This is a genomic window from Rathayibacter sp. AY1E8 (genome assembly GCF_002931415.1).
Taxonomy (GTDB): domain Bacteria; phylum Actinomycetota; class Actinomycetes; order Actinomycetales; family Microbacteriaceae; genus Rathayibacter.
The window spans coordinates 1-54982 of sequence record NZ_PSVI01000003.1 but is presented as its reverse complement, the minus strand read 5'-3'; the positions used below and the strand labels follow the sequence as shown (position 1 = coordinate 54982).

The following is a 54982-nucleotide window of genomic DNA, read 5'->3' as shown; positions in this document are numbered from 1 at the left end:
ACCTGCACCTCCGGAACCCGCTGCTCGGCGAGACCGCCGGAGGCGACGGCCAGGACCTCGCCCCCCGGCTGATCGACGCGATCCCGCACCGCACGGTCCTGCAGCCCGCTCCCTCCGGGGTGCTCGGCTCCGCCACCGTGCAGGGGGAGGAGCGCCGGGTCGTCGAGCTGGGCCGCGTCCGGGTCCTCGTGCCCGAGGTCGATCTCGTCCGCTCCGCCGACGGGGCCGTCGCCGGCGTCCGGCTGCCGAGCTGGCGCACCCGCACCACTCCCGGCTACCTCCTCGCCCTCGGCCCGATGGGACTCGATCCCGCCGACCGGGTCGTGCGCCTCTCGCTCGTCGCCGACTCGGCGGAGGACGCGCTCGCCCTGTGGGGCCCGCTCCTGGAGGCGCTCGCCGCCTCCGGAGCCCGCCACCAGGCCAAGGCGCTCTCGGACCCGCGGGCCTTCCCCCGCTCCGACGCCCTCGTCGTCTACCTGCCCGCCGACTCCGCCGACGACGTCGCCCGGAGGATCACTCCGCTGCTCGATGCCCGGCCCTCGCCCCGCACCGCCGTCTCGGCCTTCGCCGAGAGGCTCGCCGACGGCCTCGCCTACGCCGAGGACCCGGCCGACGAGCGCTCCTCCTACCGCGGACTGAGCTTCGGCCAGCACCGCTCCCGCGTCCTCGCCGAAGCGCTCCTGCGCTCCTCGGCCGAGACGATCCCCGCCGCCGACGCCTGGGCCGACGCCGCCCGCGCCGCGCGCATCGACCCGGACCGCCCGGGACTCACCGCCCGCTAGGGCCCCACGAACCTCCCCTCGATCCCGAGGGGACCACCACCTCAGCCCGAGGTACTCCACGAAAGGGACACATCATGACCACCATCTCCACCGACGCCCAGTCCGCCGACCTCACCGCCCTCGCGGGAGCGCACGACACCTTCGCCACCGTCGACGAGCTCGGCTCGGACGCCGCGACCGAGGCGCCCGCCACCACGCCCCTGTGCGTCGGCATCATCGTCGGCGCCACCCTCGGCGCGGGCTGCTGACCCGGCCCTCCTCCCGCCCGGGTGCTCCCGCAGCACCCGCTCCCCGGCCCTCCGGCCGGACCACCCGCACCACTCCCCGCACGACCCGGCGGATCCGCCGCCACCACTCATCCAAGGAGAACACCATGTCGACCATCACCGCCCAGACCGTCCAGTCCGCCGACCTCGCCGAGCTCGCCACCGCCCACGACACCTTCACCGCCGCCGACGAGATCGGCACCGACGCCGCCTCCGAGGCGCCCGCCACCACCCCGTTCTGCGCCGGCGTCATCATCGGCGTCACCCTCACCGCAGGGTGCTGACGGGCACGGGGCGACCGGTCCTCGACCGCGTCGCCCCGGCCCCTCCCGGGCGCGTGCCGTCCGCTCGCGCCGTCCGCCCATCCCCGTCCGCCCTTTCCGCGGGCACGGTCCGCCCGTCCGCCGCCGTCCTCACCGCCGGCCGCGACCCGATCCGCCCTCCCGCCCGCCGCCCTCTGAGGAGACCGCCATGACCACCCCGCCCGGTGCGCAGAGCGCCGCACTCTCCGACCTCTCGCTCGGCCGCTTCGGCTACTCCCGGGTGGCCCTCGTCCTGACAGGCTCCGCCATGACCCAGGTCATGCCCTACTGGATCCAGTGGGCGCGCGCCGCCGCTCCGGCGACCGAGTTCCGCGTGCTCGTCCGCGACTCGGCCTACCGCTTCACCACCCGGCACAACCTGGAGTCGCGACTGCGCGGCCGGATCCAGGACGACCGCTGGGACGACGAGATCGTCGTCGCCCACGTCGACCTCGCCGAGTGGGCCGACCTCATCCTGATCTACCCGGCCACCCTCGACTACGCCTCGCGCCTCGCGCACGGCATCACCGACTCCCCGTCGCTGCTCGCGGCCCTCACGACGGAGGCGCCGGTGTGCATCGCTCCGTCGCTGCCGCCGCGGGCGCTCGGCAACCCGGTCGTCGAGTCCACCCTCGCGCTGCTGCGCGAGCCGGCCAACTTCACCGTCATCGACCCCGTGCCCGGGCCGAGCGAGTCCAGCGACACGGCGCTCGCCTGGGTGCCGCCCGCGTTCCCCGCGGTGCTGCGCCACTTGGAGTCGCTGCGCACGGCACCGGCGGCCGCGGAGGAGGCGAGGTCGGCGTGAGCACCACCGCCCCTCCGCGGGCCCTCGTCACCGGGCTGCTCGTCACCGAGCTCTCGGAAGGACCCGACGGGACCACCGTCTGGACCCGCCGCCTCGGAGAGCAGGCGCCGCTGCCGTTCTCGCCGGTGCCCGTCCGCCTCGCAGCGCCCGATCCCCGGATCGTGCCGGGAGGCGCCGACCCGTCGATCCGCCGCTACCGCACCACCGCCCGCGCCCTGCTGCCCGCGCTCCTCCACGAGCTGTCGGAGGAGGCGCTCGTCTCCGTCGGCCGCGAGTGGAAGGGCGCGCTGGACGCGCTCCACGGCGCCCGGCCCGCCGGGGAGCCGCTCCCTCCGCGTCCGCTGCAGCGCGCCCGCGGCTGGCTCGCCGGTGGCTGGGCGCCCGCCGCCGAGGAGCTCGGCGCCGGCGGTCTCCTCGAGCTCGCCGACTGGGCGGAGGCGGTCGTCGCCTCGCCGGCCGCGGTCGTGGTCCACGGCCACCCCGGCCTCGCCCACCTCGTCGTCGGCGGGACCCGCGTCGCTCTGCTCACGGGCGAGGACGTCGGGCTCGCCGACCCGGTCTGGGACGCCGCCTGGGTGCTCGGGGAGCTCGCAGAGCTGCACGCCTTCCACCCCGCGCTCCGCCCGGCCCTCGACGCGCTCCGCCGCGGACTCTCGCTCGAGGAGGACCACGACGCCGAGCTGCTGCGCGTCGGCACCGCGTTCCGGCTGGCCCAGCACGCCGTCGACTGGCACCGCTCCGGGGGCGCCAGCAGCGATCAGGCGCGGCTGCTGCTGCGCCTGTCCGCCGCACAGCTGGGGGAGCGGGCGGAATGAGCGCCCGCGACGTCCCGACCCTGTCCGCCGCCCTGCCCTCCGGCGCCCGCGCGCTCGTCGTGCACCGGCCGGAGGTCCGCAACGACTCGGTCGCCCTCGCCGTGCCCGCCGGCATGCGCCACGAGCGCGACGGCGAGGAGGGGATGCTGCACCTGATCGAGCACCTCGTCTACCAGGACAGCGAGGGGGTCGCCGGTCTCGTCCGGCAGACCCGCGTCGCCGAGAGCGGCGGCGTCCTCGGCGGTCACACCCACCTCGACTACTCCGAGTTCTTCGAGACGGGCTCTCCCGGGTCGGCCGCCGTGATCGCGGAGCGGCTCGTCGAGCAGGTCTTCCGCCCCGCCTTCCTGCCGGAGCAGATCGCGGAGCAGATCCGCGCGGTCGCCTCTGAGCGGGCCGCGCGCCTCGCCCCCGCTCCGGGCGGCGTGCTGCCGTGGCCGCACCTGACCGCCCGCTACTGGGCCGACGCCCCCAACGCGCACGACGGCAGCGGCGACCTCGACCTCGAGGGCCGCGCGACCGAGCCCGTCCTGCGCGCGCTGCACCGGCGCCACTACAGCCCGGCCGGCTCCGTGCTGGTCGGCGTCACGGCCGACGACCCCGCCCGGCTCCTGGACCGCCTGGTCGCGGCCCTCGCGGAGGCGCCCGATCGCGCGGCAGGACCGGTCGCCGTCCCACCTGGGACGGCCCGCCCCGAGTACCGCGCCGAGCCCGCCGCCCGCCGGCTCGCCGCGACCGCCGCCGCGCCGTCGACCCGCGTCTCCGACGAGCTGCTCGGCGACCTGATCGCCGCCGAGGCGCTCGCTGCGCAGGCCGGACTCGACGCGAGCGCCGGACTCTTCGGCCCGGGCGACACCGTCGCCGACGACCTCTTCGTGCTGGTCGACGACACCGCCGTGCCCGTCGATCCGTGGCACCGCCTCCGCGCCCTCGCGGTGAGCGACGACTCCGCCCTCGAGCACGCCTGGCATCGCGCGGTGCTGCGTGCGGAGCGGCTGGTGCATGACGACGAGCGTCTGGCCCGCACCGTCGCCCGGGATGCCCTGCTGCGCGGTGCGCCCGGCTTCGCGGGCGAGCTCGTCGACTCCCTCGCCGCGCGGCCGCCGCGCCCGCTGCTCGCGGACGCCGCGGCCCGCCTGGCCGAGCAGCCCTTCGCCGCACTGGGCGTTCCCGCCGCCTCCACCCCTCCAGGAAGGAGGAGCCCATGACCGCCGCACCCCCGCTCGCCGTCGTCGACGAGCGCTCCCGCTTCGCCGTTGTCGCCCTCGGCTGGCGCGACCCGGCCGGAGACGACGGGCCCGACCGCGCTGCCCGCCTCCGCTCGGCCGTTCCCCCCGGAGCGGTCTCGCTCGCGTGGACGGCGACGGCCGGGGCGCAGAGCCTCACCGCGGTGCTCCCTCCGGAGGGCGCCGCGGCCTGGACCGCCCTGACGCTCGAGCGCGCCCAGGGAGCCGGGGATCCGGTGCTCGCCGTGGTGGGGCCCGAACGCGCCGTCTGCGAGACGTCCCGGCCCGTCTCCGTGCCCGCCGCGGCTCCGCTGCCGAGCGCTCTGCACCAGTCCCGCGAGCAGGGCTACGAGAGCACGATCGTCACCGGCGCGGACCCGTCCGGCGAGGTCGGCCACGCCGCGACATTCCTGGCGCTGTGCCGCCTCACCGCGGGGGCCGAACCGCTCGTCCCCGCCGCACTGCGCTCCGCCGGCGGCGATGCGGTCGCCCAGGTCGCGCGGGGCCTGCGCTCGAGCCGCCCCTCCCTCACCTGGCAGGTCGTCTCCCCGGCCGGCCAGGGCATCCCGACCCTCGAGACCGTGCTGCGCACCGTCCTCGACGGCCGCGCCGCGCACGGGGAGGGAGCACGCGCCGCGCACGCGTTCGCGCGGGCGAACCTCCTCCGCGCCTGGCGGTCGCCCGAGACGCTCGCGCGCACCCTGGTGGAGTACGAGGTGATGGGCTGGGGCGGCGCCCTGGTGCTCGATCCGGAGCCGGCGCTCGCCGCGGTCGACGAGAGTGCGCTCGAGCGGGCGGTCGCGGGGCTCGTGCGGCCCGTCGCCGACGTGGTCGGCTGGGGCTGAATCCGGCGGGCTCGATCAGCTCCGGCCGGGACGCGTCCCCAGGTCGACGAGCCCGTGCTCGATCGCCGAGACCAGGATCTGCACCCGGTCGCGCACGCCCAGCTTCTCCATCACCTTCACGAACCGCGCCTTCACGGTCGACTCGGTGACGAACAGCTCCTGCGCCATCTCGCGGTTGCTCATCCCGCGGGCGAGCAGGCGGATCACCTCGAGCTCCTTCTCGGTGAGCGCCTCGAGCAGATCGGGGTCCGGCACCGTCTCCGCCGGCACCGACTCCTCGAGCCCCTTCACCACGTGGCGCGTGACCTCGGCGGAGAGCACGGACTCGCCCGCGAGCACCGCGTGCACCGCCGCGATGATCTCCCGCGGCTTCGTGTCCTTGACCAGGTAGCCGGAGGCGCCCGCGCGGAGCAGGTCGACGACGTAGCGGTCCGTGGTGAACGTGCTGAGCCCGAGGATCGCGATGCCCGGGTGCTCGGCGTGGATCCGCTCGGTCGCGGCGACGCCGTTCATGACCGGCATCTGCATGTCCATCAGGATCAGGTCGGGCTGGAGCGTCGCCGCCTGCTGCACCGCGATCCTCCCGTCGGAGGCCTCGCCCACCACCTCGATCGCCGGGTCCTGCGAGAGGTAGTCGCGGAGGATCTCGCGGGTCATCGATTCGTCGTCCACCAGCAGCACGCGGGTCATCGCTCTCGTCCTTCGTCGGTCGCCCCCGCGACGAGCGCACCGGACGCCCGGCCCTCGAGGGGGATGGTCATGGTCGTGGTCCAGCGGCCGCCGCGGGCTCCCGCGTCCAGCCGCCCGCCGAAGACGGCGCAGCGGGCCGACATCGCCTCGATCCCGAGGTGCGAGGAGACGATCGGAGCCGCGGAGGCGATCGCGTTCGAGGAGCTCAGCTGCACCTCGCCCCCCGACACCTCGAGCCGGAGCTGCACCTCACCGGCGGTGTCGCCGTGCTTGAGCACGTTCGTGCCCAGCTCCCGGACCGTGCGCCGCAGCACCTGACGGAGGCTCGCGGGCACCTGCGCCACGGAGCCCGCCACGTCGAGGCGGACCCGGAAGCCCGCGCGCTCGATCGCGTCGGCGACGTTCCGCACGTCGTGGACGAAGCCGACAGCGGTGGTCGTGGCGCCCGAGACCTCCGGGGTCCCGAGCAGGTCGGAGTCGCCGCGGGCGGGAGCGCCTGCCTCGTCCTCGTCCTGGAGGAGCGTCACGAGGCTCCGCAGATCCTGCAGCGCCTGCTGCGCCGCGTCGCCGATGCTCTCGAGGATGCGCTCGGTCTTGGCCGGGTCCTCGACCGAGGTCGCGCGGCGGGCCTGCATGGCGATGATGGTGACCTCGTGCGCGACGATGTCGTGCAGCTCGTGCGCGAGCCGGGTCCGCTCCTCGTTGCGGATCCGCGCCTGCTCCTCCTGGATGAGGTCGGCCCGGCGCTCGCTCCGCTCGCTGCGGCCCCGGAAGGCGTTCAGGCCCAGCCCGGCGGTGCCGCCGAAGAGGACGAACGCGCCCAGGACGTAGACGGCCGTGCCCATGGCGCGGTCGACGAGCAGCACCGCGGGCAGGAGGACGAGGGTGCCGAGCACGAAGACGAGCCCCGCGCGCCAGGGGAGGAGGAAGGTGACGAAGCCGACCACCACGATGGTCGGGAAGATCAGCGCCGCGAGCAGCAGCGGCGGGGCGCCGAGCATCAGGACGACGGCGTAGACGAGGTAGAGCGAGACCGCCGCGGGGATCGCGCCGGCGAGCAGCGCCAGGAGCGGCAGGTAGGGGAGCGCCAGCTCGATCCAGCCGCGGACCGACGTGAGGTCGACGCTGCCGCCCATCAGGTCGATGACGACGAGGAGCGTGAAGGAGCCGAGGAGGAGGGACCGGGTGATCCAGCCGCCGGGCAGCGTCCGCACGTCGTTCGTCCACCGCGTCGTCCCCACCACGGGACCAGGGTACCGAAGCCTTCTCCGAGCCCCGTCGGCCTTCCGTACAAGGGCGGACTGGTCTTTCGTACAGGAGCGGTGCGACGGGGCGTCGCCATGCTGGTGGAGCGGTCGAGCCGATCGCACCCCTCGATCACAGGAGAACGACCATGGCCCCGATCCTCGCCGCCGCCGCACTCGCCCTCGGAGCCGTCCTCGCTCCCGCCGCTGCTCCTGCCGCCGCTCCCGTGCAGGCCGCCTCGTCCGCCGGCGTGCAGACGGTCGCCGCCTCCTACGAGCTGCCGAAGGTGCAGAAGCCGGGCGGCATGGAGTCGATCCAGGACCGCGGCGCCCTCTGCAACCTCTTCGGGATGTGCTGAGCGCAGCTCTCGGACCGGGTCAGCCCTTCAGCGGGTCGTTGCCCCAGTTCATCAGGGAGTAGCGCCACTTCGTCTCGGTGACATCGCCCGAGGGACGCTGCTTCGCGTGCCGGTGCACGTAGCCGACGACCTTCGTCATGTGGGCGTAGTCGTCGTCGCTCAGGTCGGCCTGCTTCGTGCCGAGCAGGTCGACGATGCGGCGCCCGCTCTCGTGGCCGACGGACTCGCCGCCGCCCTCCGGCTTCTGGCCGACCTCCTTCGACTCGTCGGTGCCGAGCCACTCCTCGAGCTCCTTCGCGGTCATGTTCACGGCGTCGTGGAACTCGTCGCGGGTCGTCCGCTTCTCGTCGTCGGTGGGCATCGCGGGGCTCCTCGGGTCGGTCGGTCCGGGTCGGTCGGTGACCTCCAGCGGAGCGTGTCGGAGGGGGAGAGGTCAAGCCCCGTGCGCGGTTCCAGGGCGCGCGTAGCGTCGGAGGAGTCCGCACCAGCCGACCACCGCCGGCGTCCGCCGCCGGCAGAGAAGAGGCCCACATGCCCTCCCGCAACACCCTCGTCCGCAGTCTCCACGACCTCGGAGCCGCCGCCTGGTTCGGCGGCTCGCTCATGGGCGCCGTCGGCCTGAACGGCGCCGCGTCCACCTCGTCCGACCCGGCGGAGCGCCTCCGCCTCTCCTCGAACGGCTGGGCCCGCTGGACCCCCGTGCAGCTCGCCGCGATCGCCGCCCACGGCGTCGGCGGCATCGGTCTCGTCCTCGCCAACAAGACCCGCCTGGCCAACCAGCAGGAGAGCCGCACGAACACCGTCGTCAAGACCGTCGTGACCGGGCTCGCCGGCGCCGCCTCGGTGATCGCCGCGGTCGCCGGAGCGACGCAGGCCAAGCACGCCGACGAGGGCGCCCCCGGCGTGACCGAGGCGTCGGAGCAGAACTCGCAGGAGCTGACCACGGCCCTCCGCGTGCAGAAGGTCACCCAGTGGGCGATCCCCGTGCTGACCGCCGTCATCATCGTCCTCGGCGCCCAGCAGGGCGAGCAGCAGCGCCCCGTGAAGGGCCTCTTCGAGACCACGGCGCGGATGTTCCGCAAGTAGTCCCCGCGCTCGCGCGCAGACCGTCGGCCGAGAGTGCCCGCCGTCCCCCGAGGGTGGAGGCGGCTGCTCTCGACCGACGTTCTGCGTGCGGGGTCCGGCTAGCGGCGCGAGGGCCGGCGGCGGACGGTCAGCGCGAGGGCTCCCGCTTGCGAACACGTCGCCTGGTCGGCGTCGGAGCCCTCGGTCCCCTTTTCGACCGTCTCCGGGAACACGCGCCCACCGATCGCTGCCTCTCGATCAGGCGCTACGCTCCGGCATCCCGCTGCTCCTTCTCGGACGTCAGAGCGTCGATCCCGTTCTCGTGCCCGACACAGCTGGCGACCGTGTCCGGATCGATGCCCAGCGCGTAGCGGACCTCTTGTCCGGCGCTCTGCTGTTCAGTCGTGGCCTCAGGGAACGTCGAGTAGTAGGCGTCACTGAAATCGGCCGAGTTGGCCATCGTGTTGAGAGTGGACATCTCGGCGATGTAGGAGCCGCGGATCGTCGCGATCTGCTCGGAGACATCGCTCGGCCAGTGGTAGTACGAGTCGTCCAGGAGCGTGAGTGTCCGTCTTGTCAGATCGAGCCGAGCAGACGCAGCGGCGTGCACGCCGGAAGGGTCCGGGTCGCCACCGTTCAGAAGCTCGTCCTCGCCGGATGAGAAGGCGTCGCTCAGATTCTTGATCGCGATGTTGTTGGGGCAGACGAGATCGAGATAACGGGACGCCGCTTGTGCGGTGTCGAGCTCGACGAACGCAGGTGTCGCGGGCGCCGCAGGTGCAGGGGTCGTCGACTCGGCCGGAGCTGCTGCGGGCGCGGAAGCCGTGCAGGCAGTCAGGAGGAGCATTGCCGCACTGAGAGCTGCAGGGAAAAGGGCTTTACGCACGGCGGCTACTCCGGGGTCGCCGAGCAGAGCGCCGACGCGAAGGCCCCGGTGCTGGTCTGCTCGGCGATGACCTCGCCGTCGAGGGTAATTCGGCAGCTGATCTCGCCTTCGTCATCGATGCCGTTCGAGGCGGTCAGCGTGAAGCTCTGGAAGATGAAGTCGCCTCCGGTCTGGACTTGCAGCTCCTTCGTGAAGGGGAGCGCCTGACCGGTGGCCTGCTCGGAGCCGGAGGTTCCTCCGTCGTAGGTCGACCAAGTGATGGAGGCCGCGGTAGCCGAGCCGGTGACCTCATAGACGAGCGTCCGCGGCACGGCAGCGGCCTCGGAGCTCTCGGCCTGCGCGGTGGCGATCGCGTTCGAGACGCCGCTCGCGAATCCGGCCGTGTAGACGATGGCGAGAATGATCGAGAGGACAAGCGCGATCACATTGAGGACGGTGCCGGCGATGGCCGTGCCGCGAGAGCGGCCCTTGAGGAAGAGGCCGATGATGCCGAGGACGAGTCCGATGAAGGCGAGGAAGCCCGAGGCGTAGTTGACGATCGGGATAAGGGCGCCGATGAGCGCGAGGATTCCGATGATGAGGGAGGCGAGGCCCAGCCCGTTGCCGGTCTTCTTCGGAGCGGAGGGGGCGGAGCCGGGGAATACGGCGGGGTTGAACTCGGTCATCTGCGGAGTATGTCAGAGGCTGACAGACAGCTGAGAATCCAGAGAGCGGTATTGCTTAGAGATGCCGTCCCGCCTGTGTTGACCCCGCTATCTCTACATAGGTAGCGTCATCCGTGTGCAGCCACTCCCTCGCCTCACGCCCGCCACCGCGGACGTCCTCCGGACCCTCCTCGATGCCGACGGCCCGACCTGGGGCATGGTCGTGATCAAGGCCACCGGGCGACCGGCGGGCAGCGTCTACCCGATCCTGGAGCGGCTCGAGGGAGCGGGCTGGGTGGTCTCGGAGTGGGAGGCCGCGAGCGAGCGGAGCGGCCCGCGTCGCCGGCTCTACGAGCTGACCGCGGAGGGCGCCCCGGCAGCCCGGGCCGCCGTCGAGCGGATGCGGTCGACCGCGCGGACGGCGCCGCGAGCGGCGGAGGCGACCGCGTGAGCGCGCTTCTGCGGCTCCTGTCGCTGCTGCTGCCCCCGCTCGCCCGCGAGCGCTACCTCGAGGAGTGGCGGGCCGACCTGGCCGGGGCCGCCGAGCTGGGACTGCCCCGGCGCGGCGTCGTCCTCGGAGCGCTCGCCCTGCTGGTGAGCGTCGACCGCGACCTGCCCGCGCACACCGGCGAAGCGCGGGGCACGCTCCCGCGCCGCCTCGCCCGCCGCGGACTCGCGCTCTTCGCCGCGGCCGCGCTGATGCTCAGCGGCATCGCGCTGACCGGCGGCGGGATCGTCCCCGAGCCGGGTGCCGCCTCCGACACAGCCCTGGCCGCCGTCGGCGCCGTGCAGACCGCGGTGCTCGTCGCCGCCGTCGCGGTCGCGGTCCTCGGCGCGGTCCACCTCCTCGGCGCTGCGGCGTCGGCCCGCACGGTGCTCGCGCGGATCTCCCTGGTCGCCGCCGTCGTCGGCCCGGTGCTCACCGCGGCCGGCCTCCTCCTCCCCGGACCCCTCGCCCTCGTCGGCCTGCCCGTCTCCCTCGCCGGACTCGTCTGCGGGGCGATCGTCCTCGGCGGCTCGCGGACCATCGCCCTCGCACCGCAGACGGCGACCCGCGCTCAGCGCCTCCCCGTCGCCCTCGCGGGCCTCGCGCTCGTGGCGGGCGTCACGGTGGTGGGTGCCGTGGATCTGCTGGTCTGGAATCCGCAGGCGAAGGTCCCCGGCGTGGCCCTGGCGGAGATCTACGCGACCATGTCCGAGCGCGACGGCTTCGAGTTCGGCTCCCACGCGATCTGGGTCACCGGGTGGGCCGCGTTCTGGACGGCCGCCGCGATCGTCGTGACGGTCGGCGCCCTCGTCGGCCGGAGGTCGCCGCTCACTCCGCGGCGGATCGCGGTGCTCATGCTCGCCCTGGTCGCCGGCGCCGTCGTCTTCCGCTTCTTCGCCGGGTTCGGCTTCGGGATGTCGGTCGCCGACACCTTCGTCACCTCCGGCGGCGACGGCTCCCTGGTCTCGGCGATCCTGCCGCCGCTCGGACAGCTCGCGCTCGCCGGCGCCGCGATCGCGGTGGGCTGGGCGCCCCGGGTCGCCCGGCCGGCGGCGGCCTCCGCGGCCTGACAGTGCTCGTGCCGGCGGAGACTTTCGCCCTGGCGGCTCGGGATCCGCGAGAACGGGACTGCCTGCCGACGTACTTCCCTTCGTGGTGAACACGAACGGCCCGTTCCGGCGCGGCCGAGCGCCCGCCGACCTACTCCAACCGGCGCAGGAAGCGGGCCGGCTGGTCGAGGAAGCCGCGCCAGGTCCGCACCAGGTCGAGGTCGTCGTAGCGGCAGGGGCGCAGGCCCGTCTCGTCGAGCTCGTAGAGGTCGGCTCCGGGGAGGGCCGCGAGGATCGGCGAGTGCGTGGAGAGGACGACCTGCGAGCCGCCGGCGACCAGATCGCGCAGCTGCCCGATCAGGGCGAGGCAGCCCGACACCGAGAGGGCCGACTCCGGCTCGTCGAGGAGCCACAGCCCGCTGATCCGGGAGCGGTTCGCCACGATGTCGAGGAACGACTCGCCGTGGCTCCGCTCGTGGTACCCGCCGTCGATCCCCACCTCCTCCAGGTAGCTGAAGAAGCCGTGCATCGTCTCGGCGCGGAGGAAGAAGCCGCGCTTGGACGCCCCGGCCCCGCGGACCAGCTGGAGGTGCTCGGCCAGGTCCGACTCCGAGGCGCGGGAGGAGTGCATCGCACCCGTGGATCCGCCCTCCGCGTTCAGCCCGTAGGCGAGGGCGACCGCCTCGAGCAGCGTCGACTTGCCCGAGCCGTTCTCGCCGGTGATCACCGTCACCTGGCCGAGATCCCAGCCCTCGGCCAGCACCTGCCGCACGGGCGCGAGCGTCGCGGGCCACCGCGCGAGGTCGGCGGGGTGCTCGGGTCGGGCCTGCACGCGGCGCACCGGGAGGGTCGAGAACACCCGGTCAGTCAAGCAGGTCGACGCTCCAGCCGGCCTCGGCCAGCGCGCGGGCCGTGTCGGCGCGGGGCGAGTAGGGGAGGTCGTCGGCGCCGACCACGCGGTAGTCGGTGTCGCCGGGGCCGACCCAGAGGACGGAGTCGGACGGGCCGGCCCGGTGCAGCGCGGCGCGGACGGCGTCGGCCGGCTCCGCGATCTCGAGCACCTCGCAGCGCTCGACGCGGCGCGCGCCGTCGACCAGGGCGCGGCGGATCCGCGCGGGGTCCTCGAAGCGCGGGTGGTGGTCGGTGACGATCACCAGGTCGGCGCGCTCGGCGGCGGCCCGGCCCATCGGCGCGCGCTTGCTCGGGTCGCGGTCGCCGTCGGCGCCGAGGAGGACGAGCACGCGGCCGGGCGTCACCTCGCGGAGGGCGTCGACGGTGCGCGCGACCGAGTCGGGCGTGTGCGAGAAGTCGAGGAAGACCCGCGGCCCGTCGGCGCCGGACACGAGCAGCGTCCGCCCGGGCACGGTGACGTCGATCCCGGAGCCGACCGCCGCGGCCACCCGGTCGCGCGCGTGGCCCGCCTCGACCAGCATCACCAGCGCGAGGGCCGCGTTCGAGGCCATGTGGCGGCCGAGGAGCGGGACGGAGGTGGTCGTCGACCAGCCGTCGCGGGCGGTGAGCCGGAAGCGGGTGCGGTCGACCGCGGTCTCGAGCACGTCGATCCGCCAGTCGGCTCCGTCCCCGGCCGAGAGCGTGACGACCGGGACCGAGGCTTCGCGGGCGACCCGGCGCCCCGCCTCGGTGTCGACGACCACGACGCCGCGGCGGCTCCGCTCGGGCGTGAACAGGCGCTGCTTGGCGCGGAGGTACTCGTCCAGGTCGCCGAAGTCGTCGAGGTGGTCGTGGCTGAGGTTGGTGAACCCGGCGACGTCGAGCACGATCCCCTCGACCCGCGAGCGCACGAGCGCCTGGGCGCTGACCTCGATCGCCGCCGCCTCGACGCCGTCCTCCGCCATCCGGGCCAGGAGCGCGTGCAGCTCGGAGGCCTCGGGCGTGGTGAGGCGGCTGGCGACGACGTGGTCGGCGCTGCGGCGCTCGGCGGTGGAGCTCAGCCCCGAGACGACGCCCAGCTGCCGGAGCACCGCGTCGAGGAGGTGCACGGTGCTGGTCTTGCCGTTGGTGCCGGTCACGCCGAGGAGCACCGGTCCGCTCCTCGTGCCGTACACCTGCGCGGCGACCGGGCCGAGGGCGGTGCGGGGGTCGTCGCTGAGGAGGACGGGCAGTCCGGAGGCGCGCGCCTCGTCGAGCCCGCCCGCGTCGGTGAGCACGGCGACCGCTCCTGCCGCCGCCGCGTCGGCCGCGAACCGGGCGCCGTGGCTCCTCCTCCCGGGGAGCGCGGCGAAGAGGGCGCCGGGGCCCGCCTCGGTGTGCGCGACGGTCACCGCGGTGATGCGGACGTCGGAGCCGTCGCCGTGGAGGCGGAGCCGATCGCTCGCGAGGTCGGCGAGCGCGACACCGGCGGCGTGGAGCGGTTCGAGGAGCCGGAACACCGGCATGCGGGCCTCCTGCGGGGCGGGGCGGTGTCGCCGAGGGCCCGCGGGCGCCGCCGGGCGACCGGAGGGGGAGGGCCGGGAGGCCCATGCCTCAGCCTGCGCGCCGCTCCCCCCGATCGGGGAGGCCCTTGCCACCGCCCGGCCGGGCCGCTACCCGCCTCCGCCTACTGCCGCGAGAACGCCTCCTGGTACAGCGCCGCGAGCTCGGGGGAGCTCTCGCCGCTGAGGCCGCAGGTCAGGATCGTGTCGCCGTCGGCCGCGACCAGGTAGTCGACCCCGGTCTCGAAGACGATGGGGGCCCCGTCCACCGCCGTCTCCCTGCCCTGGGTGACCGTGACGCCGTCGCCGACCTCGCCCGCGTAGCGCTCGAGCACGTGCAGGGTGACGGTGCTCCCGTCGATCGAGCGGACCTCGGCCCGGAACGCGAGCTGAGCGGGGGCCAGCGCGGCGGCCGTCACCGGCGAGCACGCGGCCATCGGCCCGCCCGTGCTCGGCAGGATCAGCGTCGAGGTGCTGCCCCCGCCCACGCCGAGCGCGAAGGGCAGCAGGAGGGAGGCGGCGGCCCCGGCGCTCAGCGCGCCGACTCCCACGATCAGCCAGGGGGACCGGCGGCGGGAGTGCACCGTCCGCGTGCCCTCACCCGTCGCGGCGGCGATCTGCTCGGCGAGCTCGTCGCGGTCGAGCGCGGGGAGGCTCCGCGCGGGGTCGACCGTGCGGAGGAGGCGGCGGACGTCCTCGTCGTCGGTTCCGGTCATCGGAGTCCCCCTTCAGGCGCGTGCGGGTCGGTGGAGTCGTAGAGCTCGGCGAAGCGGCGCCGCGCGCGATGGAGGCGGATCGAGACGGCGTTCGCCGTGACTCCGAGGACCGCGGCGATCCCGCGGACGTCGAGCTCCTCCCACGCCCAGAGGCGCAGCAGCTCGGCGTCCTGCTCGCGCATCCGGGCGAGCACGAGGCGCACGGTCTCCTCCGCGCCCGACGCCTCGCCCTCGTCGATCTGCACCTGGGGCGGATCGACGACCGCGATCCGCTGGGCGAGCATGACCTGCCGGCGCTGCATCCGCCGGGCGTTCTGCAGCTGGAGCCGGGCGACGCCGATCGCCCACGGCACCGGGTCGTCCTCGGGGACGTCGGCGCTGCGGCGCCAGAGCGCCGAGAGCGTCGCGGCGAGCACGTCGTCGGCGGTGGCGGAGTCGGTGCGCCGCCAGAGGTAGCGGCGGACGGGATCGGCGACCGCGGCGGCGACCGCGGCGAACCGGTCGGGACCCGCGAGGGGAGCTGGCATGTGCCTCATGCTCCCTCCTGTCCGGGATCGGCGCACATCTTTCACCGGCGCGCCGGGCGGGACTCCGCGCTCTCCCAGCACCGCGGGAGCGCGGGTCGGCGCTCAACGCCGCGAGGTGCCCACGAACTCCAGCCAGCCGGCCACGAACGGCTCGATGTCGTCCACCTCGTTCAACGCGAGAGCGTCCAGGTCGACTCCGCGGCACTCCAGCGTGAGGACGTGCCCGCGCACCCACGCGGCCGCGCGCACGGCCCCGGCTCCCTCCCACACCTCGAAGGGCTCCGGAGCCCCGTCGACCGGGATCTCCGCGATCCGCGTGGGAGCGGGCAGCGCCTCCGGCTGCACGAACGAGACGGGCGCCTCCTCCCGGCAGCAGAGCAGCGCGACGTCGTGCCGCGGATCGCCGAGGGTCGTGCGGATCTCGACGGAGGGCCCCGGCCCGCCCGGGACCGCCTCGTCGGCGAGGAACGAGAGCCCCCGCGGGCCGCCCGTCAGCGTCCACTCCGCCAGCAGCCGCGGACCGTTCCAGCCCGAGACCGCCCAGAGCGGGAGGTCGCCGAACGACCCGCGGATCCGCGCGACCCGCTCGGCGAGGTGCGCGGAGAACTCCTCCTCGCCGAGACGCCGCGCTCCGTCCATGGCCCGATCGTAGGTCGGGTGCCGCGGCACGGCCAGACCCCTCGCTACTGTGAACGTCGACCCCCGCCTCCCTTCCCCGCCGAGGAGCCCCATGCCCATCTGGACCCTGCACGGAGACGGCCGCACCGTCGAGCCCGGCGCCGTCGTCGCCCCCGGCGAGCGGCTCGCCTGGCCGGCGACGATCGCCATCGGCATCCAGCACGTCGTCGCCATGTTCGGAGCGACGTTCCTCGTGCCCGTGCTCACCGGGTTCCCGGTCGCCACGACCCTGCTCTTCTCCGGAGTCGGGACGCTGCTGTTCCTCTTGATCACGCGCAACCGGCTCCCCAGCTACCTCGGCTCGAGCTTCGCGTTCATCGCGCCCGTCACGGCCGCGACCGCCGTCGGAGGGACGGGGTCGGCGCTCGCCGGAGTCGTCGCCGTGGGCCTCCTCCTGGCCGCCGTCGGCGTCCTCGTGCAGGTCGTCGGCCTCGGCTGGATCGACAGGCTGATGCCGCCGGTCGTCGCCGGCGCGATCGTGGCCCTGATCGGGTTCAACCTGGCTCCGACCGCGTACCTCAGCTTCAAGCAGGCACCGATCACCGGGACGATCACGCTCGCCGCGATCATCCTGTCGAGCGTGTTCCTCCGCGGCTTCCTCGGCCGCGTCTCGATCTTCCTCGGCGTGGTCATCGGCTACGTCGTCGCCCTGCTCCGGAACGAGATCGACTACTCCGCGGTCGGTGCGGCCGACTGGTTCGGGCTGCCGCCGTTCACCTTCCCCGACTTCGCCTCCGGATCCACGTGGTCGGGCATCGCGATGTTCCTGCCGGTCGTGCTCGTCCTCATCGCCGAGAACGTCGGACACGTCCGCGGCGTCGCGACGATGACCGACGCCTCCGCCAACGCCAGCACCGGCCGGGCCCTGATCGCGGACGGTGTGGCGACCACCCTTTCCGGCGCCTTCGGCGGCTCCGGCACCACGACCTACGGCGAGAACATCGGAGTGATGGCGGCCACCCGCGTGTACTCGACGGCCGCCTACTGGGTCGCCGGCGTCACCGCGATCCTGCTCAGCCTCTCGCCCAAGGTCGGCGCCGTCTTCAACTCGATCCCGGCCGGAGTCCTGGGCGGCGCGACCACCGCGCTCTACGGCCTGATCGGCGTGATCGGCATCAAGATCTGGATCGACAACCGCGTCGACTTCTCGCGCCCGGTCAACCAATACACCGCCGCGGTCTCCCTCGTGATCGCCATCGCCGGCTTCTCGTTCTCCTCCGGTGGCTTCGAGCTCGGCGGCATCGTCCTCGGCGCCGGCGCCGCCCTCGTGATCTACCACCTGGGCAACGCCATCGCCCGCTGGCGCCGCACCGGCGCCGACGACGGCGGCCCCCTCCCCGCCATCGGCCAGCTCGGCGGCGACCCGCAGGACCGCTGACCGCGGCCTGCTCCGTCCTGCCGCTCCCGAGACGCCGCCGTGCCGTCCGGACGCCGCCCTCCCGCGGACGTCCCGGCGCGCACGGCGGCGTCTCGGCACCCGACGGAGCCGTCCCGGCGCGCGCACCGCAGCACCGCCTCCGCTTACCACGTTCGGGTCAGTCCGCAACCCGGTGCGCTCCCAGGCGGCTCCCGCCTAACGTCGAGCGTGACGACCGCAGCAGCGGAACGCCGCACACCGAGTGAGACAGCAAGGAGCACCACCGTGCCGCAGATCATCGAGACCGTCGACGTCAACGTCCCCGTGTCCGTCGCCTACAACCAGTGGACCCAGTTCGAGGAGTTCCCGCGCTTCCTCGACGAGGTCGAGTCGATCCAGCAGGTCACCGACACCCTCACCGTCTGGAAGGTGAAGGTCGGCCCGGTCGAGCGCGAGTTCGAGGCGAACATCACCGAGCAGCACCCCGACGAGCGCGTCGCGTGGAACAGCACCGGCGGCGAGACCGACCACGCCGGCGTCGTCACCTTCCACAAGCTCTCCGACACCGAGACCCGCGTCACCGTGCAGCTCGACTGGGAGCCGAAGGGCTTCCTCGAGACGCTCGGCTCGCTCGTCGGCGCCGGCAGCCACGCTGTGAAGAAGGACCTGAACAACTTCAAGGAGTACATCGAGAAGCAGGGCACCCCCGACGGTGCCTGGCGCGGCGACGTCGAGGCCTGAGCCGTGACCGACGCAGCCACCTCGTCCGAGGGCGAGAAGAAGGCGAACGGTCTCGGCGACGACGAGACCATCCCGCACTCCGAGGACGGGCTGGCGGTGGGGGTCTCCGGAGACTCGCACTTCAACCCCGAGGAGGACGCTCCCGAGGAGCCCTCCGAGAGCTGACGCTCTCCTCCGGGGAGCCCGACCGCTCTCCTCCGCGAGATGCCACTTGTGCACATGACACGCCGCGAGGCGTGCGCACAGGTGGCATCTCGCGGTTGAAGGCTCAGCGCCAGGCCCGGGTGTACTGCGGGGGCACCGGCAGGTCCGCGCCGAGCTCGTGCGCCATCCGCACCGGAGCGTTCGGGTCGCGCAGCAGCTCGCGGGCGAGCAGCACGACGTCGGCGTCGCCGTTCGCGACCACGCCCTCCGCCTGCTCCGCCGTGGTGATGAGTCCCACGGCGCCGACCAGCGCACCGGTCGCCCTCCGCAGGTCGCGCGCGAACGGCACCTGGTAGAGCGGCGCCACCGGGATGCTGGCGTGCACGAGTCCGCCGGTCGACACGTCGAAGAGGTCCACGCCCTCGGCGCGCGCCCACGCCGAGACGGTGATCGTCTCCTCCAGCGTCCAGCCGCCCTCGGCCCAGTCGGTCGCGGAGAAGCGGACGAGCAGAACGAGCTCCCCGATCTCGGCGCGGACCGCGCGGACGACCTCGAGCAGCAGGCGCGCCCGGTTCTCGAGCGAGCCGCCGTAGGAGTCCTCGCGGGTGTTCGAGAGCGGCGACAGGAACTGATGGAGCAGGTACCCGTGCGCGGCGTGCAGCTCGATCACGTCGAAGCCGGCGTCCGCGGCGCGGCGGGCGGAGGCGCGGAACGCCTCGACGAGGCCGGGCAGCTCCTCCGCGGCCAGCTCGCGCGGCTCCGCGTAGCCCTCGAACGCGACGGCCGAGGGAGCGACGGTCGGCCAGCCGCCGTCCTCCAGCGGCACGGATCCGCGTCCGCTCCACTCGCGGTAGGTCGACGCCTTCCGGCCCGCGTGGGCGAGCTGCACGCCCGCGAGCGCGCCCTGTCCGTGCACGAAATCGACGATCGGAGCCCAGGCGTCGCGCTGCTCGTCGTTCCACAGCCCCGTGTCCCAGGGGCTGATCCGCCCCTCGGGGACGACGGCGGTGGCCTCCGCGATGACGACACCCGATCCGCCGCGCGCGAGCCCGCCGAGGTGCACGAGGTGCCACGAGGTGGGCACGCCGTCCTGCGCCTCCACCGAGTACTGGCACATCGGTGCCGCCCAGAGGCGGTTGCGCGCGGTCCTCGAGCGGAGCGTCAGCGGCTGGAACAAGGCGGTGTCGGTCATGTCTCTCCTGTCGTGCTTCTCCGCGGAACGCCGCTTCGGTACGCGATACGCCGGTGAGGGCGCACGCCGGCGGCATCTCGCGGAGGGGGTCACGTGCTCCAACCGGGAGGAGAGCCCGGCTATGCCCGGATCAGCGCGGCCAGGTCGACCCGGGCGCGTCCTGCCAGACGGTGCTCGGCGGAGCGAGCGACTCCAGCTCCTCGAACAGGGCGTCGGGGATCTCGAGCGCGTCGTCGGCCACGAAGGAGTCGTAGTGCTCGGCGGAGGCGGCGCCGACGACCGTCGTCGTCACGCGGGGGTCGCGCGTCGAGAACTGCAGCGCGGCGGCGGCGAGCGGCACGCCCGCCCGGTCGCAGGCCGCTCCCATCGCCGCGACGGCGTCGACGATCTCGCGCGGCGCCGGCCGGTAGGCGTAGGAGGCGACCGGCTCCGGCCAGCGCGCGAGGGCGCCTCCGCCGTAGACCGCCGCGTTGACCACGATCACGCCGCGGTCGACGGACGCGTCGATCAGCTCCTCGGAGGAGCGGTCGACCAGCGTGAAGCGGTTGTGGGTGATCACGGCGTCGAAGAGGCCGGTGTCGACGTAGTGGCGCAGCATCGGCGCGGGTCCGCCCGAGATCCCGATCGAGAGGGCGACGCCCGCCTCCTTCATCGCGACGAGCGCGCGGACCGGGCCGTCCTCGGCGAAGGCCTCGTCGTACGAGATGCGCTCGGGGTCGTGCAGGTAGAGCAGGGGGAGGACGTCCATCCCGAGGCGCTCGCGGCTCTCGTCGAGGCTGCGGCGCATCCGCTCGGCCGAGTAGCTGCCGGTGCTCGGGTCGCGGTCGAGCTTGGTGACCACGGTGATCCCCTCGGGGACACCGCCGCGGGCCTGCAGGGCCTCGCCGATCAGGCGCTCGCTGTGGCCGCCGGCGTACTCGTTGGACGTGTCGACGACGGAGACGGCGCGGGTGGCGGCGTCGGAGTCGAGGACGCGCTCGAGGGCCGGCACCCGATCGAGGTCGGCGACGCGCTCGGGGCGCCAGGAGGTGCCGAGGGTCAGCCGGGTGACGGTGGCGCCGGACGGGCCGAAGGGCCGGAGGCGGGAGGACTGCGGAGTCATCCGCTCAGCCTGGCAGCGCCGGGGTCCTCCCGCATCCCGCGGCGGATGAACGGTCAGTGGACGAGAGTGCTCAGCCTGACGACGCCGAAGCCCGGAAGCATCGTCGGGAGCGTCCCGGCGGAGAGGTGGGCGATCCGGAAGACGGTGTCGGAGCGGCGCGGCCGCCTCCGAGGTCGACGCGGTGTCGTGCTCGACGGGATCCCTCCGCGGGGCCTTCTTCGGGGCGCGATGACCGGCGGCGGACCGGCGCGAGGCCGCCGTGACGGCCGGACGCGGGCCGGTGGTGCGGCCTAGGCTCGGCGCGTGACCGTCGATACCGCCGCCGCCGACTCCTCCGCCCGCTCCACCCGCTCCGCCGTGCTCGACGCTCTCGCCACTCCGGCGCTGGTGCTCGACGAGGCGGTGCTCGACCGCGACATCGCCGCCGTCGCCGCGGCTGCCCGCGAGCGGGGTCTGGCGCTCCGCCCCCACGCGAAGACCCACAAGTCGCTCGAGATCGCCCGGCGCCAGCTCGCCGCGGGGGCCGTCGGGCTCACCGTCGCGACCGTCTCGGAGGCCGAGGTCTTCGCCGCGGGAGGGATCCGCGACCTCTTCATCGCCTACCCGCTCTGGCTCGACGCCGAGCGCGCCGGGCGGCTCCGCCATGTCCTCGCGAGCGCCCGTGTGCGGGTCGGCGTCGACTCGGCGGAGTCGGCCGAGCGCCTGGCCGCGGCCCTGCCCGAGCGCGAGGGGCTCGAGGTCGTCGTCGAGATCGACTCCGGCCACCACCGCAGCGGCGTGCTCCCCGCCGAAGCCGGCGCGATCGCCGCGGCCGCCGTCTCGGCCGGGCTCGACGTCGCCGGCGTCTTCACCTTCCCCGGCCACAGCTACGCGGCCGGAAACGGAGCGGCGGCCGCCCGCGACGAGGCGCGCGCGCTCGCCGAGTCGGTCGCGTCGCTCGCGGCGTCCGGAGTCGAGGCCCGCGTGGTCAGCGGAGGCTCGACCCCGTCGGCCGCGTTCGCCGACTCCTCGGTGCTCACGGAGCTGCGCCCCGGGGTCTCGGCCCTCGGCGACGCCCAGCAGTGGGAGATCGGCACGACGACGCCCGAGGACATCGCCGTCACCGTCCTCGCCACGATCGTGTCCCGCCGCGGCGACCACCTGATCGCCGACGCGGGCAGCAAGGTGCTCTCCTCCGATCGTGGCGCGGCCTCGAGCGGCTTCGGCCGCCTCCCGGAGCACCCGGAGGCGCGCATCCCGGTGCTCTCGGAGCACCATGCGACGATCACCGGTGTCGACCTGCCCGTGGGGACGCGGGTGCGGATCGCGCCGAACCACGTCTGCGTCGCGGTGAACCTGGCCGACGAGTACCGCGTCCTCCTCCGCGACGGCGGCGGCGCCGTCTGGCCCGTCGACGCCCGCGGGCGGAACAGCTAGGCGATCCGCGAGCGCGGGATCCGCAGGCCGAGCAGCGCGCTCGCCGCCAGCAGCACGAAGGCGGAGGCGAAGGCCGCGGTCGGCGATGCGGCGTCGGCGAGAGCGCCTGCGAGCAGCGGCCCGATCACGCCGCCCAGGTCGGACGCGGCCTGGAACACCGAGACCGGCTTGCCGCCGCGCTCGCCCGCGGCGTCACCGACCAGCGCACCCGGGGCCGTGCCCATGAAGGCGGCCGCCGCTCCGTAGACGCAGAGCAGCACGACGAGCAGCCACAGCTCCGAGACGAACGGCATCGCCAGCATCGCCACCGCCGCGACGGAGAATCCGCCGATCAGCGCCGGGCGCCGACCGACCGTGTCGACGAAGCGGCCGGCGGGCGCTAGCGCGATCGTCTGCACCACCGCGGCGATCGCGAACGCGATGCCGGTCCAGGCGGGCTGCCCGCCGAGCCCCTCGACGACGAGCACGGGGACGAGCGTCGCGCGGACTCCCATCGCCGACCAGCCGAGGGCGAAGTTCGCCAGCACCGCGCTCTGGTACCGGCGGTCGCGGGCGACCTCGCGCAGGGGCTTCGTCCTCGCCGCGGCGGACGGTGCCGCGTCGCGCTCCGGCCGCTGCAGCAGGATCAGCCCGACGAGCCCCGCGATCGCGAGCGTGCCGGCGTAGAAGAAGAAGGGGGCGGTGAGCGAGATCGCCGTGAGCACGCCCCCCACCGCGGGGCCCGCCATGCCGCCGAGCAGGAAGCCGCCCTGGTAGAAGCCGATCGAGCGGCCGCGCCGCTCCGGGCTCGCGGTGCGCAGGAGGAGCGTCATCGCCGCGACGGAGAACATCGCGGAGCCGATGCCGCCGACTCCGCGCAGCAGGAGGAGGTGCGGGTAGTCGGAGGCGAAGCCGACCAGCGCCGAGGAGAGCGCGACGATGCCGATGCCGACGGCGAGCACGACCCGCTCGCCGAACCGGTCGACCAGCGGCCCCACGAACGGATTCGCGACCAGCCGCATCAGAGCGAACGCCGAGACGACCGCGCCGACCGCCGTGTAGTCGACGCCGAAGCTGCGCACGTAGGTCGGCAGCACCGGCACGACGACGCCGAACCCCAGCATCACGAAGAAGGCGACGACCCCCAGCACGAGCACGTCCCGCGGCAGTCGCTCGCTGTCTCGGGAACGCCACGGGAATCGCACCTGTCGACGCTACCCCCTGCCGGGGGCCCCACCCGACCCTGGGCGGGAACCCGTCGGGCAGCACGCCGGACGCGCCGGGCGGACCCGTTCCGCGCCGCGCGCCCGGTCGGCGAGCCCGGGCCGGGTACGGTCCTCGGATCCACCGCGGAGGAACCCGGCGGACCCGGGAGCGGACCGCCTCCGGGACCGGCCCTCGACCGACGGGACACCCTTGAGACGCACCACCACCGTGCCGGCCGTGCTGGCGACCACGCTCCTCCTCACCGGGTGCGGGGAGCCGGGCGGCGTGCAGGATCCCGCCCCGTGCCATCCGCTTGAGGACGCCTGAAACGCGTACGCGACGGAGTTCGATCCCGGACTCCGCGACACGTTCCGCGAGACCCTCCTCCGCTTCGACGACGGCTCCTCGACCAGCACGGCGGCCCACGCAGCAGGCCTCGCCACCGTGAACCTCCTGCAGGCGATCTCCGGTGATCGACGCGCGAGCGAGTACTTCTGGAACGCAATTGACCTGATCGGCGTATTCGACGGGTTTCACCGCCGATAGGGTGTGACTGTGTGTACTTCGCGCACTCCATCCGGAGGTCTAACGACGTGGCTGCGCCCTGGCTGTCTGCTGCGGAGATCGCCGCCCACCTGGGCATTGCGAAAGATACCGTCTACGACTGGATCGCCGACAAGAGCATGCCCGCCCGCCGCGTCGGCCGACTCTGAAAATTCCAGGTCAGCGAGATCGACGAATGGGTGCGCAGCGGCGGAGCGGCGCCCGGGCACCAAGACGACGAAGGCGACACGTGACGATTGCTCCGCAGTGTCGGAGGAACGACGTATCCTGATCAACTTGCGATTTTCCAGAGAGGGGCGTCCGTGAACAGCAATTCGCCCGCAGCGCCGCGCTACGCGCTCTCGTTCACGACCGGCGGCCTCCTGGAGCGTGAGGCCGCAGTATTGGCACCAGTCTACGTCGAGCATCGTGATTGGGTGAAGGTACGCGACCTTGCGGTCGACGAGAACCTCCTTCAGGCCCGGACCTACCGGACGGGGGTGCGGCTCGTTCGAGAGACCGTCAAGCGCCTGTCAGCACTCTCAGACCTCGAGGTTGTGTTCCTCGACGAGGTCAACGCTTCCGAGCGCGGCCACCTCATGTGGGCCGCGGCTTGCCGCCGCTATGACCTCATCGGAGAATTCGCCGAGGAAGTCCTGCGCGAACGCTTCCTCATCTTGGCGAACACCGTCGCCTATGAGGACTACGACTCCTTCTACCGCGCCAAGGCCATGTGGCACGACGAACTAGACGACGTCACGGACCTCTCCTACAAGAAGCTCCGAGAGGTGCTGTTCAAGATGATGGTCGAGGCGGGGCTGCTGACCACTCAGCGCGCGATCGAACCCGCTCTCCTCTCCGCTCGCGTCGCCGAGTGCCTCAACGAGCGCTCACCGAGCGATATCCGCTTCTTCCCGACGAGGGTGGCCTGATGCCCCTGCACGCCAAGCCCGCACTGGCTCAGCAAGAGGAGCACCTGTTCAGGGTGCTCAGCAGCGAGCGTTTCCTCAATATGGAGGGCCTCGGCAACGAGGTCGCTCACTTCATCTATGACTACGACCCGACGTGGGCGCTTGGCGTCGCTCAGACCAGGAAGCGCCTCAAGACCAAACTCGACACCGAGCGCGGCATCAAGGTCCTCGAGATCAACCTCTACGACTTATGCGTCGAGTTGCTGAAGAAGCGCAACGTATGGGAGCGCGTCCTCGCCGCCGAGCCGACGATGGACAAGCCCGACTTCCTCAAGATGCTTCAAAACATGCTCGACCCGCAGATGCACCTGGCTCTGGCGATTAAGGAGCGCATCGCAGCCGAGTCGTTCCAGATTCTTTTCATCACGGGCATCGGTGAGGTGTTCCCGTTCGTGCGCTCGCATACAGTGCTCAACAACCTGCAAACAGTTGTCTCCGACAGGCCGATGCTGATGTTCTTCCCCGGCCGCTACGACGTGTCGGCCACGCAGGGCTCATCACTGGTCCTCTTCGGCCAGCTCAAGGACGACTCCTTCTACCGCGCGAAGCGCATCCTCGACCAGGAAGCATGACCCGATGAAACTCAACGAGATCTTCCTCAAAGACGTCGCCCGCTCGATCGAGGGCGTCGTCAAGGCCGACGATGTCGACCACCTGGGCGTCGAGGTCGAGGAGTACGTCTTCACTAACGACGCCGCGAAGGGCGTCGCACCGCTGCTGGAGGAGTACAGCAACTACACGAACGCCAACGGTGTGTGGATCTCCGGCTTCTTCGGCTCCGGTAAGTCTCACCTGCTGAAGATGCTCGCGCACCTTCTCGGTGACGTCGAAGGCCAGGCGTTCCCGCGCGAGAGGGTGAGCGAGAGCTTCCTGGCCAAGACAGAGGATGCGATGCTCATCGCTTCGCTGAAGAAGGCCGCCGCCATCCCAGCCAAGAGCCTGCTGTTCAACATCGACCAGAAGGCGACTCTGATCGCCAAGGACCAGACCGACGCCCTGCTCAAGGTCTTCGTCAAGGTCTTCGACGAGAGCCGCGGCTACTTCGGCAACGACGGCGCTGTCGCCCGGTTCGAGGAGGATCTCGACAAGCGCGGCCAGTACCAGGCATTCAAGGCCGCCTTCGCCAGGCAATCCGGCATCGACTGGTCGCAGGGGCGCGAGCAGACCGCCCTGGAAGGTCACAACATCGACAAGGCGTTCGTCGAGGTCAACGGTGAGGCGAACCCCGGCATCATCGCGCAGTACCAGAAGTCCTACGCCGTGTCGATCGAGGACTTCGCCACCTCGGTCAAGGCGTGGATCGATAAGCAGGAATCTGGCTTCCGGCTCAACTTCTTCGTCGACGAGGTCGGCCAGTTCATAGCCGACGATGTCAAGCTGATGCTCAACCTTCAGACGATCGCCGAGTCCCTGAACACGAGGTGCAAGGGGCAGTCGTGGGTCTTCGTCACCTCGCAGGAGGACATGGACAAGGTCATCGGCGACCGCACCAGGCGGCAGGGAAACGACTTCTCCAAGATCCAGGCTCGATTCAGCGCCAAGGTAAAGCTCACCAGCCAGGACGTCGAAGAGGTCATCAACAAGCGTCTGCTGGAGAAGAACGATGCAGGCGCCGCAGAGCTCATGGCCATCCATGCCAAGGAAGGTGCTAACTTCAAGACGATCTTCGACTTCGTCGACGGCGCGAAGACCTACCGCAACTACGTCGATGGTGGACGGTTCATCAGCACGTATCCGTTCGTCACGTACCAGATCCCGATGTTCCAGGCCGCGATCGAGGGCCTATCCGATCACAACATGTTCGAGGGCAAGAACAGCTCGGTCGGCGAACGCTCGATGCTCGGCGTGGTCCAGGAGGTCGCAAAGCGCATCGGCACCGAACAGGTGGGCTACCTCGCAACCTTTGACCAGATGTTCGCGGGTATCAGCGCCGCACTGAAGTCAGCTGCCCAGAGCGCGATCCTTCAAGCCGAGAAGCATCTGCCCGACCCCGGCTCCGACATCACGATCCTCGCCAATCGGCTGCTCAAGGCGCTGTTCCTGGTCAAGTACGTCGATACCTTCAAGGCCACGCCCCGCAACCTCACCGTGCTTGTCTACGACCGCTTCGGGCTCGACCTCACTGCGCTGGGCAAGCAGGTGCAGGAGGCGCTCAACCTGTTGGAGGCTCAGTCGTACGTCCAGCGCAACGGCAACATCTACGAGTATCTGACCAACGAGGAGCAGGAGATCGAGAAGGAGATCAAGGCGGTTGACATCGACTCCTCGGAGATCTCCGGCAAGCTTTTCCGGTACCTCTCCTCCGACATCCTCAAGATCAACAAGCTCAAGTACGTCAAGAACGGCCAGGACTTCTCGTTCGGCTACAAGCTCGACGACGTGCCCCAGGGAACCCAGCGCGAGCTGACCATCCACTTCATCACGCCCGAGACGAGTTACAGCGACTCCGAGATTGCGGCGCAGAGCATGGGCAGAGACGAGCTGCGGATCTTCCTCGGCCGCGACAAGCGGCTGCTCGCGGACCTGCGCCTGCTGCTCAAGACAGAGAAATACACAAAGCAGCGCACCAACTCCGGTGCCACGCCCTCAATGCAGGCGATCCTCCAGTCCAAGCAGGTACTCAACTCCGACCGCGAGAAGGAGCTTATCGAGCGCCTCCGCCAGGCGGTTGGCAAGGCCCAGCTCATCATCAACGCCGCCGAAGTCACCTCCAGCTCACAGGACGCCGTCGCGCGCGCGGCCGACGGGTTCCAGGAACTCGTCAGCCGGACCTACACGAGCCTCGGCCTGCTCGGCGGCAAGGTGTTCCCCGAACAGCAAGTCACCAGCGCGGTGCAGAACGACACAGGGCTGTTCGACGCGGCGACACTCAGCGCACTCAAGTCGCCGGGCACAGAGATGGAATCCTGGATCATTACCCAGACAGGCCTGGGCGAACAGGTGACGGTCAAGAAGATCGTCGACCGCTTCGAGACCAAGCCCTATGGCTGGGATCTTGGCTCTATCGAAGTCGTTCTGGGATGGCTCGTCGGCAACGGCAAGGCGGCATTCAGCGTCGACTCCAACCCGGTCGTCCGGACTGAGGCAGCACCCCTCATCCGAAACACCGGCAAGCACCATCACGTCGTGGTCGCACCGCAGAAGGCATACGACCACGCGAAGGTCGCCGCGTTCAAGAAGTTCTGCACGGACTTCTTCGACGAGGGCGCCGTGCCGAGCGACTCTGCCGAGTTGGCCGAATTCGGCAAAGGCAAGCTCGCGTCCAGACGCGATGAACTCAATGCCCTCGTCAGTAGCAGTCGGTACCCGTTCATCGGCCAGCTCTCCGGCGTCGTCGCCCTACTTGACGAGGTAATCGGAAAGCAGGTCGACTGGTACCTCAGCGACTTCGACAAGGCCGACGAGCTGCTCGAAGCGAAGGAAGACATAATCGACCCGATCAAGTCCTTCCTCAACGGCCAGCAGGCCAAGATCTTCGACGAGGCTCGAGCTCTCCTTACCGCAAACATGGGAAACCTCGGTTACCTTCCCGCGGGCAGCGACGACTCAGTCAACGCCCTACTCTCAGACGCGAGCGCCTTCCGCGGCTACAAGATGAACCATCTGAAGGCGGAGTCCGATTCTCTGCGGGGGGCGATCGACGACGTCGTCTCTGACAAGCGCACCGAGGTGACGGCGGCGATCGATAGGCGTAAGGCCGAGATCCTCGGGAGCGCCTACTATGCCAAGGCCACCCCAGCCGCGCAGGAGAGCGTGATCCGGCGGATCGACGGCATTCTCGCGCGACTCGGAGGCGAGACTCAGGTGGCGCTCATTCTCCAGGTGGGCGCGAGCTTCGACCAGGACGAATACCCGGAGTTGCTGAGTCGGCTCGTTGCGGCGCAGCAGGGTGGGAATGGCGATGCCCCGCCGCCGAAGCCGATGGTGTCGGTCAAGTCGATCAGTGTGCCTGGCGCTTCGGGCGTCTTGGAGTCCGAGGCTGACGTCGACACCTACCTTGCCAAGTACCGCGCCGCGCTCGTCGCGACCCTCAACGACGGAAAGCGAATCACGCTGTAATGGACACCGCATCACTCAAGTCCTTCGCCACGTCGGCGCGCACGGAACTCATCCGCGAGGTGGGCGCGCGCATTGCAGCCGTGCTCACCCAGGGGTCGCCCGAGCGCGTCGAGCAACAGGGAGCCGTGAGCGCACTGGAGCGCGCCATCGCTGCCGCGGGCGGTGACGACGAGGGCAAGGCCCATGTGGCCGACAAGGTTGCCTACATCTGGTTCAATCGCATCATCGCCCTGCGCTTCATGGACGCCAACGGTTACACGGGCGTCGGCGTCGTCTCGCCCGCAGCCGATCAGGTTGCGCAGCCCGAGGTGCTGGCCGCCGCCAAGCGCAGTCAGATCGACGGCGACGTAGTCAAGGGCGCGAACGCGGCGACCGTCACTGGGTTGCTCAACGGCACCCGCCAGCCGCGCCCGGGCGTCGATGCACAAGCCGAGGCCTACGCGCTCCTCCTCGCGGACTACTGCCGCTACTGGAACCGAGCCATGCCCTTCATGTTCGAGCGTGAGGGCGACTACACTGAGCTCCTCATCCCCGCCAACCTGCTCGCGGAGGACTCCACCCTGGATCGCTCCGTTAACGTGCTCACCGAGGAGGTCTGCCAGGATGTCGAGGTCATCGGCTGGCTCTACCAGTTCTACATTTCCGAGCGCAAGGGCGAGGTCTTCGCCGGGTTCAAGAAGAATAAGAAGGCCGGCGCCGACGAGATCCCTGCCGCCACCCAGCTCTTCACCCCGCACTGGATCGTCCGGTACCTCGTCGAGAACTCCCTCGGTCGCCTGTGGATGCTCAACCACCCCGAGTCCCGAGTCGTCGACCAGATGGACTACTACATCGCCCCGGTCGACGAGGAGACCGACTTCCTCAAGATCAGCAAGCCTGAAGAACTCAAGGTAATCGACCCGGCGTGCGGCTCGGGGCACATGCTCACCTACGCTTTCGACTTGCTTTACGCGATCTACGAGGAGGAGGGTTACGCCCCGTCGCAGATCCCGCGCCTGATCCTCACGAACAACCTCTATGGAACCGAGATCGACCGGCGCTCCGGTGCTTTGGCCGCGTTTGCCCTGACGATGAAGGCCGCGGCCAAGCGCAAGCTGTTCCTCAAGAACCCGGTCGAACCAAACATCGCGGTCCTCGACCCCATCACCTTCACTCCAGACGAGCTGGAATACCTCGTCACGAAGGACGGCGACCGTCACGCGGAAGAGGCGTACTGGAACCAGTTCGCGGACGCCGACACTATCGGTTCGCTCATCCAGCCAGATTCGGATCTCACCGTCCGGCTCGCTGGCCACCTCGCGAAACTCGATGCCGACGGCGACATCCTTCGCACCGACGCACTCAACTGGGCCCAGAAGGCGGTCCGCCAAGCGGAGTTCCTCATGCAGCAGTACTCGGTACTTGTGGCCAACCCTCCCTTCATGGGTCGGGGAAACATGGGGGACCTGCTGACGAGCTTCGTAGATTCCCGCTACGACGACTCGGCCTGGGGCCTGGATGCCTGCTTCATCTCCCGAGCTGGCTCGCTGGTGGTTCCCGGAGGGATGAGCGCCCTCGTGACGATGCAGAGTTGGATGTATCTGTCGTCATTCGAGAATCTTCGACGGCGCCTACTTGAGACTAGGGCGATCGCGACGCTCTGCCACCTGGGCACAGGTGTGTTCGACTCCTTTGGTGGCGAGGTGGTTGCAGTTGTCGCGACGGTGTTTCGCCACGCGGCTTTACCTGCGCTGGGAACATACCTACGACTTCTCGGTGAGGAAGACCCGAAACTCGCGGTTCGCGTAGCGGCACACGATCCTGACGACCCGCGGCATTTCGAACGTTCTTCGCACGATTTCCTTGCCCTGCGCGGCGCGCTTCTCGCATACTTCGCAGATGCCTCGATTTCAGACTTCTTGGCTGGTCCGCCTATTCGCAAGTATCTCCAAGCTGGTGTTGGTTCGCAGACAGGTGCCAATGGTCGGTTCGTCCGCTACTGGTTCGAGGTTTCCCGGAGCGACCTAAACGTGGCCGGAAAGGAGGGCATGGATCGAGCTAAGTGGACGCCTTCGACGAAGGGGGGAGAGTTCCGTCGGTGGTACGACCCAACTCTCAGTGTGATGGATTGGCGAGGCAACGGCGGGCTGATTAAGCAGCAGAGCTCGGGGGCTGTGATCCGCAATGCCTCCCTGTACTTCCGGGAGAACCTCTCGTGGACAAAAATCGGCACGCGGATCCCCTCCTTCCGGTACAGCGACGCAAGAGTTGTTCACAACGATGCGAGCTGCTTTGTCGTTGCCAGCAGCACGCCTCTCGATAGCATTTCGGCCTATCTTAACTCCCGAACTGTGACATCGCTCGTGAAGGAGCTGAACCCGACGTTGAATCTGCGGCCCGCTACGCTTCTTGATTTCCCATTCGTCGAGGTGAGTCCGGAAGCGGGCAAGACTTGCCGAGAGTTGAGCAAGCTCGATTGGGATCGCGAAGAATTGTCCTTGGATTTCACGCGGTCCGCCCTCCTGTCGGATGGGCGGCATGGGCGAGTGATCGATTCAGTCGCCGCCGTTCACGCCGAGAGCGCTTCGATGACCGCGGCACTGGCGCACTGTGAGAATGAGATCGAAAGGGAAGTCGCAGAGGCCGCTGGACTGCCCAAACCCGCGGAAATCCCGTGGAGTGAGCACTCGTTGCTTGCAAACCCCAGCTTTCGCTACGGTCCGGGGCGGTCGACGACTGAATACCAGTCGCTTGCTACTGCGGAATTAATTCGCGACTTTGTCTCGTATTCGGTTGGGTGCATGTTCGGGCGCTACGGCCTTGACGAACCGGGGCTGATCCTCGCCGACCGGGGCGCGACCGCCGAGGACTATCTCACGAAGTGCCCCAAGCCCACGTTCATGCCGGACAGCGACAACGTCATCCCGATTGTGGAGGGCAACTGGTTCGAGGACGACATTGTCGAGCGGTTCCGCCAGTTCCTTCGTGCTGCGTTCGGTGAGCAGCACTTCGAGGAGAACCTGCGGTTCATCACCGAGTCACTTGGGGTGAAGAACCTTCGCGACTACTTCGTGAAGTCGTTCTACAAGGACCACATTAAGCGGTACAAGAAACGGCCGATCTACTGGTTGTTCTCTAGTCCCAACGGCTCATTCAACGCGCTGATCTGCATGCACCGGTACACGCCGTCGACGGTCTCGGCGGTGCTGACCTACTTGCGTGAGTACGTGACCAAGCTGGAGTCTGCCCTCCAGCACGCCGAGCGTCTTGGGAACGCGAAGGAGGCGGACCGGCTCCGAAGGATGCTCGTCGAGCTGAACGAGTACGAGCACGTCACGCTCTTCCCGAAGGCGTCTGAGAACGTCCTGATTGACCTCGATGACGGCGTGAAGGCGAACTACCTCAAGTTCGGTGTGGCACTCAAGAAGATCCCTGGATTGGAGGCAGCGAGTGACTGATCTGACCTCCGTCCAGGACGCCCTCCAAAGCCGACTCGCCTCGGAGCGCGTTGTGTTTTGGAACGATCCCGCCGGCGAGTACTCCGCCGACGTCGATGTGCTCGATCTCGGCGCGGCCAACGTCATCCGTGTCGAGGGCAACGAGTTCGGCGCGAAGAATGCAGTTCTCGCCGATCACTTCAGCAGGTACGTCGTCTATCGCTCGGGCGACATCCCCCGCGGGACCGCGAATTGGCTGCTGGATCTCGAACTCGCGTACGGCGTGTTCACGGCCGACAGGGCCTCCATGCTCCAGCAGGAGCTTGGCCTGGGCGACCCCGCCCTGTTGCCGGTGATCGAGCGGCACCAGAAGTTCCTCGCTGCGAACAACCGCAAGCTGGCGCTGGAGAAGCTCCTCAATGAGGGAGACGACGCCGCGCGCCTGCGTGCCAAGATGTGCCAGGTGCTGGTCAAGGCGCCAGGGAACAAGCTCACCGACATCGTGCGGGAACTGTTGGTTGAGAACGCTGTTGGGAAGAGCGCCAAGTTCGAGGATCTCGTCACCTTCGGGCTCGATCAGTTCTTCTGGGATGGGCTCGCGAGCATCTATAAGTACGCGAGCGTGACGCCGACGATCGACGATTTCGTCCTGTGGATGTTCGGCCGCGCCAGCGAAGACTTCGCGTCGGCCACCCCCGACGAGTTCCGCAATATCCGCAGCGACTTCAACGCCCTTCGCTACGACGTCCGCAGTCAGGACACGATGACGACGCTCGCCTCGCGCGCGGCTGACGCACTTGACGTGAAGTCCAAAATAGAGCGTCGCGACTACCGCGAGCTGGCCAGGATCACGATCTTCGAGGAAATCGACCGCAAGGTGATCGTAGACCTTGCCGCTGCGGTCGCTACTCAGTCGGTGACGCCGCGCGAGGTTGCCGACATCGTGCGGCAGCGCCAGGAGAGCCTGTGGAAGGCTAAGTACACGAAGCTCTACCAGGCCATTCAGAGCGCCTCAGAGTTGCTCGCCGCGATTGTTGGCCTCCCGCACATCATCGCCTCAGTCGCCGTCGGGTTGGAGAAGTACCAGTCCGACTGGTTCCGCATCGACCAGCACTACCGCTGGTTCACCTACGCCCACCAGACCGCCGACTTTCAAAAGCCGCTCGAATCGCTCAAGGCCGAGGTAGACAAGCAGTACGCCAACAAGTACCTCTACGTCTTCGGCGGGCTCTGGCAGCAGGCTCTTGAGCCCATGAGCGATTGGAAGTCAGCGACGCTCGCGCCGCAGGCGAAGTTCTTCGACCGTCACGTCGCCCCTGTCGTCAAGGACGGCCGGACCAAGGCAGTCGTCATCGTCTCCGATGGCGTGCGTTACGAGATCGCAGAGGAACTCGCGTCGATGATCCGCGGCGAGGACCGATTCGACGCGTCACTCTCGGCCGTGCTCGGCTCGCTGCCGAGCTACACCCAGCTCGGTATGGCGTCGCTGCTGCCGCAGTCGAGCCTGGAACTCGACCCCGAGGGAATGCCGGTTCTGGCCGACGGGAAGCCGACGAACGGAACCGCGAACCGCGACAAGATTCTGCAAGCTGTCAAGGGGCACGCCATCACCGCTTCCGAGGTCCTCGCCATGCCGGGGAGCGAGCTTCGTGAGCTGTATAAGAAGCACCAGATCTTCTACGTGTACCACGACCGCATCGACGCTGCGGGTGACAAGGCCTCGACCGAGCGGACAGTCTTCGAGGCCGCCGAGGAGACGCTACGCGAGTTAGTGTCGCTGGTGAAGAAGTGGACAAGCGCGAACGCGACGAACATCCTGATCACCGCCGACCACGGGTTTCTCTATCAGGACATCCCGCTGGAGCAGGCGTACTACGTCTCGGAGTCTCCCCAGGGTGACGCGGTCACCAAGACCAACCGTCGCTACGCGCTCGGCCGAGCACTCAAGCCGTCCCCGTCCTTCATGACGTTCACCGCGGCCCAGGCCGGGCTCACGGGACACCTCGACATCCAGATTCCCAAGTCGATCCATCGCATCCCGCAACCCGGCGCTGGCACCCGCTACGTCCACGGCGGCGCATCTCTTCAGGAGATCGTCGTTCCGGTGATCTCGGTCAACAAGAAGCGCAAGACCGACGTTCGTCGGGTCAACGTCGACCTCATGCCCGAGACCGACAAGATCACTACTGGGCAGCTCGCGGTCAAGCTGCTCCAGCGCGAGGCCGTTACGGACAAGATCCAACCGCGTCAGGTCCGAATTGGGCTTTACGTGGGTGAGACGCTGATCTCCGACCAGCCTGTCTTTACCTTCGACAGCGCATCCGACGACCAGCGCGATCGGTACCAGAAGGCCGTGCTGTACCTGACCCAAGACGCCGACGAGTTCAACAACCGGCCCGTCGAGTTGCGGCTCGAAGAGCCGATCTCGAACACGACGCAGTGGAAGTTGTTCTCGAAGGGGAACTACACCATCAAGCGGTCGTTCACGACGGACTTCGACTTCTAGGAGAGCCATGACCAACCTCGAAGACGCACTCGACGAGATCGACGTGCGTGCCGTGGCTGAGGCGACCGACGCCGCGCCGACAAAATCCGCGCTCGACGACAAGATCAACGAGCACTTCGCCGGTGCCGTCGTCCGTAAGGACCTCGTCAAGGCAGTCCGCGGCAACGCCGTGGTGCCTTCCTACGTGCTGGAGTACTTGCTGGGCCAGTACGCGGCCTCCGATGACGAGGCGACGATCCGGGCCGGGATCGACAGCGTGCGACAGATCCTCGCAGCTCACTACGTCAACCGCAACGAGCACATGCTCGCGAAGTCGGAGATCCGCCGCAAGGGCCGGCACCGCGTGATCGACAAGGTCACCGTCACGCTCAACGAGAAGAACGACGTCCACGAGGCGGAGTTCGAGAACCTCCAGATCAAGGGCGTCATCATCGATGACGTCACGGTCAAGCACAACCCCAAGCTCCTTGTCGGCGGCGTCTGGTGCATCTGCGACATCGAGTACTTCCACTCCGACGACCAGCGTGTCGTGCCCTGGATTCTCGACAAGCTCAAGCCCATCCAGGTTGCCGGCGTCGACATCGACCACTACCACGACGCCCGCAAGGCATTCACGACCGAGGAATGGATCGACCTGCTCATGCAGTCGATCGGCCTCAACCCCGAGCAGTTCAACGAGCGCGGCAAGCTCATCGCGCTGACCCGGCTCATCCCGTTCGTCGAGCGCAACTACAACGTCGTCGAACTCGGCCCCAAGGGAACCGGTAAGTCACACACTTTCAGCGAGTTCTCCCCGAACGGCATCCTCATCTCCGGCGGCGAGGTGACGGTCGCCAAGCTGTTTGTCAACAACGCGAGCGGGCGTATCGGCCTGGTTGGCTACTGGGATTGCGTCGCGTTCGACGAGTTCGCAGCCAACCGGCGCGCCAACCAGAACCTCGTCAACGTGATGAAGAACTACCTCGCGAACAAGTCGTTCTCGCGCGGCACGAGCATCTACGGAGCCGAGGCCTCGATGGCCTTCATCGGCAACACGACGCACACCGTGCCATACATGCTCAAGAACTCCCACCTGTTCGACGAGCTGCCCGACGCCTACCGCGACCCCGCGTGGCTTGACCGCATTCACCACTACATCCCCGGCTGGGAGGTCGCGGCGATCCGATCGGAAATGTTCTCCGCCGGCTACGGGTTCGTCGTTGACTACCTCGCCGAGATTCTGCGTGCGAAGCGGTCGGAGGACTTTTCTGACAAGTACAGGGACTACTTCACGCTCGACACCTCGATCTCGACGCGCGACCAGGATGGCATCCGCAAGACCTTCTCCGGGCTGATGAAGCTCGTACACCCGACGGGTGACGCAATCGAGGAGGAAGTACGTGCGTTGCTGGAGTTCGCGGTCGAGGGCCGCAAGCGAGTGAAGGACTCGATCCTGCGGATCGACGCCACGATGCGGGATACTCCCGTCCATTTCCGGTACGCCGACAAGGCAGGCGTGTGGCGCGACGTTGCGACTCTCGAGGAGAGCCAATACCCGACGCTGTACCGGCGGGATTGGGACACCGTTGGCCGCGGCGACGGCGATGGGGGCGATGATGAGGCCACGTCCGTTCCGGTCGCTCCGGAAGGCGGCGACGCACCCGCCGCCGCAGCTCAGATGTCGGCACCCGATGTGCTGCTGACTGAAGGGCACCGGGACTTCTCAGCCGGCCAGAGGGGTGTCTCCTACGAGTCCCTCCTCCTGCCTTACGTTAGCGGCGCATCCAAGATCGTGATCACGGACCCCTACATCCGAATGCCGCATCAGGGGCGCAACCTCGCGGACCTGCTCAGCCTGCTTGCCTCGGCCAAAGACGACGCCGACGAGATCGACGTCGTACTCGTCACCACAGAGGAGCCGAAGGCGGAGTTCAAACACGGCCAGCTGTTGATGCTCAAGTCGATCAAGGATGCGTCCGACGCGGTAGGCGTTCGCCTCGCCGTACGGCTCGACGACTCGATCCACGACCGTCGCATCGAGACCAACCACGGCTGGCGCGTCGACCTGGGCAAGGGCCTCGACATCTGGCAGAAGCCGAGCGACAACCCCTTCGACTTCGGCCGCAACCGTCAGGAGTTCCGCCTCATCGGATCGTCGTTCACGATCCACTACGTGAAGATCCCCGCAGTGAGCCGCGGAGAGGCGGAGTAGATATGTCGGAAGAACGCCCCAACGTCGAACCGCACAGAGGTTGAGCGATGCCAATTCCGTTGACCCTCATGGCTGACGAGACAGCGTCGCTTCGCGCCGCAATGAGAGATGCGTAGGTCACAACGCGCGACTACTACATCGAGACCGCTCGAACCGATCACCTCGATGCTCTCGCGACGCGAGCTCGGTTGTTCGTCGGGGCCGTGCAAGTGCTCAACGACTGGCTCCAGCAGATCGGTGGCTCCGCGAGCTACAACGCCCTCTTCGCGGCCCCGCGAGACCCCGAAGCCAATCTCATCGACGCGTGTCGGTACGCGCGGAACGTCACGCAGCACGCCCTTCACCCGGTCGCCCCTGATCGCCCCAATGCAATGGTCGGCGGATTCTATGGGCTCAGGGCGTACGCGTCTTGGGCGGAGATCCCTGCCGCAGCCCACCAACGGCTGCGGACGAACACCCAGGCATAGAAGGGCCACTTCGACTCCGAGCTGCGGGGCCGCGAAGTCACAGCCACGATGTTCCGGGTGCTCCGCTTCTTTGCACGCGTCGCGCCCGATATCGTCGCACGTGATGCGACGGGAGAATGGGTCGGTTTTCCGCTGCGCAACCAAGCCGGTGTGGCCGCACTCCTGCACCCCGAGGAGTCTAGTGACCACGCTGGCGCTCGTGCTTGGCCTGACGGGCGACGGCCCGGGAGTGATGTACGGGTTGTGTTTGGCCGTCTCACTGCTGACGGAGCGGACTGCCTGGCCGGGTTCACGTTCACGGGACAGCACGCCTTCGTGCAGTTCGTGGAGCCCCGGGACCAGGTAGCAGCCGACGTCGCCCTCGGGTATCGGTGCCGTGAGTGCGCCGAGGCGGGAGCCCCGCTGTCGTTCGACCACCACGGTGAGCAGCTGACGACGGGGAGCAGCGCCGACCACGGGCGCCCGCCCTGGGTCGTCGATCCGCCGCCTCAGTCGGAGAGCGGCACGATCGAGCCGACGATCCCGGAGTAGCTCACGTAGTAGAGGACGCCGTCGCGGTGGAGGACGCCGCGGCCGGGGTAGCTCTCGTCCGGATCGTCGGGCCCGTCGAGGAAGCCCGGCGCCGCGGTGTCGTCGGCGGTGAACCCGTCCGCGAGGAGCGCGGCGCTCCGATCCGGCCACTCCGCGTCCGGGACCGCCAGCTGCCCGACCACGACCGAGACGTCGCCCTGGCCGGTCCACCGGCAGAGCACCCCGTCCTCGGCGATCTCCTGCACGACGGGGTAGTCGACGTCGTACGCCGTCGCCTCGGGCGCGAGGGCGAGACCGTCCTCGGCGAGCGACGCCTCCTCCTCAGCGGTGAGCAGGTCCTCGCAGGGGAGCAGGGCGGTGGCCGGGGTCGCGGTGGGCAGCGGAGTCGCGCTGCTGGCGCTCGCGGTCGGCACGGCACTGCTCGTCGTCGGAGCGCTCGAGACCAGCGGTGGAGCTGTCGTCGGGGCCGTCCCCTCGTCGGCGCTTCCCGTGCAGCCGCTCAGCGCGAGCAGCCCCGCCGCGCAGGCGAGCAGCGCACCGGCGCCCCTCGCGGTCGTCGTCCGGATCATCGCGAGCCCCCTCGTCCGCGGCGGCCGCGTCGCCGCCCCCTCGATCCTCTCCTCCGCTCTCGCCGGCTGTCCACCGCCCCCGGCCGGCGCCGGGGCGACTACCGCTTCGGCCCCGCGCCGATCGCCCAGACCCGCGGCGGCACGGTGCCGTTGACCGCGTGGTCGCCGACGATCCGCGCCTTGAACACCCACGGATTGTGGCTGGCGGCCGTGCGCGCATTGCGCCAGTGCCGGTCGAGGTTCTTGCGGGTGCTCACCCCGGAGGCGCCCAGCGCGTCGAAGAGGTCGGAGGTCGCCCGGGTGGCCAGCTGTGTCAGGACGATCTGGGCCTGCGCCGTCTCGAGCTCGGCGAGGTCGTTCTGCCGCTCGTCCTCGAGCGGGTCGCCGTCGAGGGCCGCGTCGTGCGCCCGCTGCAGCGCGACCGCCGCGCGCTCCACGATCGCCGCTCCCGCATAGGCGGCGGCCGAGACCTGCCCCACCACCTGCAGGATCTGCGGATCCGCCGCGAACGACTCGGCGTTCCCGTGCGAGAAGATCCGCGTCCGCGCCCGCACCTCGGCTGCGATCTCGCGCTCGGCCCCCGCGATCGAGCCCGCCAGCACGGCCAGCAGCACCGCCTGGTAGAACGCGGTCTGGTAGCGGAACCGGGTCTCGAAGTCGATCACGTCCTCGGCCGCGACCACCGCCTCCGTGAAGGTGCTCGTCCCCGAGCCGGTGGTGCGCTGGCCGAAGCCGTCCCAGTCGTCGGCGTGCTCGACGCCCGCCTGGCGAGCGTCGACGATCGCGATCACCTTCTGCCCGGTGTCGGTGCGCTGGGCGAAGGTGTCGATCCAGTCGGCGAAGACGCTGCCGGTGGAGTAGTACTTCGTGCCGGTCACCGTGAACCGCGTCGGGTCGCCCTCGACCGGAGCGACCTTCGTCTGCACGTCGCCGATCGCGACCGTGCCGACCTCGGTCCAGGCGTTGCCGCCGAGCTCGCCGTCGGCGAAGCGCCGGAGCCAGCGCTCGCGGGTCCCGTCGGTCGCGAGCAGCCGGTCCTCGACCAGGGCGAAGTGGCCGCGGAGCGCCTGGGGGAGGTTGGAGTCGGCGGCGGCCAGCTCCGTCAGCAGGCGGAACAGCTGGGGGAGGCTCGCGCCGGCCCCGCCGGACTCCAGTGGCACGCGCACCGCGCCGAACCCGGCGTCCGCCAGCGCTCGGATCTGCGCGACCGGCAGCTCGCGCGCGCTCTCCCGCGCCGCCGCCCCCGCCGCGATCTCGGCGAACAGCGGCCGGAACCGCCCCGCCAGTTCCTCGTAGTCCACCTCGGGCACGGCCCGCACGTCGGTCGCGGTCATCGTCGGCTCCTGTTCCGCTGCGCCCACCCCGGGCGGCTCGTGCTTGACGGTAGGGGAGGAGCCCGGTCCGCGGTCCGCCCGTGACGCCCGGTGTCCCTCCGTGACGCCCGGTGTCCCTCCGTGACCTCCGGTGTCCCTCCGTGACGCCCGGATCGGGGAATGCCTCGCCCCCGGGGCTGTTGGCCCAGGGGATGTCCTCCACCACTCCCGTCCCCCCGTCCGACCCCCGCAGCGCCCTCGTCGTCGGTGCGACGGGCATCGGCGGCTCCGCCCTCGTCGACCTGCTCACCGAGCAGGGGTGGCCGGTGACCGCCCTCTCGCGCCGCCCGATCGACGCGCGCCCCGGCGTCACTCCGCTCGCCGCCGACCTGCGCTCCGCCGAGGACCTGGCCCGCGTGCTCGCCGACCAGCGCCCCACGCACGTCTTCTTCACCGCCTGGTCGCGCCAGGCGACGGAGGAGGAGAACATCGCGGTCAACGGCGGCATGGTCCGCGACCTCCTCGCCGCGCTCGCGCACGCTCCCGTCGAGCACGTCGCGCTGGTGACCGGCCTCAAGCACTACCTCGGCCCGTTCGAGGCGTACGGGCAGGGCGCGATGCCCGACACCCCGTTCCACGAGGAGGAGGAGCGCCTCGACGCCCCGAACTTCTACTACGCGCAGGAGGACGAGCTCTTCGCCGCGGCCGGGCGCGCCGGGTTCACCTGGTCGGTGCACCGCTCGCACACGGTCATCGGGCACGCCGTCGGCAACGCGATGAACATGGGGCTGACCCTCGCGGTCGCTGCGTCGATCCACCGTGCCGAGGGCACCCCGCTCGTGTTCCCCGGCTCGCTGACGCAGTGGAACGGACTCACCGACATGACCGACGCGACGATCCTCGCCGAGCAGATGCTCTGGGCGTCGACGTCGGAGGCGGGCCGCGACCAGGCCTTCAACGTGGTCAACGGCGACGTCTTCCGCTGGCGCTGGATGTGGACCCGGATCGCGGAGCACTTCGGCGTCGAGCCGGTCGGCCCGGGGGAGGAGCCGCAGCCGCTCGAGCAGCAGATGGCCGGTGCCGAGCCCGTCTGGCGGCGCCTCGTCGACGAGCACGGGCTGATCGAGCCCGACCTCTCCCGCGTCGCCTCCTGGTGGCACACCGACGCCGACCTCGGCCGGAACCTCGAGGTCGTCACCGACATCGGCAAGTCCCGCCTCGCCGGCTTCACGGCGTTCCACCGGACGGTCGACTCGTTCACGGCGCTCTTCGACCGCTACCGCGCGGAGCGCCTGATCCCCTAGCGGTTCGCTGCGGCGCCCCTCGCGATGAGCACGTCCGGCGAGAGCTGGTGGCGCACGAAGCGGAGCGTGAAGCTGCGGCGGTCTCCTCCGGAGACCCGCTCGGCGAGGACGCGGATGCCGAGGACGGCGACGACGCGCCACTGCTCGGTCTCGTGGGCGACGACGGCGCAGAAGAGGTCGCCCGGGCGCACCTCGTCGACGGTGGTGGTGAGGCTGTTCGTTCCGTGGGTCATCTGGCCGCTCCTGGTTCCGGCGGACCTCGCGGACGGCGCTTCGGGTGCGCCGCGCAGCCGTCCGCCGGTCGCTCGAGAGGGGGGCCCGAGCGGCCGGCGGCCGGTCATGCGTGCGACAGCAGGGACGAGCCCGCCGGAACGACCCCGTGCCGCAGGAGCAGTGTAGGACTGCGACCCTGACCGTGGCGCGGAATGTCAACCACTTGCGAGCGCGCTCCCGGGGTTCTCAGGCCCGGAGACGACGGAACCCGCCTCCCGGGCGGGAAGGCGGGTCGTGTCGGTGTGCGGCGGCGGCGCCTGATCGGGAGCGGCTCCGGCGCGGAGGGTCAGGCGGCGGGCTCGGCGCGGCGAAGCGGAACGGCGGCGTTGCTCGTCGGCTCGGGCACGATGCGGAGACCGGCGCCGCTGTTGGCGCGCTCCATGAGGGCCTCGACCCACTCCGGGTTGATCGTGGGCTGGCGGCTGCCCTTGAACTCGAACTGGATCGGGATGGTCGGGTGCATCCACACGCCGCGGCGGCCGGTGCCGGCCTGGGGGCTCGCGTCGAGGGTGAGCAGGAAGCGCTCGTCGCGGCGGAACTTGTTGATGATGACGATCTGGAGGTGGGCGAGGGCGCGGTCCTCGACCTCGATGGCGGCGGGGGGAGTGCCGTACAGGATGTTGCCCATGGTGTGCTCCGATCTGACGTGCGAGTGGCTGACGTCCGTCACTCTATATCGCTAGAAAGACTTCCTACTAGTTGAGCTAGCTACTTACGTCGCGGAGTGCGTTTTCTGTCCATCGCCGCCGGACGACTCGATTCTCCGACGGATCCGGGCGCGGCAGAAGACCCTCGGAGTGAACTCCTGGGGACGCGCGGTCGCGGCCGTGGGGACGCCGGTCAGGCGCGGCGCTGCTCCAGCACGCCGTCGGCGTACTCGCCGATCGGCTCGCCCGCGAGCTCCTGGGCGGCGTCGACCGTCTCGGAGTCGGCCGGGCGCTCGACGATGTCGCGCATCGTCTGCAGGAAGCGGATGACGGTCCCGGCCTCGGAGGGGTTGAGCGTCTCGGCCGCCTCGAGCATGCGGCGGTGCATCTCGTCGAGCGTCTCGCGCACCTCGCGGTGGGAGGTGGGGGTGGCGACGATGCGGATGGCCCGGCGGTCGCTCGGGTGCGGCTCCCTGACCACGTGCCCGCTCTTGACCAGCCGGTCGATCAGCACGGTCGTGGAGGCGGAGGAGATGCCGAGGTAGGAGGCCAGGTCCTTCGGGCTGACGTGCACGCCCTTCTGCTGGCGGCGCATGAGGAACTGCACGGCCAGCAGGTCGTTCTCGCCCATGCCCATGGATCCGCGGGTCCGGCGGCGCATCGCGGCCTCCGCCGTGCGGAAGGCGCGCATCGCGGCGAGGACCTCCACCGCTCCGGGCTCGGTCGCCTCACCCGAGAACCAGAAGGCCCCGGGTCGCTTCAGCGTGACCTCATCCATGCAGAACAGTCTAGACAGTCTTGTAGCAAGAAGATCTAGACAAGCCAACCTCCCCCGAGGTGCTTGCCTGGAAGGGCGGCGACCACTACGAAGGGACTACTAGTTAGACAAGCTAGTGACTCATTCGCGAAGGGAGCTGCCCGTGCTGGACGAACTCGACCGCCTGCAGCCGCTCCCCGCCGACGTCGTGGATCCGCTGGTCGGCTCCACCCTCGCCTGTCGCTACCTCGTGCTCGAGCGGGTGGGGGAGGGCGGCAGCGCCGTCGTCTACCGCGCCCGCGACCTCCGCCTCGCCCGCCAGGTCGCGGTCAAGGTCCACCGCGACGTCCCGGACACCCCCAACGAGCGGGCGCGTCGCGAGCGCGAGATCCGCTTCCTGATCGACTCGCGCCACGCCTCCGTGGTGGACGTCCTCGACCAGGGCGAGATCCCCGGCGAGGAGGGCGACCTCGCGTTCCTCGTCCTCGAGTACTTCGACCGCAGCGACCCGGCGGCCGACTGGTTCGGCTCCGGCGATCCGCGGCTCATCGCGGAGGTCGGGGCTCAAGTGGCCGATGCTCTCGCGCACCTGCACGCGCAGGGCGTCCTCCACCGCGACGTGAAGCCCGAGAACGTCCTCGTCCGCTCGCGCGCCACCGCATCCGGCTTCTCCGCGCACGAGGCCAAGCTCAGCGACTTCGGGATCGCCCGCTCGGTCGACGACGCCCGGCTCACCCGCTCCGACGTGCTGGTGGGCACCGCCGCGTACCTCAGCCCCGAGAGCCTCGGCTCCGGCCCGGTCGGACCGGCGTCCGACGTCTACTCGCTCGGGCTGGTCCTCCTCGAGGCCGTCTCGGGCCGCAGGGCCTACACCGGCACGACGCTCGAGATCTCGATCCAGCGCCTCCACCACGCGCCTGTCGTCCCGGACACGGTCCCGGCGGAGTGGCGCGAGCTGCTGACCGCGATGACCGCTCTCGATCCGGCCGACCGCCCCTCCGCCGAGGAGGTGGCACGCCGGCTCTGGGCGCGCCTGGCCGGCGGCCCCGCCGCAGCCCCCTCCCGCAGCGGAGTCACGGGCACGGTCGCCCTCGTCGCCGCGGGCCTGGTCGGCGCGGTGACGGCCCTCTCGCTCACCGGCTGGCTGGGCTGAGCGCCCCGAGCGGTCCTCGTCCGCTCAGGTTCCTCGCGAGCGTGCTCCCGTAGGCTCCGGGCGACCCTCGACCGACCCCGAGCCGCGTCGCCGCGGACCGAACGGAGCCGATCCCATGAGCCCGCGCCGCCTCTTCCGCCTGCTGTCGATCGTCGAGGCGGTGACCTGGACTCTCCTGATCGTCGGGATGCTGCTGAAGTACGCGGCCGGAGCCGGCGACTGGCCGGTGAGCGTCGCCGGGCCGATCCACGGGTTCGCGTTCCTCGCCTACGGAGCCGCGGCCCTGGTGCTCGCGGTGAACCAGCGGTGGTCGGCGGGCGCGACGGCGCTCGCGGTCGTCAGCGCGGTCGTGCCCTACGCGACGGTCCCGCTGGAGCGCGGCTTCGAGCGCCGCGGCCTGCTGGAGGGCCCGTGGCGGACGCACGCGACGGACGACCCGCGCGACCGGCGCGTGACGAGCCGACTCCTCCGCTGGGCGCTCGCGCGGCCCGTGCTCGCCGGGGCGCTGGTCCTGGCTCTGGTCGCCGTGGTCTTCGCGGCGCTGCTGGTGGTCGGCCCGCCCGGGGGCGGCGAGGCCTGATCCCGCGCGCGGCGTGCCTCAGACGGGGCGCGTCTCCGCGTCGATGAGGATCTCGGCGGCGCGACGCGCGTGCAGGGCGGCCTCCGGGGTTCCGGCGATGGCCGCGGTGGTCTGGGCGCCCTCGGCGAGGATCGCGAGCTGCGCGGCGAGCTCGGCGCCGCCACCCGCCTCCTCGGCGAGGGTCGCGAGGAAGCGCTGGAACGTCTCCTTGTGGTCGCGCGCCATCTCGGCGACCATCGGGTTCGACGAGCCGAGCTCCCCGAAGGCGTTGATGAAGCCGCAGCCGCGGAACGAGTCCTCGGAGAACCAGTCGAAGAGGAAGTCGTAGATCGCGAGCAGCTTGCCGCGAGGTCCGTCCGCCGCGGCGACCCGGGTGGTCACGCCGAGGGTCCACTGCTCGTGCCGGCCGTGCAGGACGGCGACCACCACCGACTCCTTGCTCGGGAACTCCGAGTAGAGGCGCTTCAGCGAGACGCCCGCGGCCGTGCGGAGCTCGTCCATCCCCACGGACTGGATGCCGCGCTCGTAGTAGAGCCGGTCGGCGGCCGCGAGGATCGCCTCGCGGGGAGGGCGCTCGTCGAGGATCGGGGACATCCCTCCATGGTAGGCGGTACCAGAACGGGCGTTCTCGGTCGGCTGCCGCGCTCTCCGCAGGGGGTCCGGGGGTCGGACGCTGCTGCTAGCGTCGCGCTCGGGTGCGCAGGCGCCCGGGGACGGGAGGCGGACGCATGGTCGTCGCGATGCAGGCCGAGGGATTCGACGGGCCGGAGGCGCTGCGCGCCGTCGAGGTCGATCCAGGGGAGCCGGCGCCCGGCAGGGTGCGGATCGCGGTGCGCGCAGCGGGCGTGAACCCGGCCGACGCGAAGCTCCTGCGCGGGATGTTCGGGCGCGGACGGGTGCCGGTCCGGCCGGGCAGCGAGGTCTCCGGAGTCGTGACCGCGGTCGGCGAGAGGGCCGAGGGGCCGCTCGGCCCGATCCGCGTGGGCGACGAGGTCGTGGCGTTCCGGGTCTCCGGCGGCTACTCCGCCGAGCTGGTCGCGCCCGCGAGCGCGGTCCTGCCCAAGCCCGCCGGGCTCGGCTGGGCGGCGGCCGCGGGCCTGCTGCTGGCCGGGACGACCGCCGAGCACCTCGTCGAGGCCACCCGCGTCTCCTCCGGGGACACCGTCCTGGTGCACGGGGCGAGCGGAGCCGTCGGCTCGCTCGCGGTGCAGCTCGCGGTCGCCCGCGGAGCACGGGTGCTGGGCACCACGAGCGAGCGCGGCGAGGAGGTCGTCCGCCGCTTCGGCGCGGAGCCGGTCCGCTACGGCGCCGGGCTGGAGGAGCGCGTGCGCCTCCTGGCCCCCGGCGGCGTCGACGTCGCGCTGGACACGGCGGGCACCGACGAGGCGCTGGACGCCTCGGTGGCTCTGGTCACCGACCGCTCGCGCATCGCCACCGTCGCCGGCTTCGAGCACGCCGCCCGCCTCGGCGGCATCCTGCTGCTCGGCGGCGGACCGGGAGCCGATCCCGGCACCGCGCTCCGCGACGCCGCCCGGCCGGGCCTGCTCGACCGCGCCGGTCGCGGGGAGCTCGAGGTCGTGCTCGGGCCCTCCTTCCCGCTGACCGAGGCGGCCGCCGCGCTCGCCCTCGTCGAGTCGGGCCGCGCGCGCGGCAAGACGGTCCTGCTCCCCTGAACGAGACGTCCTCCCTCGACCTGCCGGCCCTCGGGCCCTTCGACTCCGCCGGCGCCGCGAGCCTCCTCCGCAACCACGCCCTCCCCGGAGTGGAGCGGGTCTCGGCCGACGGCCGGCGCCTGGAGCGCCTGCTCACCCTCGACGGGGCGCCGCGGCCGATCGCGCTCGAGGTGACGGAGACCGGGCTGCGGGTGGAGGCGGAGCCGGACGTGCTGACGCCGGCGGCCGCGGTCGTCCGTGCCTGGTTCGACCTCGACTCCGACGTCGTGGCGATCGGCGCCGAGCTCTCGCGGGACCCGCTGCTCGCCCGCTCCGTCGCGGCCCGACCGGGGCTGCGCGCGACGCAGTACCCGGAGGCGTTCGAGGCGGCGGTGATGGCGGTCCTCGGCCAGCAGGTGTCCGTCGCCGCGGCCCGGACCTTCGGCGGACGGACCGCCGCGGCCTTCGGCGCCCCGGGGGAGCGCGGTCTGCTGGCGTTCCCCGCACCCGCCGCCCTGCTCGCGCCGGAGTTCGAGGCGCTGCGCTCGGCGATCGGGATCACCAACGCCCGGGCGCGGACGGTCCGTGCCGTCGCCGAGGCCTTCGCCGCCGGACCCGTGCTCGACCGCGCGGGCGACCTGCCGGAGCAGCGGCGCGCGCTCCTCGCGATCCCGGGCATCGGGCCGTGGACGGCCGACTACCTCGCGCTCCGGTTCCTCGGCGATCCGGACGCCTTCCCCGCCGGCGACCTGGTGCTGCGGAAGGCGCTCGGCCGGGTGAGCACGGCGGAGGCGGAGGCGGCGTCGCAGGCGTGGCGGCCGCACCGGGCGCACGCGGCGTTCCACCTGTGGGCGAGCACCGGAGCGGTCTGAGCGGGTGGACGACCCGAGTCGAGAGGCCGCGCCCGGACCGGCGGTCGGGACCGGTCGCCGACGGATCAGGTCAGGTACTCGACGTCGTCGTACAGGATCGGCGCGTCCTCGGCGTCCGGATCCTCGACCGGGACGTCCTCGTGCTCGAGGATGACCGCGACGCCCGGGGAGACCAGCACGCAGACCTCGCGCTCGCCGGCGACCGTGAAGCTCACCATGTCGCCGCGGTTGCGCACGGCCTCGACCAGGCGCTTCTCGAGCTCCTCGGTGTCGAGGGAGACGGCGAGGAGGAAGCGGCGGCCGTCGATACTGAGCGTGGTGCGCCGCATCGTCGCCTCGGGCTCGGGAGGCGTGCCGCGTCCGCCGCGGCCCGGCGTGACCGCCTTGACCCGCAGCGACGAGGCGTGCATCCGGATGACGGCGTTCACGAGCCCGCCTCCGGGCGCGACTCGTGATGGCGGCGGCCGCCGGAGCGGCGGTCCTCCTTCATCTCGGACTCGAAGAGGTGGCGGCGTCCGCCGGCGAGCTCGTCGCGCGCGGCGCGCTCCTGCTCCCGGAACGCGGCGTAGTAGGTGTCGTCGTAGTCCTCGACGATCTGGAAGGTCCAGCGCCCCTCGATGACGTTGCGGCCGACGAGCTCGGCCTCGATCCGCTCGGCGGTCGCGGCGTGGCCGGCCTCGCGCAGCGCGTCGACGGCCTCGCCCAGAGCGAGGTCGGCCGCGCCGGTGAGCCGGTGGAAGCCGTAGAGCAGACCGCGGGCGTGCTCGACCGTCTCGAGCGCCTCCGAGAGCTTCCCGAGCGCCGCCACGGTGGCGTCGTCGAGACCCTCCGGGCGCAGGTGCGCGGAGTCGGGGTGGTCGTGTGAGCTGCTCATCCAGGTGAGCTTAGGCCGACCTAAATGCTCTGTGACCCCCTTGCGCCGCCGCCGGGAATGGTTCGTGCCCGGAGCGGCAGGGCGGTCAGGTGCACGTCGCGGAGCCCTCCGTCGTCGGCGACGGCGGTCAGGAAGGTGCAGGCCGGCTGGCGCCTCCGATCCGTCGGGGAGCCCGGATTGAGCAGGCGGAGACCCGCCGGGGAGACGGTGTCCCAGGGGATGTGGCTGTGCCCGAAGACGAGCACGTCGGCACCCGGATGAGCGGCGTCGGCGCGGGTCCCGCGGCCGGTCGCCGCTCCGGTCTCGTGCACCACGCGGACGTCGAGGCCGGCGACGCGGGCGCGCGCGACCTCGGGCAGGCGGGCGCGCAGCGGCTCCGGATCGTTGTTGCCCCACACGGCCAGCAGGAGCGCCGCCCGCTCCTCCAGCGCGTCCAGCGTCGCCTCGTCGATCCAGTCGCCCGCGTGCACGACCAGGTCGGCCTCGTCGACCGCGCGCCACACCTCGTCCGGGAGGGCCTTCGCCCGCTTCGGGAGGTGCGTGTCGGCGAGCAGGAGGAGGCGGACCGGACCGTCGACCTCGGGTGGAGAGCCGTCGGGGCCGGGCTGGAGCAGGGGCATCAGCGGGCGGGGCCGGGCGTCGGCTCCACTCCGCCGTCGGCGCCGGGCTCGTTCGCGGTCCCGGAGCTGCGGAGGCGGGCGTCGAGCGCCTCGAGGTCGGCGGCGAACCAGAGGTGGTCGCCGCGGTTCGACTCGACGACGAAGGCCTGCAGCGCGCTCGACTCCGCCACCGGCCCGCTGACGTCGCCGAGGATCACCAGCCGCTTGCCGTACGAGACGAACTTCTGCACGAACTCGCCGGCGATGCCGGAGCGCAGGCGGAGGAACTCGGGGTCGAGCCGGCCGACGGGCACCACGATCGTCTCGACGTCGCCGCCGTAGGTCTCGCCGATCAGCGCGATCGCGTCGTCCGGGGTCGAGAGCGCGCCTCCGTCGTCGTCGACGAGCAGGAGGGGGACGCCCTGGCGGGTCTCGGTTCTCATCGGGCCAGCCAATCACGTCGGCCGGGGAGAGGCGAGCAGTGCCGTCCGGGCCTCCGCTCGGGGCGTCCCCTCCTGCGCCGGTCGTGCTTGCGGGGACACGCCGATCAGGCGTCCGGACGGGCTGCCCGCACCGCCGCTACGAGCCCGGCAGCTCGACGCGGCGCTTGAAGCCCACGTGCGAGTCGACGAAGCCCAGGCGCAGGTAGAAGCGGTGGGCGTCGGTGCGGGCGGCGTCCGAGGTCAGCTGGACGAGCGGCGTGCGGAGCTCGATCGCAGCGACGTCCAGCACCCAGCGCATCAGGGCCGTGCCGATCCCCGCCGACCGCTCGGCGCTCGCCACCCGGACCGCTTCGACGAGCAGGCGGGAGCTGCCGCGGCGCGCCATCCCGGGGATCACGGTCAGCTGCAGCGTGCCGACCACGGCTCCGGCGCCGTCCACCGCGACCACGAGATCGTTGCCCGGGTCCTGCGCGATGCTCCGGAAGGCGGCCTCGTAGGCGGCCCCGTCCTCCTCGGCGGCGACGTCTCCGCGCCCGGCGCTGATCGGGTCGTCGGAGAGGAGCCGGACGATCGCGGGGAGGTCGTGGAGCACCGCGCGGCGGAGGAGGAGGCTCCTCTCCCCGGGGCCGGCGTCGCAGGGGAGGGTCAGGTCGGCGATCATGCCCTCATCCTCCCTCTGCTCCACGGCGGGAGCGGTCGTCGGAGGCGGGCAGGACGCGGCTGAGAGCGGCAGGGGGATCCTGGTGCCCGGTCCGCACGTCCACGCGCCGCGTGCCGCAGCCGGCGCAGCGGACGTACACGACGACGCCCTCGCTGGTCCGGTGGGCCGACTCGGTCGTCCAGCCGTGCTCGTGCGGATCGACGGCGGGGGCGAGCGGCTCGGAGGGGTGCGGGGAGGGTGTGGAGGTGCGCATGGGAGCCACTGTGCTGTCATGGTCTTATGCAGCTCAACCCTTACGGCGAGTACGCGGTCCTGCTCGCCGCCTCCCTCGCGAACGACTGGCCGTCCGACCGCGCGGGCATCGAGGCTCGAACGCGCGAATACGGCATGACGATGGCCTTCGAGTCCGGCCCGGACGACCACGCCCGGACGCGCGACGTGATCGACGAGTGGCTGGAAGTGGTCGACGCGCCGACTCCGAGCGGCCGGGCGACGTCGCTGAACCGCCAGATGGCCGCGATCGCCGCGTATCCGCGCCTGACCGACCACGACGACGAGGGCTGGCACCTGCACTACCGCGACCAGGACCAGTCCCTGGCGCACGTCCTCCACGCCGTCATCGCGGTCGGCACGGCGCTGCACCTGACGACCCGGGGGATGAGCCGCCTCCTGCGGTGCGAGGCCGGTCGGGCGCCGGGCGACCACTGCAGGAACGTCGTCGTCGACGTGACGCGGAACGGCCGGCAGCGGTACTGCTCCGTCCGCTGCGCGAACCGGGCCGCGGTCCGGCGGCACCGCCTGCGGCACGCGGAGTGAGTCCGCGCGGCCCCGTCACTCCGCCGCGTCGCCGCCCGGCTTCATCCAGAACGGGGAGTAGTGGTAGCCGTCGAGGTCGTCGAACTGGCGCTGGTACATGAAGGGGTAGTCGTCGGTGTCGCCGATCCGGCCGCCCGCGGCGGCGGCCCGCTCGACGAGCTCGTCGACGGCCGCGCGGCTGTCGAGGTCGAACGAGACGGTCACCTTCGAGGGGGTGCCGGGGGCGCCGATCAGCTCCTCGGTGGCGCCGACGCTCTCGTACATCGCGCGGCTCGCGAGCATGACGGACGTGCCGGGACCGATCGCGAAGCAGGAGACGTCCTCGCGGGACATCTCGGCGTTCAGGGTCCAGCCGAGCGCGGTGTAGAAGGCGGTGGCGCGCTCGACGTCGTCGACCGGGCAGGTGATGAAGAGGCTCATGCGCTCACCCTCGCCACCTGCGGGCGGGCCGTCAAGAGCTCCGCGAGGGAACTCCGGACGGCCCGCCGGGACTCAGCGGAACGACCGCAGCCGCAGGCTGTTCAGCACGACGAAGACGCTCGAGAACGCCATCGCGGCGCCGGCCACGAGCGGCCCCAGGAGTCCGGCCATCGCGAGCGGGATCGCGGCCACGTTGTAGGCGAAGGCCCAGAAGAGGTTGCCCCGGATGACCGCGAGGGTGCGGCGCCCGAGGCGCAGGGCGTCGGGCACCCGGGCGAGGTCGTCGCCGACGAGGGTGATGTCGCTCGCCTCGATCGCCGCGTCCGATCCGGCGCCCATCGCGATCCCCACGTCCGCGGCGGCCAGCGCGGCGGCGTCGTTCACACCGTCGCCGACGAAGGCGACGTGGCGGCCCTCCGCACGGAGGCGCTCGATCACCGCGAGCTTCTCCTCCGGCAGCACCTCGGCGACGACCTCGTCGATGCCGACGGCCGAGGCGACGGCCTGCGCCGCCCGCGGGTTGTCGCCGGTCAGCACCATCACCCGCAGGCCCCGCTCGCGCAGGGCGCGGACGGTGCGGGACGCCTCCGGCCTCGGCTCGTCGCGGAGGACCGCGAAGCCGCGCAGCGCCCCCTCCCAGCCGACGCCGACGACGGTGCCGCCCTCGGCGGTCGCTCGCTCGGCGCGCTCGGCGAGACCGCCCGGCGCGAAGCCCCACTGCTCCTCCAGCCAGCGCAGCCGGCCGGCGACGACCAGGCGGCCCTCGACCCGGGCGCGCACGCCGAACCCGGTGCTGGAGCGGAATCCGGTCGCCTTGGGGACGTCGAGGTGCGCGGCCCCGGCCACGATCGCTGCGGCGAGCGGATGCTCCGACCCGCGCTCGACGGCGGCGAGCATCCGCAGGCTCTCGTCGTCGCTGGACTCGACGACCTGGAAGGCGCCGGTGGTGAGCGTGCCGGTCTTGTCGAGCACGACCGTGTCGATCCGGCGCCCGGCCTCGAGCACCTCCGGCCCGCGGAGGAGGATCCCGAGCTGGGAGCCGCGGCCGGTGCCGACGAGGACGGCGGTCGGGGTGGCCAGGCCCAGCGCGCACGGGCACGCGACGACGAGGACGGCGACGGCGGGAGAGACGGCGGCGGCGAGGTCGGCGCCGGCGATCAGCCAGCCGGCGAGGGTGGCCAGGGCGAGAACCACCACGACCGGCACGAAGACGGAGGAGACGCGGTCGGCGAGCCGCTGGACGCGCGCCTTGCCGGCCTGCGCGTCCGAGACGAGGCGGCCCATCCGCGCGAGCGTGGTCTCGGAGCCGACGCGGTCGACGCGGACGGTGAGCAGGCCGTGCGCGTTGAGCACTCCGCCGGTCACGGTCGAGCCGGGGCCGACCTCGACCGGCACGCTCTCGCCGGTGAGCATGCTCGCGTCGATCGCGCTCGAGCCCTCGAGCACGGTGCCGTCGGCGGCGACGGTCTCGCCGGGGCGCACGCGGAGGAGGTCGCCGACGGCGAGCGAGGACGCGGGCACGCGCTCCTCCTGCCCGTCGGCGGCGATGCGCACGGCGTCCTTCGCGCCGAGGCGGAGGAGCGCCCGGAGCGCCGCACCGGCGTCGCGCTTCGACCGCGCCTCCAGGTAGCGGCCGGCCAGCACGAGGACGGGGACGGCGGCGGCGACCTCGAGGTAGATCTCGTCGTGGCCGGACCGGCTGCCCAGCAGCTCGAACGGCATGCTCATGCCGGGCCGCCCGGCGTCGCCGAGGAACAGAGCCCAGACCGACCAGGCGAAGGAGGCGCTGACCCCGAGGCTGATCAGGGTGTCCATGGTGGTGGAGCCGTGCCGCAGCGCCCGCCAGGCGTTGCGGTGGAAGGGCAGCGCGCCCCAGACCGCGACCGGTGAGGCGAGGGCGAGGCACAGCCACTGCCAGTTCGCGAACTGCAGCGGCGGGATCATCGAGAGCAGGACCACCGGCACGGCGAGCAGCGCGGAGACGCGGAGCCGCGTGCGCAGGGCGCGCCGCTCGCGGTCGTCGTCGCTCTGCTCCTCCTGCTCCTCCGCGGGAGCCGCCTCGCCGGTGGAGGGGACCGTCGCGCTGTAGCCCGCGGCCTCGACGGCGGCGATCGCGTCGGCCGGAGTCGTGCCGGGCGGGAGGGTCAGCGTCGCGCGCTCGAGGGCGAGGTTGACGGTCGCGTGGACTCCGGGGAGCGCGTCGAGGCGCTTCTCGACCCGCGCGACGCAGGAGGCGCAGGTCATCCCTCCGATGGCGAGCTCGAGCGGTGTGCCGGTGGTCTCGGCCACGTCAGCTCAGGGGAGCGAGGCGGTAGCCCGCGTCGGCGACGGCGGCGGCGATCTCCTCGCGGCCGAGCGGCCGGGAGGAGCCGACCGTGACGGTCGAGACCCCGTCGGGGGCGAGGGACACGTCGACCGCCGAGACCTCGGGGTAGGCGGCGAGCTCCTCGGTGACGCTGCGGACGCAGTGCTCGCAGGTCATGCCCGCGACTCCGAAGCTCTGCACGGACGCGGCCGACAGGGAGCCCTGCGCCGGGTGGCCGCCATCGGAGCGGCCAGAGCCGTGGCCGCCGCACGCGCAGGCGCCGCCTCCGCCGCAGCCGCAGCCTCCCGTCGATCCGCTCGCGGTCAGGCCGAGGTCGATCCTGGTGCTCATGGGTCCTCCTGTGTGGTGCGTCCGGTCCGATCCGGTCGATCGGCCCGGTGGGCGTCCGGTCGGCACGCCGGTCGCGGCATACCCCCGGGGGGTACTCCATGGTATGCCCGCCGAGCCCTCTCGGCAAGGCGGGAGGGCGGAGGAGGGATGATCTCAGGGGCGGCTCGGAGCCGCGCGAGGAGGGAGGGGCGCATGGATCCCGCATCGACGCCGCACTGGGGCGAGCCCCCGCCGCGCACGCCGCCGGCGGTCCCGCTGCCCCCGCGCACGCGGTTCGAGCCGACCGCGCTGCTCGCCGCGCCCCTGCCCGCCCCGGCCGCCGTCCGGGCCCGGGTCCGCCAGGCCGCCCCGGAGCGGCAGCGCCGGCTGGCGGCGCTCGCCGCGGTCACCGAGGGGTTCGCCGTCCTGCGCACTCCCGAGCTCGCCCGGGCGCTGCGCCGGATCGCGGCACCCGCCTCCGCCGCTCCGGCCGCCGCCGCCGCAGTGCTGGCCGTCGGCCGCGACGGACTCGAGCTCGCCGCCGAGCGCGCGGACGCCCTGCGCATCGCCGAGTGGGATCGGATCGTCTCGGTGGGCGTCGGCACCTCGCCCTCGGGTGCCCACCGGGTCCGCGCACTGGTCCTGGCGGTCCTCGCCCCGCCGCCCGCCTCCGCCGTCCTGCGTGCGGCGAGGCGGCGCCCGCGCACCGTCCTCGTGCCCCTGGTCGTCGCCGCCCCGGCCGCTCTCGGCTGGCGCGTGGCCGACGACCGCACGTTCCTCCTCGCTCTCGACCGCCTGCAGCGCGCCCTCGAGGAGCGTGCCCGGTGAGGGCGCGGTTCCGCTTCGCCCTCGCGGCCGTCGCCGTGCTCGGCCTGGGCCTGGCGCTGCGGTTCGTGCTCACGGGGCTGCTCGCCGACCTCGCCGGCGGAGTGGCCTACGTCGTGCTGGTGGCGCTGCTGATCGCGGTGCTCCTGCCGCGCATCCCGGGCGTGACGGCTGCCGGGATCGCGCTGGCCTGGTCGATCGCGATGGAGCAGCTGCAGGCGATCGGAGTCGCGGCGCGCCTGGTCGAGCTGTGGGCGCCGCTCCGCCTCGTCGTCGGCACCACCTTCTCCTGGCTCGACATCGCGGCCTACGTCCTCGGCGCGGTCGTCGCCGCGGCCGTGCACCTCGCCGTCGCTCCGCGCGAGCAGTCCGCCTGACGGGAGGCCGCGCCCGGCGTCTCCTGTTCGCCCGTCGGCCGGGCTGCCGCGAGGCGTCCCGGCGTCCGCCGAGGTGCCGGCCTCGCCGAGGTGTCCGTGCGCTCCCCGAGGCGCCGCCGTCCCCGCGGTGCCTCGCCGGCGGACGCGGTGTCTCGGCGGAGCAGCGACGCCGGCCGCCGGAGCGGCGCGGTCCCTCCGCCCCCGCGCCCCTGATTAGGGTGAAGCCATGAGCGAGCCGGCACTCCCCGAGACGACGGCCCCGCGGGCCTCGGCCCCGCACGACCACCGCCGCGACCGGCGCATCCCCGAGCCCGTCGACCGGTTCGCCACCGGCGAGGAGTACCCCGAGTACCGCGTCGACCTGGAGCGGATCCGCTTCTCGCCCTACTTCGCCCGCCTCTCCGCGGTGACCCAGGTCATCTCGCCCTCGGGCGTCGGCCAGGTCGTGCACAACCGGCTCACGCACTCGATCAAGGTCACCGCGGTCGCCCGCGCGATCGCGATGCAGCTGACCACCACCGATCCCGCCCAGCGCGAGCTGGTCGAGCGGCTCGGCGGCTGCGACCCGGTGGT

At 71.4% G+C, this 54982-nt stretch carries 57 protein-coding genes and 2 pseudogenes (1 of these 59 cut by a window edge); 31 read left to right on the top strand and 28 right to left on the bottom strand.

What is annotated here, in order from left to right; genetic code table 11:
- The 7 genes from C5C74_RS01775 to C5C74_RS01755 all read left to right on the top strand — a co-directional run.
- A protein-coding gene (locus C5C74_RS01775; protein ID WP_104225969.1) for a T3SS effector HopA1 family protein crosses the window boundary here: on the top strand, positions 1-782 show its 3' portion. Its footprint begins 148 nt before the window's first position; the window shows 782 of its 930 coding nt (coding positions 149-930); the start codon falls outside the window, past its left edge; the stop codon is at positions 780-782.
- A gap of 74 nt (positions 783-856) precedes the next feature.
- Positions 857-1030: a hypothetical protein gene (locus tag C5C74_RS17225; RefSeq protein ID WP_181027122.1), complete on the top strand. Its 174-nt coding sequence runs from the start codon at positions 857-859 to the stop codon at positions 1028-1030.
- Between the two features lie 125 nt (positions 1031-1155).
- A complete protein-coding gene (locus C5C74_RS17220) occupies positions 1156-1332 on the top strand; it encodes a hypothetical protein (protein ID WP_181027123.1) in 177 nt (58 codons plus the stop codon).
- Between the two features lie 187 nt (positions 1333-1519).
- A complete protein-coding gene (locus C5C74_RS01770) occupies positions 1520-2155 on the top strand; it encodes a flavoprotein (protein ID WP_104225100.1) in 636 nt (211 codons plus the stop codon).
- Positions 2152-2970, top strand: coding sequence for a hypothetical protein (locus tag C5C74_RS01765; protein WP_104225968.1), 819 nt, complete (start codon positions 2152-2154; stop codon positions 2968-2970). The genes C5C74_RS01770 and C5C74_RS01765 overlap by 4 nt, the downstream gene beginning before the upstream one ends.
- Positions 2967-4178 carry a pitrilysin family protein gene (locus C5C74_RS01760; protein ID WP_104350870.1) on the top strand — a complete coding sequence of 404 codons (1212 nt, stop codon included), beginning with the start codon at positions 2967-2969 and terminating at the stop codon, positions 4176-4178. Before C5C74_RS01765 ends, C5C74_RS01760 begins: the two co-directional genes overlap by 4 nt.
- Entirely contained in the window at positions 4175-5041 is an 867-nt protein-coding gene (locus C5C74_RS01755) for a hypothetical protein (protein WP_104225097.1), read from the top strand. Before C5C74_RS01760 ends, C5C74_RS01755 begins: the two co-directional genes overlap by 4 nt.
- 15 nt (positions 5042-5056) lie before the next feature.
- Here the strand turns inward: C5C74_RS01755 and C5C74_RS01750 are convergent, their stop codons facing one another.
- Together C5C74_RS01750 and C5C74_RS01745 are read right to left on the bottom strand one after the other, a co-directional pair.
- Positions 5057-5731 (bottom strand): response regulator transcription factor, encoded by a 675-nt coding sequence (locus C5C74_RS01750; RefSeq protein ID WP_104225096.1) that lies wholly within the window; start codon positions 5729-5731, stop codon positions 5057-5059.
- Entirely contained in the window at positions 5728-6975 is a 1248-nt protein-coding gene (locus tag C5C74_RS01745; protein ID WP_258063599.1) for a sensor histidine kinase, read from the bottom strand. Before C5C74_RS01745 ends, C5C74_RS01750 begins: the two co-directional genes overlap by 4 nt.
- 149 nt (positions 6976-7124) lie before the next feature.
- Between C5C74_RS01745 and C5C74_RS01740 the strand changes: the two genes are divergently transcribed.
- A complete protein-coding gene (locus tag C5C74_RS01740; protein WP_104225965.1) occupies positions 7125-7334 on the top strand; it encodes a hypothetical protein in 210 nt (69 codons plus the stop codon).
- Positions 7335-7353: 19 nt separating this feature from the next.
- Here the strand turns inward: C5C74_RS01740 and C5C74_RS01735 are convergent, their stop codons facing one another.
- Positions 7354-7695 (bottom strand): DUF3140 domain-containing protein, encoded by a 342-nt coding sequence (locus tag C5C74_RS01735; RefSeq protein ID WP_104246984.1) that lies wholly within the window; start codon positions 7693-7695, stop codon positions 7354-7356.
- A gap of 170 nt (positions 7696-7865) precedes the next feature.
- Here C5C74_RS01735 and C5C74_RS01730 point away from each other — a divergent pair, with 170 nt between their 5' ends.
- A complete protein-coding gene (locus C5C74_RS01730) occupies positions 7866-8420 on the top strand; it encodes a hypothetical protein (RefSeq protein WP_104225093.1) in 555 nt (184 codons plus the stop codon).
- Between the two features lie 244 nt (positions 8421-8664).
- Here the strand turns inward: C5C74_RS01730 and C5C74_RS01725 are convergent, their stop codons facing one another.
- Together C5C74_RS01725 and C5C74_RS01720 are read right to left on the bottom strand one after the other, a co-directional pair.
- The gene (locus C5C74_RS01725) at positions 8665-9246 is read right to left on the bottom strand and encodes a hypothetical protein (RefSeq protein WP_104257117.1); all 582 of its coding nucleotides are present in this window, start codon (positions 9244-9246) and stop codon (positions 8665-8667) included.
- A 44-nt stretch (positions 9247-9290) separates the two neighbouring features.
- Positions 9291-9950 carry an MmpS family transport accessory protein gene (locus C5C74_RS01720; protein WP_104350869.1) on the bottom strand — a complete coding sequence of 220 codons (660 nt, stop codon included), beginning with the start codon at positions 9948-9950 and terminating at the stop codon, positions 9291-9293.
- A gap of 115 nt (positions 9951-10065) precedes the next feature.
- Between C5C74_RS01720 and C5C74_RS01715 the strand changes: the two genes are divergently transcribed.
- Complete coding sequence (locus C5C74_RS01715; protein ID WP_104225962.1) at positions 10066-10380, top strand: PadR family transcriptional regulator; 315 nt, start codon at positions 10066-10068, stop codon at positions 10378-10380.
- Positions 10377-11486 carry a hypothetical protein gene (locus C5C74_RS01710; RefSeq protein WP_104350868.1) on the top strand — a complete coding sequence of 370 codons (1110 nt, stop codon included), beginning with the start codon at positions 10377-10379 and terminating at the stop codon, positions 11484-11486. The genes C5C74_RS01715 and C5C74_RS01710 overlap by 4 nt, the downstream gene beginning before the upstream one ends.
- 130 nt (positions 11487-11616) lie before the next feature.
- Here the strand turns inward: C5C74_RS01710 and C5C74_RS01705 are convergent, their stop codons facing one another.
- The 5 genes from C5C74_RS01705 to C5C74_RS01685 form a co-directional block, all read right to left on the bottom strand.
- Positions 11617-12324 carry an AAA family ATPase gene (locus tag C5C74_RS01705; protein ID WP_104268547.1) on the bottom strand — a complete coding sequence of 236 codons (708 nt, stop codon included), beginning with the start codon at positions 12322-12324 and terminating at the stop codon, positions 11617-11619.
- 4 nt (positions 12325-12328) lie between these two features.
- A complete protein-coding gene (locus C5C74_RS01700) occupies positions 12329-13861 on the bottom strand; it encodes a Mur ligase family protein (RefSeq protein ID WP_104327733.1) in 1533 nt (510 codons plus the stop codon).
- A 161-nt stretch (positions 13862-14022) separates the two neighbouring features.
- The gene (locus C5C74_RS01695; RefSeq protein ID WP_104237812.1) at positions 14023-14613 is read right to left on the bottom strand and encodes a hypothetical protein; all 591 of its coding nucleotides are present in this window, start codon (positions 14611-14613) and stop codon (positions 14023-14025) included.
- Positions 14610-15140 (bottom strand): RNA polymerase sigma factor, encoded by a 531-nt coding sequence (locus C5C74_RS01690; RefSeq protein WP_181027124.1) that lies wholly within the window; start codon positions 15138-15140, stop codon positions 14610-14612. Before C5C74_RS01690 ends, C5C74_RS01695 begins: the two co-directional genes overlap by 4 nt.
- Before the next feature lie 102 nt (positions 15141-15242).
- Positions 15243-15779, bottom strand: coding sequence for a hypothetical protein (locus tag C5C74_RS01685; protein ID WP_104327730.1), 537 nt, complete (start codon positions 15777-15779; stop codon positions 15243-15245).
- A 91-nt stretch (positions 15780-15870) separates the two neighbouring features.
- Between C5C74_RS01685 and C5C74_RS01680 the strand changes: the two genes are divergently transcribed.
- From C5C74_RS01680 to C5C74_RS17215, 3 genes are all read left to right on the top strand, one after another.
- Positions 15871-17196: a uracil-xanthine permease family protein gene (locus C5C74_RS01680; protein WP_104225956.1), complete on the top strand. Its 1326-nt coding sequence runs from the start codon at positions 15871-15873 to the stop codon at positions 17194-17196.
- A 264-nt stretch (positions 17197-17460) separates the two neighbouring features.
- Positions 17461-17916 carry an SRPBCC family protein gene (locus tag C5C74_RS01675; protein ID WP_104224157.1) on the top strand — a complete coding sequence of 152 codons (456 nt, stop codon included), beginning with the start codon at positions 17461-17463 and terminating at the stop codon, positions 17914-17916.
- A gap of 3 nt (positions 17917-17919) precedes the next feature.
- Entirely contained in the window at positions 17920-18081 is a 162-nt protein-coding gene (locus C5C74_RS17215) for a hypothetical protein (protein WP_167299017.1), read from the top strand.
- A 103-nt stretch (positions 18082-18184) separates the two neighbouring features.
- Here C5C74_RS17215 and C5C74_RS01670 read toward each other — a convergent pair whose 3' ends face one another.
- Complete coding sequence (locus tag C5C74_RS01670; protein WP_104335205.1) at positions 18185-19252, bottom strand: NADH:flavin oxidoreductase/NADH oxidase; 1068 nt, start codon at positions 19250-19252, stop codon at positions 18185-18187.
- A 130-nt stretch (positions 19253-19382) separates the two neighbouring features.
- Positions 19383-20354: an aldo/keto reductase gene (locus C5C74_RS01665; RefSeq protein WP_104339514.1), complete on the bottom strand. Its 972-nt coding sequence runs from the start codon at positions 20352-20354 to the stop codon at positions 19383-19385.
- 303 nt (positions 20355-20657) lie between these two features.
- On the opposite strand from C5C74_RS01665, the gene C5C74_RS01660 reads away from it, so the two are divergent.
- Positions 20658-21770: an alanine racemase gene (locus C5C74_RS01660; protein ID WP_258064077.1), complete on the top strand. Its 1113-nt coding sequence runs from the start codon at positions 20658-20660 to the stop codon at positions 21768-21770.
- Here C5C74_RS01660 and C5C74_RS01655 read toward each other — a convergent pair.
- Positions 21767-22954, bottom strand: a complete 1188-nt coding sequence (locus tag C5C74_RS01655) for an MFS transporter (protein ID WP_244229579.1) — start codon at positions 22952-22954, stop codon at positions 21767-21769. The two genes, C5C74_RS01660 and C5C74_RS01655, sit on opposite strands and share 4 nt — an antisense overlap.
- 594 nt (positions 22955-23548) lie before the next feature.
- Here C5C74_RS01655 and C5C74_RS18015 point away from each other — a divergent pair.
- The 7 genes and pseudogenes from C5C74_RS18015 (at position 23549) to brxL (ending at position 36641) form a co-directional block, all read left to right on the top strand.
- Positions 23549-23752, top strand: a pseudogene (locus C5C74_RS18015) (helix-turn-helix domain-containing protein).
- A gap of 69 nt (positions 23753-23821) precedes the next feature.
- Entirely contained in the window at positions 23822-24430 is a 609-nt protein-coding gene (locus C5C74_RS01645) for a DUF1819 family protein (protein WP_104323592.1), read from the top strand.
- A complete protein-coding gene (locus C5C74_RS01640) occupies positions 24430-25041 on the top strand; it encodes a DUF1788 domain-containing protein (RefSeq protein WP_104323593.1) in 612 nt (203 codons plus the stop codon). The genes C5C74_RS01645 and C5C74_RS01640 overlap by 1 nt, the downstream gene beginning before the upstream one ends.
- A 4-nt stretch (positions 25042-25045) precedes the next feature.
- Positions 25046-28528 carry a BREX system P-loop protein BrxC gene (brxC, locus tag C5C74_RS01635; protein WP_104323594.1) on the top strand — a complete coding sequence of 1161 codons (3483 nt, stop codon included), beginning with the start codon at positions 25046-25048 and terminating at the stop codon, positions 28526-28528.
- A complete protein-coding gene (gene pglX, locus C5C74_RS01630) occupies positions 28528-31965 on the top strand; it encodes a BREX-1 system adenine-specific DNA-methyltransferase PglX (RefSeq protein ID WP_104350867.1) in 3438 nt (1145 codons plus the stop codon). The genes brxC and pglX overlap by 1 nt, the downstream gene beginning before the upstream one ends.
- Positions 31958-34450, top strand: a complete 2493-nt coding sequence (pglZ, locus tag C5C74_RS01625; protein ID WP_104350866.1) for a BREX-1 system phosphatase PglZ type A — start codon at positions 31958-31960, stop codon at positions 34448-34450. The genes pglX and pglZ overlap by 8 nt, the downstream gene beginning before the upstream one ends.
- 7 nt (positions 34451-34457) lie before the next feature.
- Positions 34458-36641: a BREX system Lon protease-like protein BrxL gene (brxL, locus tag C5C74_RS01620; RefSeq protein ID WP_104323597.1), complete on the top strand. Its 2184-nt coding sequence runs from the start codon at positions 34458-34460 to the stop codon at positions 36639-36641.
- Between the two features lie 955 nt (positions 36642-37596).
- Here brxL and C5C74_RS01605 read toward each other — a convergent pair.
- Together C5C74_RS01605 and C5C74_RS01600 are read right to left on the bottom strand one after the other, a co-directional pair.
- Positions 37597-38208, bottom strand: a complete 612-nt coding sequence (locus C5C74_RS01605; RefSeq protein ID WP_104350865.1) for a hypothetical protein — start codon at positions 38206-38208, stop codon at positions 37597-37599.
- A gap of 98 nt (positions 38209-38306) precedes the next feature.
- On the bottom strand, positions 38307-39542 hold the full coding sequence (locus C5C74_RS01600; RefSeq protein ID WP_104233459.1) for an acyl-CoA dehydrogenase family protein: 1236 nt from the start codon (positions 39540-39542) through the stop codon (positions 38307-38309).
- 191 nt (positions 39543-39733) lie between these two features.
- Between C5C74_RS01600 and C5C74_RS01595 the strand changes: the two genes are divergently transcribed.
- Positions 39734-40825: an SDR family oxidoreductase gene (locus C5C74_RS01595; RefSeq protein ID WP_104309397.1), complete on the top strand. Its 1092-nt coding sequence runs from the start codon at positions 39734-39736 to the stop codon at positions 40823-40825.
- On the opposite strand, the gene C5C74_RS01590 is transcribed toward C5C74_RS01595, so the two are convergent.
- From C5C74_RS01590 to C5C74_RS01580, 3 genes are all read right to left on the bottom strand, one after another.
- Positions 40822-41058 (bottom strand): hypothetical protein, encoded by a 237-nt coding sequence (locus tag C5C74_RS01590; protein WP_104225949.1) that lies wholly within the window; start codon positions 41056-41058, stop codon positions 40822-40824. The genes C5C74_RS01595 and C5C74_RS01590 overlap by 4 nt on opposite strands.
- A gap of 326 nt (positions 41059-41384) precedes the next feature.
- Positions 41385-41726 carry an ATP-dependent DNA ligase gene (locus C5C74_RS01585; protein ID WP_104224199.1) on the bottom strand — a complete coding sequence of 114 codons (342 nt, stop codon included), beginning with the start codon at positions 41724-41726 and terminating at the stop codon, positions 41385-41387.
- A gap of 212 nt (positions 41727-41938) precedes the next feature.
- The gene (locus tag C5C74_RS01580; protein ID WP_104224167.1) at positions 41939-42523 is read right to left on the bottom strand and encodes a MarR family winged helix-turn-helix transcriptional regulator; all 585 of its coding nucleotides are present in this window, start codon (positions 42521-42523) and stop codon (positions 41939-41941) included.
- 142 nt (positions 42524-42665) lie between these two features.
- Here C5C74_RS01580 and C5C74_RS01575 point away from each other — a divergent pair, with 142 nt between their 5' ends.
- Both C5C74_RS01575 and C5C74_RS01570 read left to right on the top strand, forming a co-directional pair.
- Positions 42666-43655, top strand: coding sequence for a serine/threonine-protein kinase (locus C5C74_RS01575; protein WP_181134631.1), 990 nt, complete (start codon positions 42666-42668; stop codon positions 43653-43655).
- A 115-nt stretch (positions 43656-43770) separates the two neighbouring features.
- Positions 43771-44235: a DUF3817 domain-containing protein gene (locus C5C74_RS01570; protein WP_104225947.1), complete on the top strand. Its 465-nt coding sequence runs from the start codon at positions 43771-43773 to the stop codon at positions 44233-44235.
- A gap of 18 nt (positions 44236-44253) precedes the next feature.
- Here C5C74_RS01570 and C5C74_RS01565 read toward each other — a convergent pair whose 3' ends face one another.
- Positions 44254-44829 (bottom strand): TetR/AcrR family transcriptional regulator, encoded by a 576-nt coding sequence (locus tag C5C74_RS01565; RefSeq protein WP_104224170.1) that lies wholly within the window; start codon positions 44827-44829, stop codon positions 44254-44256.
- A gap of 134 nt (positions 44830-44963) precedes the next feature.
- Here C5C74_RS01565 and C5C74_RS01560 point away from each other — a divergent pair, with 134 nt between their 5' ends.
- Together C5C74_RS01560 and C5C74_RS01555 are read left to right on the top strand one after the other, a co-directional pair.
- On the top strand, positions 44964-45908 hold the full coding sequence (locus tag C5C74_RS01560) for an NADP-dependent oxidoreductase (RefSeq protein WP_258064076.1): 945 nt from the start codon (positions 44964-44966) through the stop codon (positions 45906-45908).
- Positions 45905-46759 carry an AlkA N-terminal domain-containing protein gene (locus tag C5C74_RS01555; RefSeq protein WP_308471004.1) on the top strand — a complete coding sequence of 285 codons (855 nt, stop codon included), beginning with the start codon at positions 45905-45907 and terminating at the stop codon, positions 46757-46759. The genes C5C74_RS01560 and C5C74_RS01555 overlap by 4 nt, the downstream gene beginning before the upstream one ends.
- A gap of 65 nt (positions 46760-46824) precedes the next feature.
- Here the strand turns inward: C5C74_RS01555 and C5C74_RS01550 are convergent, their stop codons facing one another.
- The 6 genes from C5C74_RS01550 to C5C74_RS01525 all read right to left on the bottom strand — a co-directional run bounded on the left by C5C74_RS01550 (position 46825) and on the right by C5C74_RS01525 (position 49589).
- Complete coding sequence (locus C5C74_RS01550) at positions 46825-47187, bottom strand: hypothetical protein (protein WP_104224172.1); 363 nt, start codon at positions 47185-47187, stop codon at positions 46825-46827.
- A complete protein-coding gene (locus tag C5C74_RS01545) occupies positions 47184-47633 on the bottom strand; it encodes a hypothetical protein (protein WP_104224173.1) in 450 nt (149 codons plus the stop codon). Before C5C74_RS01545 ends, C5C74_RS01550 begins: the two co-directional genes overlap by 4 nt.
- Before the next feature lie 20 nt (positions 47634-47653).
- On the bottom strand, positions 47654-48253 hold the full coding sequence (locus tag C5C74_RS01540) for a metallophosphoesterase (RefSeq protein ID WP_104350863.1): 600 nt from the start codon (positions 48251-48253) through the stop codon (positions 47654-47656).
- Positions 48253-48675, bottom strand: a complete 423-nt coding sequence (locus tag C5C74_RS01535) for a DUF4180 domain-containing protein (RefSeq protein ID WP_104224175.1) — start codon at positions 48673-48675, stop codon at positions 48253-48255. The genes C5C74_RS01540 and C5C74_RS01535 overlap by 1 nt, the downstream gene beginning before the upstream one ends.
- 136 nt (positions 48676-48811) lie before the next feature.
- Positions 48812-49336 carry a GNAT family N-acetyltransferase gene (locus tag C5C74_RS01530; RefSeq protein ID WP_104225943.1) on the bottom strand — a complete coding sequence of 175 codons (525 nt, stop codon included), beginning with the start codon at positions 49334-49336 and terminating at the stop codon, positions 48812-48814.
- Between the two features lie 4 nt (positions 49337-49340).
- Positions 49341-49589: a hypothetical protein gene (locus tag C5C74_RS01525; RefSeq protein ID WP_104224177.1), complete on the bottom strand. Its 249-nt coding sequence runs from the start codon at positions 49587-49589 to the stop codon at positions 49341-49343.
- A 26-nt stretch (positions 49590-49615) separates the two neighbouring features.
- On the opposite strand from C5C74_RS01525, the gene C5C74_RS01520 reads away from it, so the two are divergent.
- Complete coding sequence (locus C5C74_RS01520) at positions 49616-50152, top strand: CGNR zinc finger domain-containing protein (RefSeq protein WP_104225942.1); 537 nt, start codon at positions 49616-49618, stop codon at positions 50150-50152.
- A 15-nt stretch (positions 50153-50167) separates the two neighbouring features.
- On the opposite strand, the gene C5C74_RS01515 is transcribed toward C5C74_RS01520, so the two are convergent.
- The 3 genes from C5C74_RS01515 to C5C74_RS17760 all read right to left on the bottom strand — a co-directional run bounded on the left by C5C74_RS01515 (position 50168) and on the right by C5C74_RS17760 (position 53228).
- The gene (locus C5C74_RS01515) at positions 50168-50572 is read right to left on the bottom strand and encodes a VOC family protein (RefSeq protein WP_104225941.1); all 405 of its coding nucleotides are present in this window, start codon (positions 50570-50572) and stop codon (positions 50168-50170) included.
- A gap of 72 nt (positions 50573-50644) precedes the next feature.
- Positions 50645-52861: a cation-translocating P-type ATPase gene (locus C5C74_RS01510; protein WP_258064075.1), complete on the bottom strand. Its 2217-nt coding sequence runs from the start codon at positions 52859-52861 to the stop codon at positions 50645-50647.
- A gap of 1 nt (position 52862) precedes the next feature.
- Entirely contained in the window at positions 52863-53228 is a 366-nt protein-coding gene (locus C5C74_RS17760; RefSeq protein WP_104237794.1) for a heavy-metal-associated domain-containing protein, read from the bottom strand.
- 192 nt (positions 53229-53420) lie between these two features.
- Between C5C74_RS17760 and C5C74_RS17210 the strand changes: the two genes are divergently transcribed.
- From C5C74_RS17210 to C5C74_RS17755, 3 genes and pseudogenes are all read left to right on the top strand, one after another.
- Positions 53421-54035: a hypothetical protein gene (locus C5C74_RS17210; protein ID WP_181067801.1), complete on the top strand. Its 615-nt coding sequence runs from the start codon at positions 53421-53423 to the stop codon at positions 54033-54035.
- On the top strand, positions 54032-54409 hold the full coding sequence (locus C5C74_RS17205; RefSeq protein ID WP_160033714.1) for a DUF2809 domain-containing protein: 378 nt from the start codon (positions 54032-54034) through the stop codon (positions 54407-54409). The genes C5C74_RS17210 and C5C74_RS17205 overlap by 4 nt, the downstream gene beginning before the upstream one ends.
- A gap of 226 nt (positions 54410-54635) precedes the next feature.
- A pseudogene (locus C5C74_RS17755) lies at positions 54636-54982 on the top strand (phosphodiesterase); the annotation flags it as partial.

Coding starts and splice junctions, on each gene's coding strand:
- C5C74_RS01730 (WP_104225093.1), top strand. CDS start 7,866: ATGCCCTCCCGCAACACCCTCGTCCGCAGTCTCCACGACCTCGGAGCC.
- C5C74_RS01725 (WP_104257117.1), bottom strand. CDS start 9,246: ATGCTCCTCCTGACTGCCTGCACGGCTTCCGCGCCCGCAGCAGCTCCG.
- C5C74_RS01755 (WP_104225097.1), top strand. CDS start 4,175: ATGACCGCCGCACCCCCGCTCGCCGTCGTCGACGAGCGCTCCCGCTTC.
- C5C74_RS01695 (WP_104237812.1), bottom strand. CDS start 14,613: ATGACCGGAACCGACGACGAGGACGTCCGCCGCCTCCTCCGCACGGTC.
- C5C74_RS01560 (WP_258064076.1), top strand. CDS start 44,964: ATGGTCGTCGCGATGCAGGCCGAGGGATTCGACGGGCCGGAGGCGCTG.
- C5C74_RS17760 (WP_104237794.1), bottom strand. CDS start 53,228: ATGAGCACCAGGATCGACCTCGGCCTGACCGCGAGCGGATCGACGGGA.
- C5C74_RS01515 (WP_104225941.1), bottom strand. CDS start 50,572: ATGAGCCTCTTCATCACCTGCCCGGTCGACGACGTCGAGCGCGCCACC.
- C5C74_RS01600 (WP_104233459.1), bottom strand. CDS start 39,542: ATGACCGCGACCGACGTGCGGGCCGTGCCCGAGGTGGACTACGAGGAA.
- C5C74_RS01605 (WP_104350865.1), bottom strand. CDS start 38,208: ATGATCCGGACGACGACCGCGAGGGGCGCCGGTGCGCTGCTCGCCTGC.
- C5C74_RS01585 (WP_104224199.1), bottom strand. CDS start 41,726: ATGGGCAACATCCTGTACGGCACTCCCCCCGCCGCCATCGAGGTCGAG.
- C5C74_RS01570 (WP_104225947.1), top strand. CDS start 43,771: ATGAGCCCGCGCCGCCTCTTCCGCCTGCTGTCGATCGTCGAGGCGGTG.
- brxC (WP_104323594.1), top strand. CDS start 25,046: ATGAAACTCAACGAGATCTTCCTCAAAGACGTCGCCCGCTCGATCGAG.
- C5C74_RS01720 (WP_104350869.1), bottom strand. CDS start 9,950: ATGACCGAGTTCAACCCCGCCGTATTCCCCGGCTCCGCCCCCTCCGCT.
- C5C74_RS01685 (WP_104327730.1), bottom strand. CDS start 15,779: ATGGACGGAGCGCGGCGTCTCGGCGAGGAGGAGTTCTCCGCGCACCTC.
- pglX (WP_104350867.1), top strand. CDS start 28,528: ATGGACACCGCATCACTCAAGTCCTTCGCCACGTCGGCGCGCACGGAA.
- C5C74_RS01640 (WP_104323593.1), top strand. CDS start 24,430: ATGCCCCTGCACGCCAAGCCCGCACTGGCTCAGCAAGAGGAGCACCTG.
- C5C74_RS01735 (WP_104246984.1), bottom strand. CDS start 7,695: ATGCCCACCGACGACGAGAAGCGGACGACCCGCGACGAGTTCCACGAC.
- C5C74_RS01565 (WP_104224170.1), bottom strand. CDS start 44,829: ATGTCCCCGATCCTCGACGAGCGCCCTCCCCGCGAGGCGATCCTCGCG.
- C5C74_RS01750 (WP_104225096.1), bottom strand. CDS start 5,731: ATGACCCGCGTGCTGCTGGTGGACGACGAATCGATGACCCGCGAGATC.
- C5C74_RS01760 (WP_104350870.1), top strand. CDS start 2,967: ATGAGCGCCCGCGACGTCCCGACCCTGTCCGCCGCCCTGCCCTCCGGC.
- C5C74_RS01545 (WP_104224173.1), bottom strand. CDS start 47,633: ATGAGCAGCTCACACGACCACCCCGACTCCGCGCACCTGCGCCCGGAG.
- C5C74_RS01590 (WP_104225949.1), bottom strand. CDS start 41,058: ATGACCCACGGAACGAACAGCCTCACCACCACCGTCGACGAGGTGCGC.
- C5C74_RS01690 (WP_181027124.1), bottom strand. CDS start 15,140: ATGCCAGCTCCCCTCGCGGGTCCCGACCGGTTCGCCGCGGTCGCCGCC.
- C5C74_RS17220 (WP_181027123.1), top strand. CDS start 1,156: ATGTCGACCATCACCGCCCAGACCGTCCAGTCCGCCGACCTCGCCGAG.
- C5C74_RS01740 (WP_104225965.1), top strand. CDS start 7,125: ATGGCCCCGATCCTCGCCGCCGCCGCACTCGCCCTCGGAGCCGTCCTC.
- C5C74_RS01595 (WP_104309397.1), top strand. CDS start 39,734: ATGTCCTCCACCACTCCCGTCCCCCCGTCCGACCCCCGCAGCGCCCTC.
- C5C74_RS01580 (WP_104224167.1), bottom strand. CDS start 42,523: ATGGATGAGGTCACGCTGAAGCGACCCGGGGCCTTCTGGTTCTCGGGT.
- brxL (WP_104323597.1), top strand. CDS start 34,458: ATGACCAACCTCGAAGACGCACTCGACGAGATCGACGTGCGTGCCGTG.
- C5C74_RS01535 (WP_104224175.1), bottom strand. CDS start 48,675: ATGAGAACCGAGACCCGCCAGGGCGTCCCCCTCCTGCTCGTCGACGAC.
- C5C74_RS01770 (WP_104225100.1), top strand. CDS start 1,520: ATGACCACCCCGCCCGGTGCGCAGAGCGCCGCACTCTCCGACCTCTCG.
- C5C74_RS17210 (WP_181067801.1), top strand. CDS start 53,421: ATGGATCCCGCATCGACGCCGCACTGGGGCGAGCCCCCGCCGCGCACG.
- C5C74_RS01530 (WP_104225943.1), bottom strand. CDS start 49,336: ATGATCGCCGACCTGACCCTCCCCTGCGACGCCGGCCCCGGGGAGAGG.
- C5C74_RS01665 (WP_104339514.1), bottom strand. CDS start 20,354: ATGACTCCGCAGTCCTCCCGCCTCCGGCCCTTCGGCCCGTCCGGCGCC.
- C5C74_RS01670 (WP_104335205.1), bottom strand. CDS start 19,252: ATGACCGACACCGCCTTGTTCCAGCCGCTGACGCTCCGCTCGAGGACC.
- C5C74_RS01680 (WP_104225956.1), top strand. CDS start 15,871: ATGCCCATCTGGACCCTGCACGGAGACGGCCGCACCGTCGAGCCCGGC.
- C5C74_RS01520 (WP_104225942.1), top strand. CDS start 49,616: ATGCAGCTCAACCCTTACGGCGAGTACGCGGTCCTGCTCGCCGCCTCC.
- C5C74_RS01525 (WP_104224177.1), bottom strand. CDS start 49,589: ATGCGCACCTCCACACCCTCCCCGCACCCCTCCGAGCCGCTCGCCCCC.
- C5C74_RS01540 (WP_104350863.1), bottom strand. CDS start 48,253: ATGCCCCTGCTCCAGCCCGGCCCCGACGGCTCTCCACCCGAGGTCGAC.
- C5C74_RS17225 (WP_181027122.1), top strand. CDS start 857: ATGACCACCATCTCCACCGACGCCCAGTCCGCCGACCTCACCGCCCTC.
- C5C74_RS01700 (WP_104327733.1), bottom strand. CDS start 13,861: ATGCCGGTGTTCCGGCTCCTCGAACCGCTCCACGCCGCCGGTGTCGCG.